The 53857-nt window shown below is 48.6% G+C and carries 75 protein-coding genes, 1 tRNA gene and 6 pseudogenes (2 of these 82 running past the window's edge); 58 read left to right on the top strand and 24 right to left on the bottom strand.

The window, feature by feature from the left end; translation table 11 throughout:
• On the top strand, positions 1–317 hold the final stretch of the coding sequence (frsA, locus tag QEN31_RS18230; protein WP_000189588.1) for an esterase FrsA. It extends 928 nt beyond the left edge of the window; the window shows 317 of its 1245 coding nt (coding positions 929–1245); the start codon falls outside the window, past its left edge; its stop codon occupies positions 315–317.
• A 57-nt stretch (positions 318–374) separates the two neighbouring features.
• On the top strand, positions 375–776 hold the full coding sequence (crl, locus tag QEN31_RS18225; protein WP_000174696.1) for a sigma factor-binding protein Crl: 402 nt from the start codon (positions 375–377) through the stop codon (positions 774–776).
• Positions 777–826: 50 nt separating this feature from the next.
• Here the strand turns inward: crl and phoE are convergent, their stop codons facing one another.
• Positions 827–1879, bottom strand: coding sequence for a phosphoporin PhoE (gene phoE, locus QEN31_RS18220; protein WP_001043667.1), 1053 nt, complete (start codon positions 1877–1879; stop codon positions 827–829).
• A gap of 282 nt (positions 1880–2161) precedes the next feature.
• Here phoE and proB point away from each other — a divergent pair, with 282 nt between their 5' ends.
• From proB to QEN31_RS18205, 3 genes are all read left to right on the top strand, one after another.
• Positions 2162–3265, top strand: a complete 1104-nt coding sequence (proB, locus tag QEN31_RS18215) for a glutamate 5-kinase (protein WP_001285273.1) — start codon at positions 2162–2164, stop codon at positions 3263–3265.
• Positions 3266–3276: 11 nt separating this feature from the next.
• Positions 3277–4524, top strand: a complete 1248-nt coding sequence (gene proA / locus QEN31_RS18210) for a glutamate-5-semialdehyde dehydrogenase (RefSeq protein ID WP_000893223.1) — start codon at positions 3277–3279, stop codon at positions 4522–4524.
• A 115-nt stretch (positions 4525–4639) separates the two neighbouring features.
• Positions 4640–4715: transfer RNA gene (locus tag QEN31_RS18205), tRNA-Thr, on the top strand.
• Positions 4716–4729: 14 nt separating this feature from the next.
• Here the strand turns inward: QEN31_RS18205 and QEN31_RS18200 are convergent.
• The 17 genes and pseudogenes from QEN31_RS18200 to QEN31_RS18120 form a co-directional block, all read right to left on the bottom strand.
• Positions 4730–5848: a tyrosine-type recombinase/integrase gene (locus tag QEN31_RS18200; RefSeq protein ID WP_327258397.1), complete on the bottom strand. Its 1119-nt coding sequence runs from the start codon at positions 5846–5848 to the stop codon at positions 4730–4732.
• Entirely contained in the window at positions 5770–6120 is a 351-nt protein-coding gene (locus tag QEN31_RS18195; protein ID WP_000443634.1) for a helix-turn-helix domain-containing protein, read from the bottom strand. The genes QEN31_RS18200 and QEN31_RS18195 overlap by 79 nt, the downstream gene beginning before the upstream one ends.
• A 2-nt stretch (positions 6121–6122) precedes the next feature.
• Positions 6123–6263 carry a hypothetical protein gene (locus tag QEN31_RS18190; RefSeq protein ID WP_153266261.1) on the bottom strand — a complete coding sequence of 47 codons (141 nt, stop codon included), beginning with the start codon at positions 6261–6263 and terminating at the stop codon, positions 6123–6125.
• Positions 6264–6599: 336 nt separating this feature from the next.
• Positions 6600–6726 (bottom strand): annotated as a pseudogene (locus QEN31_RS18185) (DUF551 domain-containing protein); the annotation flags it as partial.
• Positions 6727–6729: 3 nt separating this feature from the next.
• Complete coding sequence (locus tag QEN31_RS18180) at positions 6730–7203, bottom strand: class I SAM-dependent methyltransferase (RefSeq protein ID WP_022630917.1); 474 nt, start codon at positions 7201–7203, stop codon at positions 6730–6732.
• Complete coding sequence (locus QEN31_RS18175; protein WP_022630918.1) at positions 7203–7652, bottom strand: ead/Ea22-like family protein; 450 nt, start codon at positions 7650–7652, stop codon at positions 7203–7205. The genes QEN31_RS18180 and QEN31_RS18175 overlap by 1 nt, the downstream gene beginning before the upstream one ends.
• A gap of 1 nt (position 7653) precedes the next feature.
• Positions 7654–7953 (bottom strand): DUF7739 domain-containing protein, encoded by a 300-nt coding sequence (locus QEN31_RS18170; RefSeq protein WP_022630919.1) that lies wholly within the window; start codon positions 7951–7953, stop codon positions 7654–7656.
• Positions 7950–8348, bottom strand: coding sequence for a hypothetical protein (locus tag QEN31_RS18165; protein WP_022630920.1), 399 nt, complete (start codon positions 8346–8348; stop codon positions 7950–7952). The genes QEN31_RS18170 and QEN31_RS18165 overlap by 4 nt, the downstream gene beginning before the upstream one ends.
• Positions 8345–8509 carry a DUF2737 family protein gene (locus QEN31_RS18160; RefSeq protein WP_023167639.1) on the bottom strand — a complete coding sequence of 55 codons (165 nt, stop codon included), beginning with the start codon at positions 8507–8509 and terminating at the stop codon, positions 8345–8347. The genes QEN31_RS18165 and QEN31_RS18160 overlap by 4 nt, the downstream gene beginning before the upstream one ends.
• Positions 8510–8519: 10 nt before the next feature.
• Entirely contained in the window at positions 8520–8813 is a 294-nt protein-coding gene (locus QEN31_RS18155) for a phage anti-RecBCD protein (RefSeq protein ID WP_022630922.1), read from the bottom strand.
• A 46-nt stretch (positions 8814–8859) separates the two neighbouring features.
• Positions 8860–9144: a sigma factor-like helix-turn-helix DNA-binding protein gene (locus QEN31_RS18150; RefSeq protein ID WP_001253478.1), complete on the bottom strand. Its 285-nt coding sequence runs from the start codon at positions 9142–9144 to the stop codon at positions 8860–8862.
• Positions 9144–9851 (bottom strand): Rad52/Rad22 family DNA repair protein, encoded by a 708-nt coding sequence (locus tag QEN31_RS18145; RefSeq protein WP_023167638.1) that lies wholly within the window; start codon positions 9849–9851, stop codon positions 9144–9146. Before QEN31_RS18145 ends, QEN31_RS18150 begins: the two co-directional genes overlap by 1 nt.
• Positions 9848–9991 carry a hypothetical protein gene (locus QEN31_RS18140; RefSeq protein WP_058685122.1) on the bottom strand — a complete coding sequence of 48 codons (144 nt, stop codon included), beginning with the start codon at positions 9989–9991 and terminating at the stop codon, positions 9848–9850. The genes QEN31_RS18145 and QEN31_RS18140 overlap by 4 nt, the downstream gene beginning before the upstream one ends.
• Positions 9981–10169, bottom strand: coding sequence for a DUF5444 family protein (locus QEN31_RS18135; RefSeq protein ID WP_000156731.1), 189 nt, complete (start codon positions 10167–10169; stop codon positions 9981–9983). Before QEN31_RS18135 ends, QEN31_RS18140 begins: the two co-directional genes overlap by 11 nt.
• Positions 10150–10308 (bottom strand): protease FtsH-inhibitory lysogeny factor CIII, encoded by a 159-nt coding sequence (locus tag QEN31_RS18130; protein ID WP_024144985.1) that lies wholly within the window; start codon positions 10306–10308, stop codon positions 10150–10152. Before QEN31_RS18130 ends, QEN31_RS18135 begins: the two co-directional genes overlap by 20 nt.
• A 206-nt stretch (positions 10309–10514) precedes the next feature.
• Positions 10515–10640, bottom strand: a complete 126-nt coding sequence (locus QEN31_RS18125; protein WP_000405108.1) for a hypothetical protein — start codon at positions 10638–10640, stop codon at positions 10515–10517.
• On the bottom strand, positions 10640–11269 hold the full coding sequence (locus QEN31_RS18120; RefSeq protein WP_327258360.1) for a pentapeptide repeat-containing protein: 630 nt from the start codon (positions 11267–11269) through the stop codon (positions 10640–10642). The genes QEN31_RS18125 and QEN31_RS18120 overlap by 1 nt, the downstream gene beginning before the upstream one ends.
• A 192-nt stretch (positions 11270–11461) precedes the next feature.
• Between QEN31_RS18120 and QEN31_RS18115 the strand changes: the two genes are divergently transcribed.
• A complete protein-coding gene (locus QEN31_RS18115) occupies positions 11462–12040 on the top strand; it encodes a superinfection exclusion B family protein (protein WP_001682202.1) in 579 nt (192 codons plus the stop codon).
• 20 nt (positions 12041–12060) lie between these two features.
• Here QEN31_RS18115 and QEN31_RS18110 read toward each other — a convergent pair whose 3' ends face one another.
• Both QEN31_RS18110 and QEN31_RS18105 read right to left on the bottom strand, forming a co-directional pair.
• Positions 12061–12363: a transcriptional antitermination N peptide gene (locus tag QEN31_RS18110; protein WP_327258358.1), complete on the bottom strand. Its 303-nt coding sequence runs from the start codon at positions 12361–12363 to the stop codon at positions 12061–12063.
• Positions 12364–12738: 375 nt separating this feature from the next.
• Positions 12739–13434 carry a LexA family protein gene (locus tag QEN31_RS18105; protein ID WP_014532159.1) on the bottom strand — a complete coding sequence of 232 codons (696 nt, stop codon included), beginning with the start codon at positions 13432–13434 and terminating at the stop codon, positions 12739–12741.
• 75 nt (positions 13435–13509) lie between these two features.
• On the opposite strand from QEN31_RS18105, the gene QEN31_RS18100 reads away from it, so the two are divergent.
• From QEN31_RS18100 to QEN31_RS17895, 42 genes and pseudogenes are all read left to right on the top strand, one after another.
• Positions 13510–13725, top strand: coding sequence for a helix-turn-helix transcriptional regulator (locus tag QEN31_RS18100; protein ID WP_000067727.1), 216 nt, complete (start codon positions 13510–13512; stop codon positions 13723–13725).
• Between the two features lie 109 nt (positions 13726–13834).
• On the top strand, positions 13835–14131 hold the full coding sequence (locus QEN31_RS18095; RefSeq protein WP_308415943.1) for a CII family transcriptional regulator: 297 nt from the start codon (positions 13835–13837) through the stop codon (positions 14129–14131).
• Positions 14132–14163: 32 nt separating this feature from the next.
• Complete coding sequence (locus tag QEN31_RS18090) at positions 14164–14310, top strand: DUF2740 family protein (protein ID WP_001125982.1); 147 nt, start codon at positions 14164–14166, stop codon at positions 14308–14310.
• On the top strand, positions 14303–15163 hold the full coding sequence (locus QEN31_RS18085; RefSeq protein ID WP_000067066.1) for a replication protein: 861 nt from the start codon (positions 14303–14305) through the stop codon (positions 15161–15163). The genes QEN31_RS18090 and QEN31_RS18085 overlap by 8 nt, the downstream gene beginning before the upstream one ends.
• Before the next feature lie 107 nt (positions 15164–15270).
• Positions 15271–17151, top strand: a complete 1881-nt coding sequence (locus QEN31_RS18080; RefSeq protein WP_024132273.1) for a toprim domain-containing protein — start codon at positions 15271–15273, stop codon at positions 17149–17151.
• Positions 17152–17430, top strand: coding sequence for a hypothetical protein (locus QEN31_RS18075; protein WP_001064628.1), 279 nt, complete (start codon positions 17152–17154; stop codon positions 17428–17430).
• A 72-nt stretch (positions 17431–17502) separates the two neighbouring features.
• Positions 17503–17709 carry a hypothetical protein gene (locus QEN31_RS18070; RefSeq protein WP_023170974.1) on the top strand — a complete coding sequence of 69 codons (207 nt, stop codon included), beginning with the start codon at positions 17503–17505 and terminating at the stop codon, positions 17707–17709.
• Positions 17710–17720: 11 nt separating this feature from the next.
• Complete coding sequence (locus QEN31_RS18065) at positions 17721–17918, top strand: hypothetical protein (RefSeq protein ID WP_023170973.1); 198 nt, start codon at positions 17721–17723, stop codon at positions 17916–17918.
• Positions 17919–17929: 11 nt separating this feature from the next.
• The gene (locus QEN31_RS18060; RefSeq protein WP_024159706.1) at positions 17930–18193 is read left to right on the top strand and encodes a hypothetical protein; all 264 of its coding nucleotides are present in this window, start codon (positions 17930–17932) and stop codon (positions 18191–18193) included.
• Entirely contained in the window at positions 18148–18414 is a 267-nt protein-coding gene (locus QEN31_RS18055; RefSeq protein WP_071788188.1) for a Lar family restriction alleviation protein, read from the top strand. Before QEN31_RS18060 ends, QEN31_RS18055 begins: the two co-directional genes overlap by 46 nt.
• A complete protein-coding gene (locus tag QEN31_RS18050) occupies positions 18371–18817 on the top strand; it encodes a recombination protein NinB (protein WP_001748047.1) in 447 nt (148 codons plus the stop codon). Before QEN31_RS18055 ends, QEN31_RS18050 begins: the two co-directional genes overlap by 44 nt.
• Positions 18787–18987 (top strand): protein NinD, encoded by a 201-nt coding sequence (ninD, locus tag QEN31_RS18045; RefSeq protein WP_308738160.1) that lies wholly within the window; start codon positions 18787–18789, stop codon positions 18985–18987. Before QEN31_RS18050 ends, ninD begins: the two co-directional genes overlap by 31 nt.
• On the top strand, positions 18954–19130 hold the full coding sequence (locus QEN31_RS18040; protein WP_000113770.1) for a NinE family protein: 177 nt from the start codon (positions 18954–18956) through the stop codon (positions 19128–19130). Before ninD ends, QEN31_RS18040 begins: the two co-directional genes overlap by 34 nt.
• A gap of 1 nt (position 19131) precedes the next feature.
• Positions 19132–19308, top strand: a complete 177-nt coding sequence (locus QEN31_RS18035) for a protein NinF (RefSeq protein WP_072103172.1) — start codon at positions 19132–19134, stop codon at positions 19306–19308.
• A complete protein-coding gene (locus tag QEN31_RS18030; protein ID WP_001218098.1) occupies positions 19286–19567 on the top strand; it encodes a hypothetical protein in 282 nt (93 codons plus the stop codon). The genes QEN31_RS18035 and QEN31_RS18030 overlap by 23 nt, the downstream gene beginning before the upstream one ends.
• Positions 19564–19959 carry a crossover junction endodeoxyribonuclease RusA gene (gene rusA / locus QEN31_RS18025; RefSeq protein ID WP_023206523.1) on the top strand — a complete coding sequence of 132 codons (396 nt, stop codon included), beginning with the start codon at positions 19564–19566 and terminating at the stop codon, positions 19957–19959. Before QEN31_RS18030 ends, rusA begins: the two co-directional genes overlap by 4 nt.
• Positions 19956–20612: an HNH endonuclease signature motif containing protein gene (locus QEN31_RS18020; protein WP_286102133.1), complete on the top strand. Its 657-nt coding sequence runs from the start codon at positions 19956–19958 to the stop codon at positions 20610–20612. Before rusA ends, QEN31_RS18020 begins: the two co-directional genes overlap by 4 nt.
• Positions 20609–20812 carry a phage NinH family protein gene (locus QEN31_RS18015; protein ID WP_000188966.1) on the top strand — a complete coding sequence of 68 codons (204 nt, stop codon included), beginning with the start codon at positions 20609–20611 and terminating at the stop codon, positions 20810–20812. Before QEN31_RS18020 ends, QEN31_RS18015 begins: the two co-directional genes overlap by 4 nt.
• Positions 20793–20972 carry a hypothetical protein gene (locus QEN31_RS18010; RefSeq protein ID WP_023170970.1) on the top strand — a complete coding sequence of 60 codons (180 nt, stop codon included), beginning with the start codon at positions 20793–20795 and terminating at the stop codon, positions 20970–20972. The genes QEN31_RS18015 and QEN31_RS18010 overlap by 20 nt, the downstream gene beginning before the upstream one ends.
• Positions 20969–21592 (top strand): antitermination protein, encoded by a 624-nt coding sequence (locus QEN31_RS18005; RefSeq protein WP_001235452.1) that lies wholly within the window; start codon positions 20969–20971, stop codon positions 21590–21592. Before QEN31_RS18010 ends, QEN31_RS18005 begins: the two co-directional genes overlap by 4 nt.
• Before the next feature lie 434 nt (positions 21593–22026).
• Positions 22027–22353 (top strand): phage holin, lambda family, encoded by a 327-nt coding sequence (locus QEN31_RS18000; RefSeq protein ID WP_000738703.1) that lies wholly within the window; start codon positions 22027–22029, stop codon positions 22351–22353.
• Positions 22337–22774, top strand: coding sequence for a lysozyme (locus QEN31_RS17995; protein ID WP_001167374.1), 438 nt, complete (start codon positions 22337–22339; stop codon positions 22772–22774). Before QEN31_RS18000 ends, QEN31_RS17995 begins: the two co-directional genes overlap by 17 nt.
• Before the next feature lie 17 nt (positions 22775–22791).
• Complete coding sequence (locus QEN31_RS17990) at positions 22792–23241, top strand: lysis protein (RefSeq protein WP_011233123.1); 450 nt, start codon at positions 22792–22794, stop codon at positions 23239–23241.
• A 212-nt stretch (positions 23242–23453) separates the two neighbouring features.
• A complete protein-coding gene (locus QEN31_RS17985; RefSeq protein ID WP_001028469.1) occupies positions 23454–23975 on the top strand; it encodes a KilA-N domain-containing protein in 522 nt (173 codons plus the stop codon).
• Positions 23976–24298: 323 nt separating this feature from the next.
• Entirely contained in the window at positions 24299–24541 is a 243-nt protein-coding gene (locus QEN31_RS17980; RefSeq protein ID WP_000808100.1) for a DUF2560 family protein, read from the top strand.
• Between the two features lie 2 nt (positions 24542–24543).
• Positions 24544–24948 (top strand): hypothetical protein, encoded by a 405-nt coding sequence (locus tag QEN31_RS17975; protein WP_016048833.1) that lies wholly within the window; start codon positions 24544–24546, stop codon positions 24946–24948.
• Between the two features lie 134 nt (positions 24949–25082).
• Complete coding sequence (gene istA, locus QEN31_RS17970) at positions 25083–26105, top strand: IS21-like element ISSen3 family transposase (RefSeq protein ID WP_000627495.1); 1023 nt, start codon at positions 25083–25085, stop codon at positions 26103–26105.
• Positions 26102–26884: an IS21-like element ISSen3 family helper ATPase IstB gene (istB, locus tag QEN31_RS17965; RefSeq protein ID WP_001531258.1), complete on the top strand. Its 783-nt coding sequence runs from the start codon at positions 26102–26104 to the stop codon at positions 26882–26884. Before istA ends, istB begins: the two co-directional genes overlap by 4 nt.
• A 40-nt stretch (positions 26885–26924) precedes the next feature.
• Positions 26925–27401: a DNA-packaging protein gene (locus QEN31_RS17960; RefSeq protein WP_327258353.1), complete on the top strand. Its 477-nt coding sequence runs from the start codon at positions 26925–26927 to the stop codon at positions 27399–27401.
• A complete protein-coding gene (locus QEN31_RS17955) occupies positions 27379–28878 on the top strand; it encodes a terminase large subunit (RefSeq protein WP_023893007.1) in 1500 nt (499 codons plus the stop codon). The genes QEN31_RS17960 and QEN31_RS17955 overlap by 23 nt, the downstream gene beginning before the upstream one ends.
• On the top strand, positions 28878–31055 hold the full coding sequence (locus QEN31_RS17950) for a portal protein (protein WP_023170969.1): 2178 nt from the start codon (positions 28878–28880) through the stop codon (positions 31053–31055). Before QEN31_RS17955 ends, QEN31_RS17950 begins: the two co-directional genes overlap by 1 nt.
• Before the next feature lie 13 nt (positions 31056–31068).
• On the top strand, positions 31069–31980 hold the full coding sequence (locus QEN31_RS17945) for a scaffolding protein (RefSeq protein ID WP_023167453.1): 912 nt from the start codon (positions 31069–31071) through the stop codon (positions 31978–31980).
• Positions 31980–33272: a P22 phage major capsid protein family protein gene (locus QEN31_RS17940; protein WP_023893008.1), complete on the top strand. Its 1293-nt coding sequence runs from the start codon at positions 31980–31982 to the stop codon at positions 33270–33272. The genes QEN31_RS17945 and QEN31_RS17940 overlap by 1 nt, the downstream gene beginning before the upstream one ends.
• 40 nt (positions 33273–33312) lie before the next feature.
• A complete protein-coding gene (locus QEN31_RS17935) occupies positions 33313–33873 on the top strand; it encodes a WDGH domain-containing protein (RefSeq protein ID WP_023167451.1) in 561 nt (186 codons plus the stop codon).
• Positions 33857–34357: a packaged DNA stabilization gp4 family protein gene (locus QEN31_RS17930; RefSeq protein WP_001166098.1), complete on the top strand. Its 501-nt coding sequence runs from the start codon at positions 33857–33859 to the stop codon at positions 34355–34357. The genes QEN31_RS17935 and QEN31_RS17930 overlap by 17 nt, the downstream gene beginning before the upstream one ends.
• Entirely contained in the window at positions 34317–35735 is a 1419-nt protein-coding gene (locus tag QEN31_RS17925; RefSeq protein ID WP_001122424.1) for a packaged DNA stabilization protein gp10, read from the top strand. Before QEN31_RS17930 ends, QEN31_RS17925 begins: the two co-directional genes overlap by 41 nt.
• Positions 35736–35738: 3 nt before the next feature.
• Positions 35739–36440: a hypothetical protein gene (locus QEN31_RS17920; protein ID WP_023167450.1), complete on the top strand. Its 702-nt coding sequence runs from the start codon at positions 35739–35741 to the stop codon at positions 36438–36440.
• A complete protein-coding gene (locus QEN31_RS17915) occupies positions 36440–36895 on the top strand; it encodes a DUF2824 family protein (RefSeq protein ID WP_000627703.1) in 456 nt (151 codons plus the stop codon). Before QEN31_RS17920 ends, QEN31_RS17915 begins: the two co-directional genes overlap by 1 nt.
• 2 nt (positions 36896–36897) lie before the next feature.
• Positions 36898–37587: a DNA transfer protein gene (locus QEN31_RS17910; protein ID WP_327258347.1), complete on the top strand. Its 690-nt coding sequence runs from the start codon at positions 36898–36900 to the stop codon at positions 37585–37587.
• Between the two features lie 9 nt (positions 37588–37596).
• On the top strand, positions 37597–38952 hold the full coding sequence (locus tag QEN31_RS17905; RefSeq protein ID WP_327258345.1) for a phage DNA ejection protein: 1356 nt from the start codon (positions 37597–37599) through the stop codon (positions 38950–38952).
• Entirely contained in the window at positions 38952–40928 is a 1977-nt protein-coding gene (locus QEN31_RS17900; protein WP_327258343.1) for a lytic transglycosylase domain-containing protein, read from the top strand. The genes QEN31_RS17905 and QEN31_RS17900 overlap by 1 nt, the downstream gene beginning before the upstream one ends.
• 155 nt (positions 40929–41083) lie before the next feature.
• A pseudogene (locus QEN31_RS17895) lies at positions 41084–41368 on the top strand (phage tailspike protein); the annotation flags it as partial.
• A 41-nt stretch (positions 41369–41409) separates the two neighbouring features.
• Here QEN31_RS17895 and QEN31_RS17890 read toward each other — a convergent pair.
• A protein-coding gene (locus QEN31_RS17890; protein ID WP_087776199.1) for an IS3 family transposase occupies positions 41410–42617 on the bottom strand; the annotation gives its coding sequence in 2 pieces (ribosomal slippage) (positions 41410–42296 and positions 42296–42617; 1209 coding nt in all).
• 125 nt (positions 42618–42742) lie between these two features.
• Here QEN31_RS17890 and QEN31_RS17885 point away from each other — a divergent pair.
• Positions 42743–44410, top strand: coding sequence for a tail spike protein (locus tag QEN31_RS17885; RefSeq protein ID WP_327258342.1), 1668 nt, complete (start codon positions 42743–42745; stop codon positions 44408–44410).
• Positions 44411–44449: 39 nt separating this feature from the next.
• Here QEN31_RS17885 and QEN31_RS17880 read toward each other — a convergent pair whose 3' ends face one another.
• Positions 44450–46372 (bottom strand): acyltransferase family protein, encoded by a 1923-nt coding sequence (locus tag QEN31_RS17880; protein WP_327258341.1) that lies wholly within the window; start codon positions 46370–46372, stop codon positions 44450–44452.
• Positions 46373–46443: 71 nt separating this feature from the next.
• The gene (locus tag QEN31_RS17875; RefSeq protein WP_179126962.1) at positions 46444–46719 is read right to left on the bottom strand and encodes a hypothetical protein; all 276 of its coding nucleotides are present in this window, start codon (positions 46717–46719) and stop codon (positions 46444–46446) included.
• A gap of 113 nt (positions 46720–46832) precedes the next feature.
• Between QEN31_RS17875 and QEN31_RS17870 the strand changes: the two are divergent.
• Positions 46833–47208: pseudogene (locus QEN31_RS17870) on the top strand (HumD family translesion DNA polymerase).
• Positions 47209–47539: 331 nt separating this feature from the next.
• A pseudogene (locus QEN31_RS17865) lies at positions 47540–47779 on the top strand (Arm DNA-binding domain-containing protein); the annotation flags it as partial.
• Positions 47780–47811: 32 nt separating this feature from the next.
• On the opposite strand, the pseudogene QEN31_RS17860 reads toward QEN31_RS17865, so the two are convergent.
• Positions 47812–48480: pseudogene (locus QEN31_RS17860) on the bottom strand (IS3 family transposase); the annotation flags it as partial.
• A 109-nt stretch (positions 48481–48589) separates the two neighbouring features.
• Between QEN31_RS17860 and QEN31_RS17855 the strand changes: the two are divergent.
• The 7 genes and pseudogenes from QEN31_RS17855 to QEN31_RS17825 all read left to right on the top strand — a co-directional run.
• Positions 48590–48955: pseudogene (locus QEN31_RS17855) on the top strand (diol dehydratase reactivase ATPase-like domain-containing protein); the annotation flags it as partial.
• Positions 48903–49031, top strand: coding sequence for a diol dehydratase reactivase ATPase-like domain-containing protein (locus QEN31_RS17850; RefSeq protein ID WP_077221214.1), 129 nt, complete (start codon positions 48903–48905; stop codon positions 49029–49031). The pseudogene QEN31_RS17855 and the gene QEN31_RS17850, both read left to right, overlap by 53 nt.
• A gap of 109 nt (positions 49032–49140) precedes the next feature.
• Positions 49141–49464 (top strand): DUF1889 family protein, encoded by a 324-nt coding sequence (locus tag QEN31_RS17845; RefSeq protein ID WP_001573898.1) that lies wholly within the window; start codon positions 49141–49143, stop codon positions 49462–49464.
• A 345-nt stretch (positions 49465–49809) separates the two neighbouring features.
• Positions 49810–51048, top strand: coding sequence for an MFS transporter (locus QEN31_RS17840; RefSeq protein ID WP_077905585.1), 1239 nt, complete (start codon positions 49810–49812; stop codon positions 51046–51048).
• Positions 51049–51179: 131 nt separating this feature from the next.
• Positions 51180–52601, top strand: coding sequence for a 3-isopropylmalate dehydratase large subunit (leuC, locus tag QEN31_RS17835; protein ID WP_001274848.1), 1422 nt, complete (start codon positions 51180–51182; stop codon positions 52599–52601).
• 1 nt (position 52602) lies between these two features.
• Complete coding sequence (leuD, locus tag QEN31_RS17830) at positions 52603–53229, top strand: 3-isopropylmalate dehydratase small subunit (RefSeq protein ID WP_000379343.1); 627 nt, start codon at positions 52603–52605, stop codon at positions 53227–53229.
• A 14-nt stretch (positions 53230–53243) separates the two neighbouring features.
• Positions 53244–53857: the 5' portion of a fumarylacetoacetate hydrolase family protein gene (locus tag QEN31_RS17825; protein WP_000780208.1), read on the top strand. 265 nt of this gene lie beyond the right edge of the window; only the first 614 of its 879 coding nucleotides appear in the window; it begins with the start codon at positions 53244–53246; its stop codon lies off the right edge, out of view.

The following is a 53857-nucleotide window of genomic DNA, read 5'->3' as shown; positions in this document are numbered from 1 at the left end:
AGAGCACGGTGCCGGAGATGTATCTGGATGTGCTGGCCAGCCGTCTGGGTATGCATGATGCTTCGGATGAGGCGCTGCGTGTGGAGCTCAATCGCTATTCGTTGAAAGTACAGGGGCTACTGGGCAGACGTTGTCCTACGCCAATGCTTTCCGGCTTCTGGAAAAACGATCCCTTCAGCCCGGAAGAAGAGTCTCGCTTAATTACAACATCATCTTCAGACGGTAAGCTGATAGAGATCCCTTTTAACCCGGTGTACCGCAATTTTGACCGCGCGCTGCAAGAAATTACCGACTGGATTAATCATAGATTGTGTTAATAGATTGATAAATTCTATTGATTTGGTAAAACAGTTGCTTCATTAAAGGAGATCGCAATGACGTTACCGAGTGGACACCCGAAAAGTAGATTGATCAAGAAATTTACCGCGCTTGGCCCCTATATCCGGGAAGGGCAGTGCGAAGACAATCGTTTTTTTTTCGATTGCCTGGCAGTTTGCGTCAACGTGAAGCCCGCGCCAGAGAAGCGTGAATTTTGGGGCTGGTGGATGGAGCTGGAAGCACAAGAGAAACGCTTCACTTATCGTTATCAGTTTGGTTTGTTTGATAAAGAGGGCAACTGGACCGTAGTGCCGATTAACGAAACCGAAGTGGTGGAGCGACTGGAATACACGCTACGCGAGTTTCATGAAAAACTACGCGACCTGCTGATTTCTATGGAGCTGGCGCTGGAGCCGTCTGACGATTTCAACGACGAGCCGGTAAAACTGTCGGCATAACCCTGCTGCCATGCCTGATGGCGCAGCGCCATCAGGCACAATGCGACTTATCAGAACTGGTAGGTCAACCCTATTGCCACAATATCATCGTCATTAATGCCTAACGTGTTATCGCTATCAAGCTGATTGATTTTGTAATCTACAAACGCGGACATATTTTTGTTGAAGTAATAGGTTGCGCCAACGTCAATGTAATTCACCAAATCCTCACTGCCGACGCCCTCAATATCTTTGCCTTTTGACAGCACATAGCCTAATGACGGACGCAGACCAAAATCAAACTGATACTGGATAACCGCTTCGAAGTTTTGGGTTTTATTGGCAAATCCGCCGGAAACTGGCGTCATGTTGCGGGTTTCTGAATAGAAGGTCGCAATATAAATATCATTAGCGTCATACTTAACACCCGTAGCCCAGGCTTCGGCTTTATCGCCCGTACCGCGGCGCTGCAGATTTTGCTCCCTGGTGCGATCGGAGAGAGTATAAGCGCCGCTGACGGCAAAATCGCTGCCGCCGAAATCATAGCTCACGGATGTGCCGAAGCCGTCGCCGTTTTGCTTTTTCACATCGCGATCTTCGTTTTTCCCCTGATACTGTAAGGTAAGATCCAGTCCATCAACGATGCCGAAGAAATCGGTATTGCGGTAAGTCGCCAGCCCGCTGGCGCGTTTAGTCATAAAATTATCGGTCTGGGCGGAAGAGTCGCCGCCGAATTCGGGAAACATATCCGTCCAGGCCTCAACATCGTACAGCGCGCCCAGGTTACGTCCATAGTCAAAAGAACCGATATCTTTTAATTTCAGGCCAGCAAAGGCCAGGCGGGTTTTTTGCTGGGACGAATCACTTTCGGCTTTATTACCGGCAAACTCAGCTTCCCAGCGCCCGTAGCCGGTCAATTGATCGTTAATTTGCGTTTCGCCTTTAAAACCAAAACGAACGTAGCTTTGATCGCCATCTTTGCTGTCATAATCGCTCATATAGTGCATGGCTTTAACTTTTCCATACACATCAAGCTTATTACCGTTTTTATTGTAAACCTCGGCGGCGTGAACAGATGCTGATGCGATGATACTCACCACTATTGCCAGAGTGCTCTTATTCATTTCCATTCCTGTTTTAATTACGCGCTATGATTTGTCGGGAGACCCGGTAAAAAACAGGAAGGTTTTTAACGTTCGGTAATGAAAGATTTATGACAAAGTGAGAATTTTTTTAAAAAAATATGTTTAATTGTTGCGGTAATAAAATGGTCAAATTCCGCCGCTACGCTTGCTGATCCTGCGCAACAAAATTTCACGCTACGCGTACAGGTTGTTGGCAACCGGAGCCAGTCCTGCTAAAACGTTCATTTGGTCTTTATTTCTTATTTTGAACGGCAGAGAATCATGAGTGACAGCCAGACGCTGGTCGTAAAACTCGGCACCAGCGTGCTAACAGGCGGATCGCGCCGCCTGAACCGTGCCCATATCGTAGAACTTGTCCGCCAGTGCGCGCAGCTACACGCCGCGGGACATCGTATTGTTATTGTTACCTCTGGCGCGATTGCCGCCGGACGTGAACATCTCGGCTACCCGGAACTGCCGGCAACGATCGCCTCTAAACAGCTTCTGGCGGCGGTAGGGCAAAGCCGCCTGATTCAACTGTGGGAGCAGTTGTTTTCAATTTACGGTATCCATATCGGGCAGATGCTGTTGACGCGTGCGGATATGGAAGACAGAGAGCGCTTTCTGAACGCCCGCGATACGCTACGTGCATTACTGGATAACCATATTGTGCCGGTTATCAATGAAAATGATGCCGTTGCGACAGCGGAAATTAAAGTGGGCGATAACGATAACCTCTCCGCGCTGGCGGCTATCCTGGCAGGCGCGGATAAACTGCTGCTGCTGACCGATCAGCAAGGATTATTTACCGCCGATCCGCGTAGCAATCCGCAGGCGGAGCTTATCAAAGATGTGTATGGCGTTGACGATGCGCTGCGCTCTATCGCGGGAGACAGCGTTTCCGGGCTGGGAATCGGTGGTATGAGCACTAAGCTTCAGGCGGCAGACGTGGCCTGTCGCGCGGGTATTGATACGATTATTGCCTCAGGCAGTAAACCGGGCGTTATCGGCGATGTGATGGAGGGGATTTCCGTCGGCACCCGTTTTCATGCGCAAGCCTCGCCGCTGGAGAACCGAAAACGTTGGATCTTCGGCGCGCCGCCGGCAGGCGAAATTACGGTTGATGAAGGCGCGACCGCGGCAATGCTGGAACGTGGCAGTTCACTTCTGCCAAAAGGCATCAAAAGCGTGACGGGCAATTTCTCGCGGGGGGAGGTCATCAGAATTTGTAACCTGCAAGGGCGTGATATCGCTCATGGCGTCAGCCGTTATAACAGTGATGCTCTGCGGCGGATAGCCGGTCACCACTCTCAACAAATCGATGCGATTCTGGGCTATGAATATGGCCCGGTCGCTGTTCATCGTGATGACATGATTACTCGATAAGGAACAGGCATATGCTGGAACAAATGGGCATTGCTGCTAAAGCGGCGTCGTATAAGCTGGCGCTGCTCTCCAGCGGCGAAAAAAATCGCGTGCTGGAAAAAATAGCCGATGAACTGGAAGCGCAAATGGAAAGTATCCTCAGCGCGAACGTACAAGATGTTGAGCAGGCGCGGGCCAACGGCCTGAGCGAAGCGATGCTGGACCGCCTGGCGCTGACCCCTGCGCGTCTGAAAGCGATTGCTGACGATGTGCGCCAGGTCTGTAATCTTGCCGACCCGGTCGGGCAGGTGATCGACGGCGGTCTGCTGGACAGCGGGCTACGTCTGGAGCGCCGCCGCGTGCCGTTGGGCGTGGTTGGCGTTATCTATGAGGCGCGTCCGAATGTTACCGTTGATGTGGCTTCTTTGTGTCTGAAAACCGGTAATGCGGTGATTCTACGCGGTGGGAAAGAGACGCATCGCACGAATGCCGCAACCGTTCGTGTCATTCAGAAGGCGCTGAAAGCTTGCGGTTTACCGGAGGCGGCGGTTCAGGCGATTGATAATCCGGATCGTTCGCTGGTCAATGAAATGCTGCGTATGGATAAGTACATCGATATGCTGATCCCGCGCGGCGGCGCAGGCTTGCATAAACTGTGCCGCGAGCAATCCACCATTCCGGTGATTACCGGCGGGATTGGCGTGTGCCATATTTTTGTCGATAGCAGCGCAGACATCGCCCCGGCGCTGAAGATTATTGTCAACGCCAAAACCCAGCGCCCGAGCACCTGTAACACGGTGGAAACCTTGCTGGTGCATCAGGACATCGCAGAACGCTTTTTGCCTGCGCTGAGCAAGCAGATGGCGGAGAGCGGCGTAACGTTGCATGGGGATGAAACCGTCATGCAACTGCATGGCCCTGCCAAACTGGTGCCGCTGAAACCGGAAGAGCTGGATAACGAGTTTCTGTCTCTGGATCTGAACGTTGTGGTGGTCGAAAATATGGATGGCGCTATCGCTCACATTCGCGAACATGGTACTCAGCACTCCGATGCGATTTTGACGTGTGATATGCATAATGCTGCGCGTTTTGTGAACGAAGTGGATTCCGCTGCGGTTTATGTCAACGCCTCTACCCGTTTTACCGACGGCGGGCAGTTTGGGCTTGGCGCAGAAGTGGCGGTCAGCACGCAGAAATTACATGCCCGCGGTCCGATGGGGCTTGAAGCGCTTACCACCTATAAGTGGATCGGCTTTGGCGATGGTACGATTCGTGCGTAATTAATGACGAGCGGTGCAAAAATAGCCGGTTGAGTAGCAAGGCTATTGACGCACCGCCCGGTTAGTTTTAACCTTCTACCCCGTGATTCACCCGCGTGAACACACCCTTCTCAGGGCCGATATAGCTCAGTTGGTAGAGCAGCGCATTCGTAATGCGAAGGTCGTAGGTTCGACTCCTATTATCGGCACCAGTTAAATCAAATACTTACGTGTTATTCGTGCCTTCCTTATTTTTACTGTGGGACATATTTGGGACAGAAGTACCAAAAATCGAGTCAATTTGTCGAGCATGTTCAGTCAGGTGATTTGGTGCCAGATGAGCATATCGGCGAACCATTTCGATAGACTCCCAGCCACCCATTTCCTGCAATACCGAAATCGGAACGCCAGCCTGAACTAACCAACTTGCCCACGTGTGCCTCAGGTCATGAAAACGGAAGTCTTCAATGCCCGCTCGTTTTAATGCTGCCCTCCATGCAGTATTAGCGTCATAGCGCATCTTCCTCACTACAGGTGATTTAGTTCCGTCTGGTTTGGTGCTGCTTTCCTTGTAGACGAACACCCATTTGTGATGATTGCCGATTTGCTTTTTCAGCACCCGGCAAGCGGTATCATTCAGCGCCACTCCAATGGCATGATTAGACTTGCTTTGTTCCGGGTGTATCCATGCCACCTTTCGTTGCATGTCTATCTGCTGCCACTCCAGATTGATAATGTTAGACCGCCTTAAGCCAGTAGAAAGCGCAAACTCTACGACTGACTTTAGCGGTTCCTGGCATTCATCAATCAACCTTTTTGCCTCGTGAGGCTCAAGCCAGCGGATACGCTTATTTTTCGGCTGAGGAACTTTGATGATCGGAGCCTTATCCAGCATCTTCCATTCGCGTTCAGCAGCCCGGAGGAGTGCCTTAATGAATGAAAGGTGAGTTGCTTTTGTGGCTACTGCTGCCGGCTTAGGCTTGAATACCGGAGGTTGCTTCCCATTCTTCCTGCAAGCTTCATCCATTAACTTCCAGTTTTCCTCATGCCGCCGATTAGTCATCTTCTGGATGGCGGAGTAAATCTTCGTCTCGGTAATATCCTTCAACTGCATCCCTGCAAAATGCTGGAGCCAGAATCCTATCCGACTCTTGTCATCATCCAGCGACTTCTTATGCGCCTTCTCCTCTAACCACCTGACACAGGCCTCCTCAAAAGTCATGTCAGGCGTCTCTCCTAATTTACTTACCCTCCATGCTTCTGCCTTCAGCTTGTCATGAAGCTCTGTGGCCTGCCTTTTGTCCTTTGTCCCAAGAGACTGCTTAAATCTTTTGCCGTTCGGCAATGTGAAACTGGCGTACCAGGTTTCACCTCTGCGGAATAGTGACATTTCAGTTCCTCTGTTATGTCATCACCCGCGCTCACCTGGACAGTATGCAGCGGAGATTGAAGTGCCGCAATGCAGGCTTGTCGTGTGGTGAGGTAAGGGGATTTCGGTTTGGTGGGGTCTTTACGTGTTGCCTGTAGTCGGCCTGTGCGAATCCAGTTGGTGGCGGTAGGTCTGGATATCTTGAGAAATGCACAGGCCTCATCGAGTGTGAGGCTGTGTGATTCCATGGTTACTTTCCTAATACTGAAGCGAGAAGAGCAATCTCTACAAGAAGCTCAATAAATCCGAAAATTGCTATACCTGCGTAAACCGCGCCATCAATATCCCCGCGGCGACAAAGATAGGTGGCACTGATAACAAGAACCATCATTCGCTCCATAAAACAAAACCCGCCGTAGCGAGTTAAGATAAAAAAATCCCCGCGAGTGCGAGGATTGTTATTTTTGCGGTGCTGCTGCGAGCATGGCCTCGTAGATATTACCGAACTGTACGCAGAATGACTCATCGCTATTGAACATCACATCTTCGCAGTTCATCGCCGCAGCTATCATTTCGTCCGTAGGTTCGACGGGTACAAGTGCGTAACCATCCGGTACTACCGGCGCGGGCGGAGCGGCATATACTGGCTCATAAACATCTGTGTCAGTGTCAGCGCCTGGTTGTTCGTCAAGACTGAACACGCGCCCTGTAAAGCGATTCATATAGCCAATTGGCTCAGCTTCCAGCGATGCCAGCGCGATACGCGCCAGATCCATTTGTTCACCACGGGTAAGCCCGTTTTCAAGCGGCGATTTAACGAACAATTCAATACGTTCTTTGGTAATAGTAGTCATGGGTTAGTCCTTCACAAAAATAATCCAGTGGGTTTTATCGTTCTTCCCGGTTCGCTGGCCAATAATTGGTTTTACGTCCGTCAGCGCCAAAATCTGGCTTACCGGAATCTGCGTTTCGTTCCATTTAAAAATGAGTACACCGTGTGGCCGCAATACGCGGAATGCCTCTTTAAACCCGGCGCGAATATCCGCGCGCCATGTTTTTTTATTCAGGTGCCCGTATTTTTTACCCATCCAGGCCGTTTGACCGACACGTTCCAGATGAGGCGGATCAAACACCACAACCGGAAACGACGAATCAGCAAACGGTAGCGCGCGAAAATCAGCAATCAAATCAGGACTGATAACCAGACGGCGACCGTCGCACAATGTGTGTTCTTCGGCACGGATATCGGCGAACACGGTGCGGGAATCCTGTTTGTTGAACCAGAACATGCGAGAGCCGCAGCACATGTCCAAAATTGTTTGCTGTGACATCACGACTCCTTAACCTTGATCCCAGCGGCGCGTATTTCGTGCATCGCATTGTCATTACCTGCACACCAACCCTCGGCGTAATCCCGGCTGAATCCGCTCAGGTGCATGACCTCACCAACGCTGCGTTTTGGTAAGTTGACCGTCCGTGCTTCCAGTTCTGCAATGCGCTTTTTGGCTGCTTCCCGTTCATCCAGTAGTGCCAGCACGGCAGCTGGACTGGCTGCGGCGATGAATTCAGCATTGGCCTGCTGTTCCATTTGGAAATCTTCATCGAAACCGCTTTCAGGATGCGCTCCTTCAATTCTGCAAATGGGAATATATCCAGCAGCCTCGCGATGAATTAGTGCATCATCACCATCAAATCGGCCCTCTCCATATTCGAGCGACCACACACCACACGTTGCTTTCTCTGCCTTTTCACGCAGGGCCTGATAGTTAATCTCGCTCATGTCACATCACCATGAATCCGTTGCATTTACGTAAAAAATCGCAGATATAGCCCTTCATTTTTTCGTGCCAATCTCGATCATTCCCATTGCACCAACCATCAGGTGGAGTCCAGTTTTCTATCAGAGCAGCCATTTTCTTTGCTTTTGCAGGAGTAGCTGTTGCGGTATCGCAGTAATGACGAGTGTCGATCAACGTATCCATACCATCGATATCAAGTACGCAAAACCATGTGTGATTCGGCATTTCAACAGATGGTATTTGTTGCCCACGTCGACGTTTATCAATAAGACATACACTCACTGGTTGCCTCCTTTGCGAAGCTGGGCAGCAAAGTCACGGATAGTGTCATCAAGGTCTGGACACAACAGATTGTCAGCAAACATCTCTACCCCCTGCGCCCACACTTCAGCCAGGAATGCATCGGTAGCTGGAGTTTCGCTGTGGTGTAGGGCATCGTTGATAATCATTGCAGCAACTCCGGCCTGCCCTGCATCCGTGACCGACACATGCTCAAGAGTTACGGCCATTGCGTGTTTCATCCCCGCATTCTCCGCTGCCAGCGCCGCGCACTTGGCCTCCGCTTCAGCAAATTTACGCACCAGATATTCAGCGTTTGTTTCGTTAACCTTTAAATCTCGTGGGATGCATTTACCTTTCAGAAATCCATCCATCTCAATTAGTGTCATTTGTTTCATTTCTTCCCACTCCGCCACATCTCATTCAGATATTTGTTTTGATTTACTGACGGAAAAGAATTTCTCTTAAGCAATTCCTCTCTCGATGGCATTGGCTTTACGCGTTGGCGAATAATCATTTCTGCCGGAAGAATGCCGGGATTGTATGCAAGTCCTCTCATGGTAAATTCCTCAGTCATTACTGATAGCGCCATAACGTGAGCGGTAATTTTTAAGGCGCGGGTCGATTTCAATGAATTTTGTATATATTGCTTTGCGGAATGGTCGTATTGATGTCTGCCTGATGAGTTCTTTTTCGTTACGCTCAGCTAGCCAGATTGAATTTCGAAAATCTCTTTCTGCTTTCGTTTCCTGCGGCATTGACATTATCAGGTCGTAGTTCTTTCTGAATTTATCCAGCACATCCGAGACGGAATTGCCGGAACATCGGCGCGGGTCGTCCGCCCCATATAGAGGTGCAGGCATAATTTACTCCGGGGTAGGTTATCCGAATAATGTGGTAGGGATAGGGCTATTTCTTTCGTAAACGTGATAGCCTGCTTTTTACCGACTCTTCACTTCGCCCGAGAATTTTTGCTACATTTCTTTGTGTATAGCCTGATGAGATAAGCGCCTGCATTCTTTTGTCTTCGTCTTCGCTCCATCTTGGCTTAACGAATGCCGTTTTTAATGACAGTTTTTTTGCTATGTAATAAAACTGATTTATGTTTAGGCCCAGATGTTCTGCTGCACGGCAAGCTACCATGCGACCGCAAACTGACTCCATCTCCGCTGGAGTTATGTTTAATCTTCTCATTAAGCCACCTGTTTAAGCTCATTTATTCTGATATTCATTACCTGAACGCATTTTGTCTGCGCATCATCGTGACCAGCCAATAATTGCCAGTCATGCTGATATCTCTCAATTAGCTTTTTCTTGTCAGTTTCTGTTGCTGCATAATCGCTGAAGTCTTTCAGGATTTGTTCGCAGTCAACCGATGGAGATTTCTGGTTGGTATTTTCTGGTGATGGTTGATTGCATGAGGCTGGCATGGCCCAGTCCGGCAGCGATGGAGGGAGCCAGTAAAATCCTGTTCCATCCTTCAGTTTGGCCCTGTGCCATCCTTGTTTCTTATCACTGGATATCTGCGCAAAACCTTCCTCAAGGTTATACAGATACCGACCAATTCCCCACTGAACGGCAGCACGCTTCATTGCGCCGGAGCGACCACCTTTGACGGCTTCTACCTGTGTGTTTTCAGCAGCATCCCATTTGGTTACCCATTCAGAACCAATCTTGATTGATATGCCGCATTCAACGCCACCGTTGTTGGGAATATCGCGATATTCATTGCGCCATCCTGCTTTGCCGCAAACATCGTCCAGGCGTTTCATGATTGCCCTGTTCGTGACATAAGCCAGCACCATAGCCCACACTTTGCCATCGCGTGTTTTACCGCTTTGCTGTATTCGCCATTCGATATCTTCAGCTGCGAACGGTTCATCTAACTGATCCAGATTCATGAGTAATACCCCGCAAATTCATCCCAGCTAATAACCGGATTCTGCCGTTCTGCGGCTAAGTTAATTTGCTGCTCCGCTTCCTCCTCAATTTTAGGAGAAATGAGAGCAATAAATTCTTCATCATCAAAATCATGCAACATGACGCGCCTCCCATTCTTCGTCCTGCCACTTATCCCAACCAAGAGCTATTCCGGCAGCCCATGTATAAGCATCAGACATTCCCTGTTTTGTATCCGGAAATACTTTCTCATATAGCTTGTTGAACTCCCTGTTTCCTTGCTGAACAAGAATTGTTCCATTAACAGGCGTAATGGTCATGGCGTGGCACTCCTGGCTGATTAAGAATTTCACCGAGACGTTTCAATCCGGCCCGTAATTTTCTGGTGATACGCTCTAAAAGTGATTCATTAAGGTGTGCGATACCCATGACGGCACCGCCCGCGATAGTAAATGTCATCGTGGGATTCTCCATTTTCATTTATTGGCATAGCTAAAACGCCTCGATATGAAGCGCTGTGGATATGCGATAAAAAAGCCGCCCTGACTGCGAGCGGCAAATAATATCAAGGGATGATTTTTCGATTAACCAGAACGAGTCGTCGTCCTCGTTTGGTTACGAGCGAAATTGCTCACATAGCAGACTCGTAAATCTGCTATCGGTGCTTATTCGCTGACAAATTTGGTAAGACTTTCGTGTAGCGAAACCAAAATTTCATCATCAAACCCATCAAGTAATGCTTGTTCGATAAGTTTGATAATTTCTGATGCCTGCTCTTTATTTATTTCCATCACTCCTCCCCATCGCTTTTAACCCAATCAGGCCATTCTCCGGCCCCGAGGTAAAAGTCAATTATCGAAAGCAATCGTGGATAAAATTTTAGAGCTTTACGACCATCCATCTCAGTAATTTCCTGCTTACTATATTTTCTCCATTCCTCAACTGTGTGGTTCTGGCACCCTGCTCGTACATATTCACCGTTCGTTATACTTATGAAGTATTTCTCACCCAGGATTACGAAAGTGAGATCAGGCAGGTCGGCACCGCACAGGTTGGCATCGCGCAGGTCGGCACCGTACAGGTCGGCACCGCGCAGGTTGGTATCGCACAGGTTGGCATCGCACAGGTTGGTATCGCACAGGTTGGCACCGCACAGGTTGGCATCGCACAGGTTGGCACCGCACAGGTTGGCACCGCACAGGTTGGCACCGCACAGGTTGGCACCGCACAGGTTGGCATCGCACAGGTTGGCACCGCACAGGTTGGCATCGCACAGGTTGGCATCGCGCAGGTCGGCACCGCGCAGGTTGGCATCGCACAGGTTGGCATCGCACAGGTTGGCTCTCGATCCGCTCTCACGCATTGAGGTAATCCACACTTTGTGTTCTTCAAGAATCTTCGATAAATCTGCTGAATTCATGTTGTTATTCCTTAAATTTTGGCAATAAAAAAGGCCGCATTGCGACCTGATTAGATGAGAGGCTTGCTGTAAAAAATTCTGGATTGTGCCTGTCTTTTAACCACATCAGGCTCGGTGGTTCTCGTGTACCCCTACAGCGAGAAATCGGATAAACTCTATTCACCCCTACAGAGAGCAAAAAGAGAATCGCCGATGAACAACTCATGGTGGCAGGAGCTAATGCGTTTTTTCCTGCAAGGAATGACACTTAAACAGTTGATTCATATGCTAATCATCCTGATCGTATTGATTATTGTTATGCCGGTAAGCGTAAAAGAATGGATAAACCTGCATAATCCAGAAATACTTCCTCATTACTGGATGTATTACATCCTGTTGTTCTGCGTTAGCTATGTGCTTAACGGTGTTGTTAATTCCGTTTATCACGCTGTTACTGAAAGAATTGAGGCATCAACTGCTCAGCGGCGTAAGGACAGAGAAGAAAAAGTCGTTCGGGATTTGTTTGATTCGTTAACTCTTGGAGAAAGAGCGTATTTGGCATTCGCTGTAGCCGCTAATAACCAGCTAAAGACAGAAAAGGGAAGCCCTGAAGCAATTTCATTGCTCAAAAAAGGGATTATCACTCGATTGCCTTCTGCTATTGGATATCCTGATATTGACCGTTTTATTATCCCGGAAAAGTATTTTAATGAGTGCTACATGAGATTTGCCGGGAAGTCAGACATTCTTATGAATGAACTTATTGTACAGGACGAACAGCTCAAAAAATAACGACTTAACCGACGAATACCTTACCTCGCTGTTATTTGTTTGCTCTTACGATGACCAGCCGCGTAAAGTGCTACGTCTGGAAGAAGTACAGATCCTCCTTCAACTTCCTTCTGACGCGTTCCGGCAAGCGAAATGGCTTTGGTGACACGGTCAATTCTTTTGGCTTTAACTTCCTGAGAAGCATCAGGAGCATCGCAGCCAAAAATTGAATCGATGATATTGCAGATGGTGTCGCGCTCCATTGCTAGCTTTCTGCGCCGCTCATGACGGCGAGTTTTAGCATTGCCTGCAAACGTTGACTTCCCGTAGATAATAACCGTCATGATTTAATCCTCATGTGAAATAGCTTTGGTGTTGCAGATAGCCAGGCGACTAACCCTGACCGCGTACTCATTGCCGAGCGCCTCCGCCGAAGAGGTTGGCTTCTACCTGCAACCCAAACCCATCTCGTTTGGTATCTGTTTGCGCTTTGTCAGCGCCCCATCGAAGTTAAAGAGCCTGCCAATCTGTTCCGTTTGGCTTCCAGCTTCCTGCTGATGGCTAAATAGTACGATGTGTACTTTATTGAGTCAATACAAAATGTTCTAAATGTGGTTAGTTTTTTATAACACTTTGTATTTTATTGATTTATATTTTGGAAAAAGAAAACCCGACGCTAAGGTCGGGTTATTGTTGTGTGTTTTAGAGTGGTGAGGCTGTTAACTAAATGTCTCTTCAGGCCACTGGCTGGCGATAACTTTCCCTACTACGGAACAGCTATCATTGCATGGGATCATTGGATATTGCGGGTTTAGTGGTTGTAGGAACACCTGACCGCTATCCCTGATCAGTTTCTTGAAGGTAAACTCGTCACCACCAAGTCTGGCTATGCAGAAATCACCTGGCTCAACAGCCTGCTCAGGGTCAACGAGAATTAACATCCCGTCAGGAAAGCTTGGCTTGGAACCTGTTGGTGCGGTCATGGAATTACCTTCAACTTCAAGCCAAAACGCACAATCACTGGCTTTTTTGGTTGTGCTGACCCATCTCTCCGCATCACCTTTGGTAAAGGTTCTAAGCTCAGGCGAGAACATCCCGGCCTGAACATGAGAAAAAACAGGGTACTCATATTGTTTTTTAACGGGGGCAGATGAGTATTCGCCAACAGGTGAAAATGTACCGTCGTGGTTGAATGAGACGTTATCAATACCAAGGTATTTAAACACCACACCAATCTCGTCAAGAGATGGATGACGAGATCCGCGCAACCAGTGACCAATTCCACCCTGCGTCATACCAAGCTCTTCAGCTAACTTCTCTTGAGTTATGCCGAGTTCTTTCATTCTGGATCTAGCCAGTTCATACCATTTCATCTTCATATCCTTATTATTACGCTCTGTACTAAAACCATCCATGCACAAGATGTATTTTTTGTTTGCATTCCAAAAGTACATATCGTATTATTGTTTCATGGTTACTATGGAGGGCATATGAGCAACCTACGAAAATATCGAGAGTCACTGAATATCTCTCAAACAACACTTGCTAAGGCGGTTGGATGCACACAGGGAGCTATCGGACATTGGGAATCTGGTCGTCGCTTCCCAGACCTTAAAACATGCCGTGCTCTTGTTGCGTGCCTAAACAAGTTAGGCGCAAAAGTCAGTCTTGATGACGTGTTCCCGCCGGAACACAAAGCCGCTTAATAAGCGGATCAGCTCTTTATCAATCTGCACCGCCGACAACGCGGTAACTAATTAATCACTCATCGAAAGATGAGTATTAGTGATTATTTACCTATGGAAATAGTAAGAAATGGAACAAACAAGTTACAGCAAACTATCACAGCGCGACGTTGATCGCGCAGAAACAGATTTACTCATCAACCTGTCAACGCTTACCCAGCGCGGTCTGGCAAAGATGATTGGCTGTCATGAATCGAAGATAAGCAGAACGGACTGGAGATTTATTGCTTCGGTCTTGTGTGCTTTTGGAATGGCATCAGACATCAGTCCGATTAGTATGGCTTTTAAGTATGCGCTTGATGAAATCACAAAGAAAAAATCCCCGGCCGCCACCGAGGATTTTAAGCAAATTGATATGCAATTCTGAGGGAATTACTGGATCAATCCACAGGAGTAATTATGCCAAAACAACTCAGTCCTGACCAGGACAAATTACACAAAAACATACTACGTGATCGGTTCTTATCCAGCTTCAAACAGCCTGGTCGATTCCGGGCTGAGTTGGAAAAGGTGAAGCTGATGCAGAAGGAGAAAGGTCATGAGTAATCTTGCAACCGTAACACATTTAAGGCCTTCACAACGGCCTGTGGAGCGTCGTGTGGCAGAAGTTGAAGATGGTTATACCCGTCTTGCAAATGCCCTGTATGAAGAGCTTATCGGCGCAGATTTAACGAAAAATCAGAGCAAGGTTGCCCACGCCATATGCCGTAAAACATACGGCTACGGTAAAAAGATGGATCGCATCTCTGATAGTCAGTTAGCTCAAATTACCAGGCTGCCAAGACAGAAGGTAAACAAGGCCAAGAATGAGCTTATCGCGATGAAGGTTATCCTTCGCGAAGGCCAGCAAATCGGGCCAAACAAGAACATCGAGGAATGGCAAATCGAAGGCTGTCACTACTCTGGTGATAATGTCACTGCATTGGTGACAAAAAGTGTCACCAAAACGGTGACAGCGCTGTCACCAAAACAGGGACACACAAAAGAAACTATTACAAAAGAAAAAAGAAATAATAAAAACACTATGTCCGAAAGTGTTCGGACGGAGTGTGAAAAATCACCTGACCGTTACGAAGAAACCGACAAGGCATTCGAGGAAATATTCTGGTGTGCAGGCATGCGGAAAGCCGGGAAGAAAAACGCAGCTTCGGCATTCAGAACACAGTTCAGGGAGTGGCGTAAAACCACCAGGGGGACGGCAAGCGAGTTTGCCACAATGCTGGCAGAAGATATCGCGTGCAGGAACGGTAAGCAGTTCGGATTCGACAGGTTGTTACCATCGAGCTACCTGAACGGTCAACGCTGGAACGACGAGAAGCCAGAAACCATTCAACCACAATCCAAACCATCATCCGCAATCACCGTATCGAAAACTGGCTACGTGTTTTTCGACAGGTGAACCATGAAATCAAAAATCAAATCGCTACTGGTCGCTGGTTATAACCACGGCTGGTTAAGTATTTCGTTTGTCGATTTCTGGTTTAAAAATCTCAATCTGAGGGAATTATGACACCGAGTGAACTCAGCGACCTGCTTTGGGCGCAGGTTGACAGGGTGGCTCCTCACCTGTTGCCAAACGGCAAGAAAGACGGGCATGAATGGGTTGCTGGTAACGTCAACGGCGACAAGGGGAACAGTCTGAAGGTTAACCTTAGCGGAAAGAAAAAATGGGCTGATTTCGCTGAGGGAGACGGCGGTGACATGCTTGATTTGTGGATGGCGTGTCGTGGAATTAACCTGCATCAGGCCATGCAGGAAGCGAAGGCATTTCTCGGCATCAGGGAGGACGATCACCATTTCGACGCCAAACGTGAGAAGAGATTCTCCAGACCTGACCGCAAGAAAATAGCCCGCTACGTTACCAGAACAGAATCACATCTTGAGTACCTGCAATCGCGTGGCATATCGCCTGAAGTCGCGAAGCGATACGAGGTTGTCAGCGGAAAGGTCTGGAATGGCGAACGTGAACTGAGTGCCCTGGTGTTTCCGTACAAACGCGATGGCGAGCTGCTGCAGGTCAAGCGAATCAGTACTGAACGTCCGGACGGGAAGAAAGTCATCATGGCAGAAGGTGACTGTGAACCCTGTCTGTTCGGATGGCAGGCTCTCGATGCTGGCGTGAGGGCGGTTGTGCTTTGCGAAGGCGAAATTGATTGCATGAGCTATGCACAATACGGAATCCAGGCGCTATCTGTCCCGTTCGGTGGCGGGAAAGGCGCTAAACAACAGTGGATTGAGTTTGAATACCATAACCTAGACAGGTTTGAGGAAATATTCATTTCGATGGATGTTGATGATGTAGGTCGCGAAGCTGCAAGGGAAATCGCAAGCCGACTGGGTGAACATCGCTGTCGTCTGGTTACACTGCCACACAAAGATATCAACGAATGCCTGATGAACGGCGTCACCGAGGATGAAATCTGGCAGTACATCGGGACAGCGTCATATTTCGACCCCGAAGAGCTTTACAGCGCCCGTGAGTTTTATCATGACACCATCAATGCTTTCTACGGCAAGCAGCAGTATCTGTTTAACCCACCGTGGGAAACGCTGGCTTACAACTTCCAGTTCCGTGAAGCTGAGTTGACTCTCGTTAATGGCGTTAATGGTCACGGAAAAACAGAGGTTGTCGGGCATATGGCGCTGGAGGCCATGAGGCAGGGGGTAAAAACATGCGTCGCATCGCTTGAACTGAAGCCCGGGATTCTGCTCAAACGCCTGACCCGGCAGTCTACATGTTGCAAAATGCCGCCAGTTCTGGAAATCGAATCAGCATTTAAGTTTTACGATGACCGGCTATGGTTATTTGGCCTGACAGGTACAGCCAAGGCTGAACGCCTGATTGAAATTTTCACATACGCAAGACGGCGATACGGCATCCAGTTATTCATTATCGACAGCCTCATGAAATGCGGGATCGGTGATGACGACTACAACGGACAGAAAGCGTTTGTTGATGCGTTGTGCGATTTCAAAAACAAAACCAATTCCCACATCATTCTCGTTACTCACTCAAGGAAAGGAGACAGCGAGGAGAAACCCACCGGGAAAATGGACGTAAAAGGCTCAGGAGCGATTACAGACCTCACAGATAACCTGTTTATCATCTGGCGCAATAAAGCTCGCGAGAGAGCGTTACAGCGCGTTCAGGCTGGCGAGCAAATTAACGAGAAAGACCAGCAACTTCTTGCTGCGCCCGCATCTGTTTTAATGCTTGAGAAGCAGCGAAACGGGGAAGGGTGGGAAGGCGGTGTGCCGTTATTTCTTGACGAGCAGTCTCACCAGTTCCTGCAAATGGAAGGTGCGTCACCATACAACTACATAGCTAACATGCCGAAGTCGGAGTATGACGAAGTGTGGAGGCAGGAGAATGTTACGGAGTACTGAATGAACAACCAAATAATACCTGAAATGCTTTTGAATCCCCGCTTCATTGCTGTTTTGAACAGATGTATCGACGAAGAAGAGCTCATTATGCAATTTGAAAGGTTGTCAGGTGTCACTCGACCACCAAAGGGGCAACATCCAATAGAGCTGATGGTTGATAAAGCGACAGGATTTTCTGATGAGCAGTGGAAACGGTTTTTTGAGGCATTTATCCCGTTCGTCTATGAGTTTATATGGCTCACATGGAGAGACCGTGACAATGAGGAGTGCTGGCAATGACCATCTACATCACTGAGCTAATAACAGGCCTGCTGGTAATCGCAGGCCTTTTTATTTGGGGGAGAGGTAAGCATGGTTAATTGGATGCTCGCCGCCATCAAATGCATTGGCGTTGGATGGATTCTTCTGACGTTTTTTATTGTTCTGCGTAGCTACATTAGCCTTGTTAATGGCGGTAAAGACCCATTCTCTACGTTGTTTGGTGCTGCGTTTACCTGGGTACTTATCGGAATTGTACCTGTAGCGATAGCAAAAATGGCGTGGCGTTTTATCAACTAAAAGTGAGAGTAATGATGAGAAAGAAACAAGCAGAGAAATTATTTTGTGACGCCATGGATGCGTTGGCTAAGGTCGGAGAAAGCCCATTGAATTACTGTCTGTCTTATGCCCGTGGTTTTATGGCTGCCGAGAACAAGACGGAGTATCTGCACGAATGGGAAGACGGGACAATGCGTCTGAAAGTTAGCGATGGCGAGCAGGTTCATTGATGGAGAGGAATATGGACGAATCAAGAAAGCAGTTTTTGGAATGGTGGAGACACCCTGAGCAAGAAGAGCTTCGGAAAAGTTGCGCTGAGGGATGGGGAGAGAAAATATGGTCTGCTTCACGTTCTGCTATTTCGATTGAGTTGCCAGCAAAAAATGATATCTCCGGCGATGACTACCCCATTCCTGACCTGGTTGATTGGGATGATGGAAGAAACGCTGGAATTCAGGAATGCGCAGAAGCCATCCGCGCTGCTGGAATCAAAGTGAAGGGGTAAGTATGAGCGAGTTAAAAGCGTGCCCGTTTTGTGGAGGACATGCTGAAACATTCACAACTGACGGCACAGAAGTTGGTACCTATTGGTATTGGGCGGAGTGCTGGGTATGCGAAAGCAGGACAGGACTTTATGAGACAGAAGAGAAAACGGCAGAGGCATGGAACCAGAGGGTAAACCATGAAGCAAACCTATCTGCTTCGCAACGAAGCAATCAGAAATAACGCCATAGACGCCATTCTCTCACTACCCATCGACGACAAGTCACCCCACGAAGTCCACGTCAAAGAACCTAAGCGAACCAAAGCGCAGAACGACCGTATGTGGCCGATGCTTCAGGACGTCTCCCGTCAGGTGCTTTGGCATGGTCAACGACTGCCTCCAGAAGACTGGAAAGACATCTTCACCGCGCTGTGGCTCAAGACTAAAAAGCTGAAGCAAAGAAGCGTACCCGGTATTGACGGCGGTGTTGTTCTTCTTGGGGTACGTACCAGCAAAATGAGGAAGGCCAGCATGACAGAGCTTATCGAAATCATGTTCTGGTTCGGCTCAGAACGTAACGTGCGATGGAGTGATGATTCCCGGCGTGAGTATGAATGGTCACAACGAACGGGGAGGGCAGCATGAGACGATGTTATCGATGCGGAGAAAGCAAAGACGATTATCGATTCCGGCCAAATCAACCTTATTGGCACCAATGGTGTATCAGATGTGAGCGGTCGCCAGTAGGTAATTTCCCGCTGCCAGAGACGAAGGAGGACGTATGGCACGACAGCGACGAAGTATCACCGACATAATCTGCGAAAACTGCAAATACCTTCCAACGAAACGCTCCAGAAATAAACGCAAGCCAATCCCAAAAGAATCTGACGTAAAAACCTTCAATTACACGGCTCACCTGTGGGATATCCGGTGGCTTAGAGAACGTGCGAGGAAATAAGGTGATTGACCCCAATCGAAGTTACGAGCAGGAAAGTATAGCGAGAGCCTTATGCGCCGGATGTAACAAGCAGCTGGCACCTGATGAAATTTACGCCTGTGCAGAATGCATCAACGAATGGCTGGTATATCGAGATCCGAATGGAGATATGTCTAATGAGGATATTCAGGAGCAATAAATGGCTTCAGGCAGTAAGGGAGATAGATTGCTGCGTTCTGTGTGGTCGATATGGAGTTCAGGCTGCGCATCGCAACGAAGGAAAGGGAATAGGGCTAAAGGTTGACGACAGCCTAACGGCGGCGCTTTGCCCGTCATGCCATGAGCGAATCGACAACGGAAAAGATTTAAGCCGGGAAGAGCGACGCTCAGAAATGGACCGCGCCATTGTCTTAACGTTGCAAAAGTTAACACGCGAAGGGAGGGTAACAGTGCGATGAACGAATACCGTATAGCGTTGCCGTGGCCTCCATCCAATAACCGCTACTGGCGTCACTCACGAGGAATCCACTACATCAGCGATTGGGGAAAGCGATACCGGCGAGAAGTAATCGAAATAATTCAGCAACAACAGTTAGACATCAAAATAACACCACGCATCAGAATCACCATCCACGCAGCACCTCCCGATAACCGCAAACGCGACCTGGACAATTTGCCAAAGGCCGTTTTTGACGCACTCACCAGTGCGGGATTCTGGCTGGATGACGGTCAGATAGACGATATGCGTATCAAGCGCTGTCAGGCGATTAAAGGAGGGATGCTTGTGCTGGTAGTGACTGAGACGTGCGGAAATTTGCCAATGATTACGGAACTACTGGAGGCCGCATGAAATGCAAGATTGATGGTTGCGATCGCGAATGCAGGTACATGGAACAGCAGGTATGCCAAAAGCATTACTTCAGAATGATGCGATACGGAACATACGAACTGACTAAACATGGAAAAGGAAAAGGCATCTCGGCGAACGCCAATGGATACGTGATGATTAAAGAGCCATCTCATCCCCTGGCAATGAAGAATGGATTCGTGTACGAGCATAGGAAGGCTGTGTATGCAAAGTTCGGAGAGCATTTACCTCCATGCGAATTGTGCGGAAAATATGTTACTTGGGCGAATGCGCATATTGACCACAAGGATGACAGAGTCAATAACAACAACCCAGATAACCTTAGAGTTTTATGCAATGCCTGCAATGTAATGCGATCACGTATTCATATCCCCTCACATACCAGAAAAACCAGCCACGCCATCACCTTCAATGGGGAAACAAAAACCCCAGCGGAATGGTCGCGTGACCCAAGAGTAAGCATCGCCGGGAATACAATTCTGTTCAGGCTTAGGAAAGGAATGAGCGTAGAGCAGGCGCTATTCGGTCAAAAGCTCACACATCGAGGTAAGAAGGCAAATGGATACCAACCGAAATACGGTGAGTATCAGCAGAAACTTAAAGACCTGTGTGAAAGCAGAAGTGAGGCAGCATGACTCCATCTATCAAAACCATCCCAGAGTTACTCATTGAGACATACGGAAACCAGACAGAAGTCGCTCGGCGCTTATCGTGCCACCGCAACACAGTCAGGCGTTATCTGTACGACAAAGAAGCCAGGTATCACGCCATCGTTAACGGCGTTTTAATGATTCATCAGGGCGGGAGAGGTATTTATGACCGTAACCAGCATTAACCAGGCAAAACAGCAGCGTGAACGTGACGAGGCTGAATTACGCAGCGTCAGAGAGATGACGGAGCAACACCAGAAGGCGATGGATTATCTGAATGAGCGAGAGCGTGAACTGGTGAACCGGCTTGGATTGAACAAGCCAGCGGGAGGCGATGCTGCATGAGACTCGAAAGCGTAGCTAAATTTCATTCGCCAAAAAGCCCGATGATGAGTGACTCACCGCGGGCTACGGCTTCTGACTCTCTTTCCGGTACTGATGTGATGGCTGCTATGGGGATGGCGCAATCACAAGCCGGATTCGGTATGGCTGCATTCTGCGGCAAGCACGAACTCAGCCAGAATGACAAACAAAAGGCTATCAACTATCTGATGCAATTTGCACACAAGGTATCGGGGAAATATTGTGGTGTGGCAAAGCTCGAAGGAAATACTAAGGCAAAGGTACTGCAAGTGCTCGCAACATTCGCTTATGCGGATTATTGCCGTAGTGCCGCGACTCCGGGCGCAAGATGCAGAGATTGCCACGGTACAGGCCGTGCGGTTGATATAGCCAAAACAGAGCAGTGGGGGAGAGTTGTTGAGAAAGAGTGCGGAAGATGCAAAGGTGTCGGCTATTCAAGAATGCCAGCAAGCGCCGCATATCGCGCTGTAACGATGCTAATCCCAAACCTTACCCAACCCACCTGGTCACGCACTGTTAAGCCGCTGTATGACGCTTTGGTGGTGCAATGCCACAAGGAAGAGTCAATCGCAGACAATATTTTGAATGCGGTCACGCGTTAATAGCATGATTGCTACGGATGGCAACATATTAACAGCATGATATTGACTTTTTGAATAAAGTTGGGTAAATTTGACTCAACGATGGATAAATGCACTCGTTAAATAAAGCCCTGAGTTTAACCGCTCGGGGCATTTTGCGTTTTAAGCACGACATTTCTGAAAGCGCCCTATCACCAATCACCAGAACACATCCAGATACCCTTGCTCATTCGTGGCGACGGGGTAGGGCGTTTTACACAAAAGAAAACCCAGCGCTATGGCTGGGATTCGTGAAAATGGGCGGCAAGAGACTGCGCTAACAGCCTCCTGCCTGATTTGCTCATGCCTTTAGTCACGAACAAACCACGTTACTAATCACTGTATCCTGGATTTGTTCTTTCCAATATCAACCAATTCATAACATTGAACAAATCCTCACGGTCGTGAGGTAAGACATGAAAAAGATGCCAGAAAAACATGATCTGTTAACCGCCATGATGGCGGCAAAGGAACAGGGCATCGGGGCAATCCTTGCGTTTGCAATGGCGTACCTTCGCGGTCGGTATAATGGCGGTGCGTTTAAGAAAACACTAATAGACGCAACGATGTGCGCCATTATCGCCTGGTTCATTCGTGACCTTTTAGTCTTCGCCGGACTGAGTAGCAATCTTGCTTACATAGCGAGTGTATTTATCGGCTATATCGGCACAGACTCGATTGGTTCGCTAATCAAACGCTTCGCTGCTAAAAAAGCCGGAGTCGATGATGCAAATCAGCAGTAACGGAATCACCAGATTAAAACGTGAAGAGGGCGAGAGACTAAAAGCCTATCCAGATAGCAGGGGGATACCAACCATTGGGGTTGGACATACCGGAAAAGTGGATGGTAATCCTGTCGTATCAGGGATGACAATCACATCCGAAAAATCGTCTGAACTGCTTAAAGAAGATTTGCAGTGGGTTGAAGATGCGATAAGTAGTCTTGTTCGCGTTACGCTGAATCAGAACCAATATGATGCACTATGTAGCCTTATATTCAATATAGGTAAATCAGCATTTGCTGGATCTACCGTTCTGCGCCAGTTGAATTTAAAGAATTACCAGGCAGCAGCAGATGCTTTCCTGTTATGGAAAAAAGCTGGTAAGGACCCTGATATTCTCCTTCCTAGGAGGCGGCGAGAAAGAGCGCTGTTCCTGTCATGATGTTCAACTGGAAAACGATGTTTGTTGGCCTGTTGCTCGTCTCGCTAATTGTTTCCGGTCGGCTGGCAAATCATTACCGTGATAACGCCATCTCCTACAAAGAGCAGCGCGATAACAAGGCCAGTGAACTGGAGAAGGCGAACGCCACCATTACTGACATGCAGCAGCGCCAGCTTGATGCTGATGCACTCGATGCTAAATACACGAAGGAGTTAGCTGATGAGAAAGCTGAAAATGATGCTCTTCGGCGCAAGCTTGATAATGGTGGTCGGGTGCTCGTCAAAGGCAAATGTCCTGTGCCATCCTCAGCCGAAACCTCCAGCGCCTCCGGCATGGGCAATGATGCCACCGTCGAACTCTCTCCAGTTGCTGGACGAAACGTTCTCGGTATCCGGGATGGAATCATCAGCGACCAAACAGCACTGAGAACGCTTCAGGAGTACATCAGGACGCAATGCCTGAAGTAATTTCCATCACATAGAAATTTAACAAGTGACTTTCAGGAAAATGCCTCGCATTTGCGGGGCTTTTTTACATCTGCAGTAAACCGCGCATCGCAGCGCGTAACAATCCCGAGTCTTTCAGAAAGCTGAGCCTGAGAACTGCCGTATATGGTGGCGACCATCTCGGGGCGGCTTTTCTGTGCGAACAGGCTCATCTTTCTAAAAGGTAAGACGCTATGAATATCGTTCCACTAAATTACAAAGGCGAACCTATCCGCTTCAATACTGATGGCTGGATTAATGCCACTGATATTGCAAAACGTTTCGGGAAGCGTCTGGATCACTGGTTGTCCAACACTGAAACTCTCGAATACGTTAGAGCTCTGGATGAGGTTTATTCAGGTGAGCCATCGAAAATTCTACATACCCGTGATTCCGGGTATGTAAAAACAAGCAAGGCACGAAAGGACAGGGGCGGCGGAACATGGCTGCATCCAAAGTTATCAGTTGCCTTTGCAAGATGGTGCGATCCGAAATTCTCCGTATGGTGCGACCTGCACATTGATAGTCTGCTTCGCGGTGAACTGACTGAGCAGCAGAAATATGAGCAAGCATGTCGCATTCGCGATGACCGGAAATCAAAAGCCAGCAATGGGGCAAGAGAGATGGCTCGCTGGCGATGGGATAAGCCGGTTATTGAAGCAAATGTTGAGTACTGGCGCGAGCAACTGCAGTTGACTCTCGATATCGCGTGCTGATGGCAAACGCAAAACTGCGTTATCGGAAAAATCAAAGCATTACGAGAGCTGAGCAACAGCTATCCATTACAAAGCCCATCTACGGGTGGGCTTGATAATGAAACCGGAATTTATTCTGGGTAACCAGTTACGGCAGTACCACGAAACAACCCAAGCCAGTAAGTGGGGAAATAACACTGGCAGCCACTGAAAGATGAACCTCCTGCCTTATGGCAAAAAAGATTCTTTGCGGTGGCGGACTGATGGAAAGACATCGGTTATTGCAGAGACCATTCAGTGAGTGGCCTCGACAATGGCTTATCCCAACAACCGGAGCCAACACAATGGCAGAGATTACAGCATTGACAGAATTACAGCAGATGAACCTCGATATCCTCCGTTTAGTACAAAGCGATACCGCAGCAGCAGAGAAAGCGATCGCATTCGTTGCTGGAAGTAAGCTGAACTTCGAACTGTTCAAAGACCAACTGGTTTTGGCGCAGGGTGAAGGAACGGCATTAGCTCGCGCAGAAAAGGCTATTCGTGAGGCAAAAGAAGCGTTAGACCTGTTCACTGCCGGAGTATAATCATGGCAAATCCAAATTTCACGCCATCGTGGCCTCTCTACAAAGATGCTGACGGTGCATATGTGTCTGCTCTTCCGATTAAAGCTATCAAATACGCTAATGACGGAAGTGCAAGCGCAGAATTCGATGGTCCGTATGCTGACCAGTACATGTCAGCGCAAACAGTGGCCGTATTCAAGCCGGAGGTCGGTGGATATCTGTTACGAAGCCAGTACGGCGAGCTGCTCTATATGAGCAAGACAGCATTTGAAGCTAAGTACACTTCCGCAAGCGGTTCAGTAACGAATGCAGATACGGCGGATAAGTTGTCAACGGCCCGTACTATCACACTAACCGGCGCTGTCACAGGTTCAACGTCATTTGATGGTTCGGCTAACGTGACTATCGCAACTACCCAAGGAAGCTAACTTATGGCAGCACCAAAGGGCAACCGATTCTGGGAGGCCCGCAGTAGCTGTTACCAACGGTGCAAAACTGATCCACCCCAGCGGTTGAAAATTGATCCAGGGGTTAATCTGCTCCTCTGAATACAGGGGAGCTTATGATCACTTTTGAGATTCGTATGGAAATTAAAGTCCTGCACAAGCGGGGAATGAGTATCCGGGCCATTGCCAGGGAGCTGGGTATTTCGCGCAATACTGTCCGCAGCCACCTGAAAGCCAAATCTGAAAAGCCGCAGTATTCACCACGCCCGGCACCATCATCACTGCTCGATGAATACCGTGATTACATCTCTAAGCGGATCAGCGATGCGCATCCCTACAAAATCCCGGCGACCGTTATTGCCAGGGAAATCATGGAGCTGGGCTATCGTGGAGGGCTTACTATCCTGAGAGAGTTCATCCGTAAACAGACCCTGCCAGCACAGGCAGAACCGGTCGTTCGCTTCGAAACCGAGCCCGGACGGCAGATGCAGGTTGACTGGGGGACCATGCGAAACGGCAAGTCACCCCTGCATGTGTTCGTCGCTGTTCTGGGATACAGCAGAATGCTTTACATCGAGTTCACCGACAACATGCGCTACGACACGCTGGAAGCCTGTCACCGCAATGCGTTCAGCTTCTTCGGCGGTGTACCGCAGGAAGTCCTGTACGACAATATGAAAACGGTGGTGCTGCAGCGTGATGCTTACCAGACCGGGCAGCACCGGTTCCATCCTTCCCTGTGGCAGTTCGGCAAAGAGATGGGCTTCTCTCCCCGCCTGTGCCGTCCCTTCAGGGCGCAGACTAAAGGCAAGGTGGAGAGGATGGTGCAGTACGCCCGCAACAGCTTCTATATCCCGTTAATGACACGCCTGCGTCCGATGGGGATCACCGTCGATGTTGAAACCGCAAACCGTTACGGCCTGCGCTGGCTGTACGATGTGGCCAATCAACGTAAGCATGAAACTATCCAGACCCGCCCCTGCGATCGCTGGGTGGAGGAACAGCAATCCATGCTGGCACTGCCACCGGAGAAAAAACAGTATGACGTGCAGGTTGATGAAAGCCTGATGACCTTCGACAGGCAGCCGTTGCATCATCCGCTCTCCATCTATGACACGTTCTGCAGAGGAGCCGCATGATGGTCGAACTGCAACATCAACGGCTGATGGTGCTTGCCGAACAGCTCCAGCTGGACAGTCTTATCGGCGCAGCGCCGGCGCTGTCGCAACAGGCGGTGGATCAGGAATGGAGCTACATGGACTTCCTGGAGCACCTGTTACATGAGGAGAAACTGGCCCGGCATCAGCGTAAACAGGCGATGTACACGCGGATGGCAGCCTTCCCGGCGGTAAAGACGTTCGAGGAGTACGACTTCACCTTCGCCACCGGCGCTCCTCAGAAGCAAATCCAGTCGCTGCGATCCCTGAGCTTCATAGAGCGTAACGAAAACATCGTGTTGCTGGGGCCATCGGGCGTGGGAAAAACGCATCTGGCGATAGCCATGGGCTACGAAGCAGTACGGGCGGGCATCAAGGTTCGCTTCACAACAGCAGCGGACCTGCTGCTACAGCTGTCCACTTCACAGCGTCAGGGCCGTTACAAAACGACTCTCAATCGTGGTGTCATGGCCCCGAAGCTGCTTATCATCGATGAAATAGGTTATCTGCCGTTCAGTCAGGAGGAAGCCAAGCTGTTCTTCCAGGTCATCGCCAAACGTTACGAGAAGAGCGCGATGATCCTGACCTCCAACCTGCCGTTCGGGCAGTGGGATCAGACGTTCGCCGGTGATGCAGCGCTGACATCGGCGATGCTGGACCGGATCTTACATCACTCACACGTCGTGCAAATAAAAGGGGAAAGCTATCGACTGAAGCAGAAACGAAAGGCCGGGGTTATAGCTGAAGCTAATCCTGAGTAAACAAGGTGGATCAATATTAAACCGTTGGTGGTGGCGGTAAGTGGATCACTTTTTACCCGTTGTTGACACTAGCCATGGGCGTAACCCGAAATTCGAGTCGCCTGAGGCGCTGTGGGCTGCTTGTTGTGAATACTTCGAATGGGTGGAAGCTAACCCACTATGGGAGATGAAGGCGTTCTCATATCAGGGTGAGGTGACACAAGAGCCAATCGCCAAGATGCGAGCAATGACCATCACTGGCCTGACTCTATTCCTCGATGTGACGCTTGAAACATGGCGCACATATCGAATGCGAGAAGATTTATCTGAGGTCGTTACGCGAGCAGAGCAAATCATCTACGACCAAAAATTCTCCGGCGCAGCCGCTGACCTTCTCAACGCTAACATCATCGCCCGAGATTTGGGCCTCAAAGAGCAGTCGCAAGTTGAAGACGTGACACCTGATAAGGGAGATCGCGATAAGCGCCGCTCTCGTATCAAGGAGCTATTCAACCGTGGAACTGGACGCGATTCTTGATAGCCTGAGCGACGAAGAGCAAATCGAATTGCTCGAGCTACTCGAAGAAGAAGAGAACTACCGAAATACACACCTGCTATATGAATTTACGCCATACAGCAAACAGCGTGAGTTCATCGATGCCGGGCATGACTATCCAGAGCGATGTTTTATGGCTGGTAACCAGCTTGGTAAGTCATTTACTGGTGCTGCTGAAGTCGCGTTTCACCTTACCGGGCGTTATCCGGGAACAAAAGGCTATCCGGCTGATGGTAAATATGGCGGAGAGTGGAAAGGTAAGCGTTTCTATGAGCCAGTTGTCTTCTGGATTGGCGGTGAAACAAACGAGACTGTAACCAAAACGACTCAACGAATCCTGTGCGGGCGTATCGAAGAGAATGATGAACCCGGCTACGGATCAATCCCGAAAGAGGACATCATTAGTTGGAAGAAGTCACCATTCTTCCCTAATCTTGTTGATCACCTTCTTGTTAAGCACCACACGCCAGAAGGCGTCGAAGATGGCATCTCAATATGCTACTTCAAGCCTTACTCACAGGGCCGCGCCCGCTGGCAGGGCGACACAATTCACGGCGTCTGGTTTGACGAAGAGCCGCCATATAGCATCTATGGCGAAGGTCTTACCCGTACCAACAAATACGGGCAATTCTCTATTCTGACGTTTACCCCGCTGATGGGGATGTCTGACGTTGTCACCAAGTTCCTGAAGAATCCCAGCAAGTCTCAGAAAGTGGTCAACATGACCATCTATGATGCTGAGCACTACACCGACGAGCAGAAAGAGCAAATCATAGCATCCTATCCTGAGCATGAGAGAGAGGCACGTGCTCGTGGTATTCCTACGATGGGTAGCGGGCGAATCTTCCAGATACCAGAAGAGACGATTAAGTGCCAGCCGTTTGAGTGCCCCGATCACTTCTATGTTATCGACGCTCAGGACTTCGGATGGAACCACCCGCAAGCTCACATTCAGCTTTGGTGGGACAAAGACGCAGATGTTTTCTATCTGGCGCGTGTGTGGAAGAAATCAGAGAACACCGCAGTTCAGGCATGGGGTGCTGTTAAGTCGTGGGCTAACAAAATACCTGTCGCGTGGCCTCATGACGGTCACCAACACGAAAAGGGCGGTGGTGAGCAACTTAAAACCCAATATGCGGATGCCGGGTTCTCTATGCTTCCCGATCACGCAACGTTCCCGGATGGCGGTAACTCAGTAGAGTCAGGCATTAGTGAGCTTCGTGACCTGATGCTTGAAGGAAGATTCAAAGTATTCAACACATGCGAACCATTCTTTGAAGAGTTCCGTCTCTATCATCGCGACGAGAACGGCAAGATCGTCAAGACCAACGATGATGTGCTCGATGCTACTCGCTACGGCTACATGATGCGCCGCTTCGCCAGGATGATGCGCGATATCAGAAAGCCGAAAGAAAAGAAAATTCCCGCACCGATTAGACCAGTACGCAGAGGACGATAATGGCCGACAATGAAAACAGGCTGGAGAGTATCCTGTCGCGCTTTGATGCGGACTGGACAGCCAGCGATGAAGCCAGAAGGGAGGCCAAGAATGATCTCTTCTTCTCCCGCGTATCTCAGTGGGATGACTGGCTATCACAATACACAACCCTACAATATCGCGGGCAGTTCGATGTGGTACGTCCTGTGGTGCGCAAACTCGTTTCTGAGATGCGTCAGAACCCTGTTGATGTTCTGTATCGCCCAAAGGATGGAGCAAGTCCTGACGCTGCTGATGTGCTAATGGGCATGTATCGCACAGACATGCGACACAATACGGCAAAAATCGCGGTCAACGTCGCTGTTCGTGAGCAGATTGAAGCAGGTGTAGGTGCGTGGCGTCTGGTCACTGACTACGAAGACCAAAGTCCAACGAGCAACAATCAGGTTATCCGTCGAGAGCCTATCCATAGTGCCTGCTCCCATGTTATCTGGGACAGCAACAGCAAACTGATGGACAAGTCTGACGCCCGTCACTGCACAGTTATCCACTCAATGAGCCAGAATGGTTGGGAGGATTTCGCAGAAAAATACGACCTCGATGCGGATGATATTCCATCATTCCAGAACCCCAACGATTGGGTATTCCCATGGCTGACGCATGACACAATTCAGATCGCTGAGTTTTACGAAGTGGTCGAGAAGAAAGAGACGGCGTTTATCTACCAAGACCCGGTTACGGGTGAGCCGGTAAGCTACTTTAAGCGCGATATTAAAGACGTCATCGATGACCTGGCTGATAGTGGATTTATCAAAATTGCAGAGCGCCAGATTAAGCGTCGCCGGGTATACAAATCGATTATCACCTGCACTGCTGTACTCAAAGACAAGCAGCTCATTGCTGGCGAACATATCCCCATTGTTCCGGTATTCGGAGAGTGGGGCTTCGTTGAAGATAAAGAAGTGTATGAGGGTGTCGTCCGCCTGACAAAAGACGGTCAGCGTCTGCGCAACATGATTATGTCGTTCAACGCCGACATCGTGGCCCGCACTCCGAAGAAGAAGCCGTTCTTCTGGCCTGAGCAGATTGCAGGATTTGAGCATATGTACGACGGTAACGACGATTACCCATACTACCTGCTCAATCGCACTGACGAAAATAGTGGAGACCTTCCGACTCAGCCGCTGGCATATTATGAAAACCCGGAAGTGCCGCAAGCCAACGCCTATATGCTGGAAGCAGCAACCAGCGCAGTAAAAGAGGTTGCCACTCTCGGAGTTGATACAGAAGCGGTAAATGGCGGACAGGTTGCGTTTGATACCGTCAATCAACTGAATATGAGGGCTGACCTTGAGACATACGTGTTTCAGGATAATCTGGCTACCGCTATGCGCCGTGACGGAGAGATTTACCAGTCGATAGTTAATGACATCTACGATGTTCCTCGCAACGTTACGATTACCCTTGAGGATGGCAGCGAGAAAGATGTTCAGCTAATGGCTGAGGTTGTTGACCTTGCTACTGGTGAGCGGCAGGTACTAAACGATATCAGGGGGCGCTATGAGTGCTACACGGATGTTGGACCATCATTCCAGTCCATGAAGCAGCAAAACCGCGCAGAAATTCTTGAGTTGCTCGGCAAGACGCCACAGGGAACGCCAGAATATCAACTGCTGTTGCTTCAGTACTTCACCCTGCTTGATGGTAAAGGTGTTGAGATGATGCGTGACTATGCCAACAAGCAGCTTATTCAGATGGGCGTTAAGAAGCCAGAAACGCCCGAAGAACAGCAATGGTTAGTAGAGGCGCAACAAGCCAAACAAGGTCAACAAGACCCGGCAATGGTTCAGGCTCAGGGCGTACTCCTGCAGGGGCAGGCTGAACTGGCTAAAGCTCAGAACCAGACGCTGTCCCTGCAAATCGATGCAGCTAAAGTCGAAGCGCAGAACCAGCTTAACGCTGCCAGAATCGCAGAAATCTTCAACAACATGGACCTCAGTAAACAATCTGAGTTTAGAGAGTTCCTCAAAACCGTTGCTTCATTCCAGCAGGACCGCAGCGAAGACGCTCGCGCAAATGCTGAGTTACTCCTTAAAGGCGATGAACAGACGCACAAGCAGCGAATGGACATTGCCAACATCCTGCAATCGCAGAGACAAAATCAACCTTCCGGCAGTGTAGCCGAGACACCTCAATAAGAGAGAGTTAATCATGGAACCAACCACCGAAATTCAGGCAACTGAAGACTTAACCCTGTCCGGCGATCATGCAGCGGCATCTGCTGATGGCTTAGTTGTCGATAATGCCAACGACAATGCAGGTCAGGAAGAGGGCTTTGAGATTGTCCTGAAGGACGATGAGACAGCACCAAAACAAGACCCGGCAAAGAACGCAGAATTCGCCCGCCGCCGAATCGAGCGCAAACGACAGCGCGAGCTTGAGCAGCAGATGGAGGCGGTTAAGCGCGGAGAATTGCCGGAGAGTTTACGGGTAAACCCTGACCTTCCACCTCAGCCGGATATTAATGCCTATCTGTCAGAAGAAGGCCTGGCTAAATATGACTACGACAACAGCCGTGCGCTTGCCGCTTTCAATGCTGCCAATACCGAATGGCTAATGAAAGCGCAGGACGCCCGCAGCAATGCCGTAGCAGAACAGGGCCGCAAGACTCAGGAGTTTACCCAGCAATCAGCGCAATACGTCGAAGCTGCCCGCAAACACTATGACGCGGCAGAAAAGCTCAATATCCCTGACTATCAGGAGAAAGAAGACGCATTTATGCAACTGGTTCCGCCTGCGGTTGGGGCCGACATTATGCGCCTGTTCCCGGAGAAGTCCGCCGCGCTCATGTATCACCTGGGCGCAAACCCGGAGAAAGCCCGCCAGTTACTGGCGATGGATGGGCAGTCCGCGCTGATTGAACTAACTCGACTATCCGAACGCTTAACTCTCAAGCCTCGCGGTAAACAAATCTCTTCCGCTCCCCCTGCTGACCAGCCGATTACCGGTGATGTCAGCGCAGCAAATAAAGATGCCATTCGTAAACAGATGGATGCGGCTGCGAGCAAGGGAGATGTGGAAACATACCGCAAGCTAAAGGCAAAACTTAAAGGAATCCGATAATGGCTTTGAACGAAGGTCAAATTGTTACACTGGCGGTGGATGAGATTATTGACACCATCTCCGCAATTACTCCAATGGCGCAGAAAGCCAAGAAATATACCCCGCCTGCGGCTTCTATGCAGCGCTCCAGCAATACCATCTGGATGCCTGTAGAGCAGGAGTCTCCCACTCAGGAGGGCTGGGATTTAACTGATAAAGCGACAGGCTTGTTGGAACTCAACGTCGCGGTAAACATGGGAGAGCCGGATAACGACTTCTTCCAGTTACGCGCCGATGATTTGCGTGATGAGACAGCGTATCGTCACCGAATCCAGTCCGCAGCCCGCAAACTGGCTAACAACGTTGAGTTGAAAGTCGCAAACATGGCCGCCGAGATGGGGTCATTGGTTATCACTTCGCCGGACGCTATCGGCACGAACACCGCAGACGCATGGAACTTTGTTGCCGATGCAGAAGAAATCATGTTTTCCCGCGAGCTTAATCGCGATATGGGGACATCCTACTTCTTCAACCCACAGGACTACAAAAAAGCGGGTTACGACCTGACCAAGCGTGATATCTTCGGGCGCATCCCTGAAGAAGCATACCGCGATGGCACCATTCAGCGTCAGGTTGCTGGCTTCGATGATGTCCTGCGCTCTCCGAAACTTCCTGTGCTGACCAAATCCACCGCAACTGGCATCACTGTATCCGGTGCGCAGTCCTTCAAGCCTGTCGCATGGCAACTGGATAACGATGGCAACAAAGTTAACGTTGATAACCGTTTTGCTACCGTCACCCTGTCTGCAACTACCGGCCTGAAACGCGGCGACAAAATTTCGTTTGCTGGCGTTAAGTTCCTCGGTCAGATGGCTAAGAACGTGCTGGCGCAGGACGCGACTTTCTCCGTGGTCCGTGTTGTTGACGCTACTCACGTTGAAATTACGCCGAAGCCAGTTGCGCTGGATGATGTTTCCCTGTCTCCTGAGCAACGCGCCTACGCCAACGTTAATACCTCGCTGGCTGATGCAATGGCAGTGAACATTCTGAACGTTAAAGACGCTCGCACTAATGTGTTCTGGGCTGATGACGCCATCCGTATTGTGTCTCAGCCGATTCCGGCCAACCACGAACTGTTTGCAGGTATGAAAACTACCTCATTCAGCATCCCGGATGTTGGCCTTAACGGTATCTTCGCTACGCAGGGTGATATTTCCACCATGTCCGGCCTGTGCCGTATTGCGCTGTGGTACGGCGTAAACGCGACACGACCGGAAGCAATAGGTGTTGGTCTGCCTGGTCAGAAGGCGTAACTAACAGGGGCTTCGGCCCCTTTCTTATTTGAGGTGACATATGGGCGTAATGCTATATAAGCAGGGTCGTGGAACGAAGGTATGGGGCAAGGAAGTTCAGGCTAAAGTTGTCGACGACAGCGATGTAGAAGATCACCTTGCCGATGGTTGGGTTAAGCATCCAAATGAGGTGCCGGAGACTAATGACGAACCAATCGGCGAGTCATGCGTGGTCAAGAAAGACATGGGTGAAGTATCTGATGGATACCACACCTTTAACGAACTATATGCACATCGAGTGCGCCTGTTTTCAACACTAATGAATGCCTTCCGCGAAAGCGCATGGTGGAGCTTCCAGCATCATGACGGCGAGCAATGGGATGGATGGGTGTTAGCTGGCATCGACACCCCAGAAGGCGCGGTAACATACCACCTCCCAGAGAGTGAAATTGAACATCTGCCTAAAGGCACGGAAATTGAGTTTGGCAAGGAATGGGACGGCCACACGGCAGATGATGTGTTGAATCGTCTGCTAAGCCTGCGACCGAAAGAACCGGCAACCAAAGAACGCAAAAAGCCAGGACCAAAGCCTAAGGCGGAAAGCGATGCAGATAAAGACTAAAGGCGATCTGGTCAGGGCGGCGCTGCGTAAGCTTGGTGTAGCATCAGATGCAACTCTCACTGATGTCGAACCTCAGTCTATGCAGGATGCCGTTGATGATCTGGAAGCGATGATGGCGGAGTGGTATCAGGACGGGAAAGGCATCATTACCGGATATGTATTCTCAGATGATGACAATCCTCCTGCTGAAGGTGACGACCATGGCCTTCGCTCCAGTGCAGTCAGCGCCGTATTCCATAATCTGGCCTGCCGCATTGCTCCTGATTATGCGCTTGAGGCTACTGCCAAAATTATCGCCACTGCTAAATACGGAAAAGAGCTTCTCTATAAGCAAACCGCCATTTCCAGAGCCAAACGAGCGCCTTACCCGTCACGCATGCCGACAGGCAGTGGAAACAGTTTCGCCAATCTGAACGAATGGCATTATTTCCCCGGAGAACAGAATGCCGATTCAACAACTCCCCATGATGAAGGGAATGGGTAAAGACTTCAAGAACGCCGATTATATCGACTATCTGCCAGTGAATATGCTGGCAACACCCAAAGAAATCCTTAACAGCAGCGGCTATCTCCGCTCATTCCCTGGCATTACCAAACGTTATGATATGAACGGCGTATCGCGTGGAGTTGAGTACAACACCGCTCAGAATGCTGTTTATCGTGTTTGTGGTGGCAAGCTCTACAAAGGAGAAAGCGAAGTTGGTGATGTTGCCGGAAGTGGTCGCGTATCAATGGCACATGGTCGGACATCACAGGCGGTAGGCGTTAATGGCCAACTGGTCGAGTATCGCTATGATGGCACGGTTAAAACCGTCTCAAACTGGCCTGCAGACAGCGGATTCACGCAGTATGAATTAGGTTCAGTGCGTGACATTACGCGCTTACGTGGGCGTTATGCGTGGTCAAAAGACGGCACTGATTCATGGTTTATCACTGACCTCGAAGATGAATCGCATCCTGACCGCTACAGCGCACAATATCGCGCAGAGTCGCAGCCTGACGGCATCATCGGCATCGGAACATGGAGAGACTTCATCGTCTGCTTTGGTTCGTCAACGATAGAGTATTTCTCCCTGACAGGCGCAACCACCGCTGGCGCTGCGTTGTATGTCGCACAGCCATCGTTGATGGTACAGAAGGGCATTGCCGGAACATACTGTAAAACGCCGTTCGCTGATTCATACGCCTTTATCAGTCATCCGGCTACTGGCGCACCTTCCGTCTACATCATCGGTTCAGGGCAGGCATCGCCAATTGCGACCGCCAGTATTGAGAAAATTATCCGCTCATATACCGCTGAAGAAATGGCGACGGGTGTGATGGAGACTTTGCGCTTCGATTCTCATGAGCTTCTGATTATTCATCTCCCTCGCCATGTTCTGGTTTACGACGCATCGTCCAGCCAGAACGGACCTCAGTGGTGTGTGCTGAAAACCGGGCTTTACGATGATGTATATCGCGGCGTCGACTTCATGTACGAAGGAAACCAGATAACGTGCGGCGACAAATCAGAAGCGGTGGTCGGACAATTGCAATTCGACATCAGCAGCCAGTACGACAAACAACAAGAACACCTACTGTTTACGCCCCTTTTCAAAGCAGATAACGCCAGATGCTTCGACCTTGAGGTTGAATCATCCACTGGTGTTGCTCAATACGCTGACCGCCTGTTCCTGTCTGCAACAACTGACGGCATCAATTACGGTCGTGAACAGATGATTGAGCAGAACGAGCCGTTTGTGTACGACAAGCGCGTTTTATGGAAACGTGTTGGGCGCATTCGTCGATTAATCGGATTCAAACTGCGAGTAATCACCAAATCACCAGTAACACTATCCGGGTGTCAAATTCGTCTGGAGTAAAATATGGCAGACCCGTCACTTAATAATCCTGTCATTATTCAGGCTACTCGTCTGGATGCCTCAATCCTCCCACGCAACGTCTTCAGCCGGTCTTATCTGCTCTACGTAATCGCGCAGGGGGCTGACGTTGGCGCTATTGCGGGAAAGGCAAACGAAGCAGGGCAAGGTGCCTATGACGCGCAGGTAAAGAACGATGAGCAGGATGTTGAGCTTGCAGACCACGAAGCGAAAATTCAGCAGTTACGCATCGACGTAGACGACCATGAAATCCGTATTGCTGCAAATACCAATGCAATTGCGGCGCTGGATGTCAGACTAACCACGGCTGAAGGAGAAATAATCACCTTGCAGGCTGATGTCAGTGCTCTTGATGGTAGAGTGACGACGGCTGAAGGAAATATTTCTGCATTGCAGGTTGATTACGTATCGAAAACAGCCACCGCAACACAATCGCTGGCGTCACCTCTCAACGTGACAACGTCCTATTCAGTTGGCGGTACTAAAGTTATCGGTGCTCGACAGCTCGGATGGACAGCAGCAACAGGAGCTGCGCTTCTCGGTGCATTCAACGCTAACCAGGCATACACGGTCAGTGCCACATATACGCAGTCTGAGGTATCAGCTATGGCTACTGGATTGCAGCAGGCGCGGCAGCGTATCAAAGCTCTCGAAGATGCAATACGAACTCATGGATTGATCAACTGATGATTACATTCACTCCCACCCGAAACATCGACCTGATAGAAACGGTCGGCAACCATCCCGACATCATAGCCGGGAGCAACAACGGTGACGGATACGACTACAAGCCTGAGTGCCGCTATTTCGAAGTGAACGTACATGGTCAGTTCGGTGGCATCGTGTATTACAACGAGATTCAGCCGCTGACCTTTGACTGCCACGCCATGTATCTGCCTGAGATTAGAGGATTCAGTAAGGAAATCGGGCTGACGTTCTGGCGATACATTCTCGCCAACACCACCGTTCAGTGCGTTACATCATTTGCTGCACGCAAATTTCGCCACGGTCAGATGTACTGCGCAATGATTGGCCTTAAGCGTGTAGGAACCATCAAGAAATACTTCAAAGGCGTGGATGACGTGACGTTTTACAGCGCCACACGCGAAGAACTAATCGACTTCCTGAATCACGGGAGATAAACATGTTATATGCATTTACGCTGGGCAGAAAACTGCGCGGTGAGGAACCTTATTATCCTGAAAAAGGCGGAAAAGGTGGCGCAGATAAAAGCGCAAAGTATGCAGCAGAAGCTCAGAAGTATGCCGCAGACCTGCAAAATCAGCAGTGGCAGACGATCATGAAAAACCTTGCTCCGTTCACGCCGCTTGCGGAGCAGTATGTTAACCAGCTTCAGAATCTTTCCAGTTTAGAAGGTCAGGGGCAGGCACTTAATCAGTATTACAATTCTCAGCAGTATAAAGACCTTGCAGGTCAGGCTCGTTACCAGAGTCTTGCTGCTGCGGAGGCGACTGGCGGACTTGGTTCGACAGCTACAAGCAATCAACTGGCCACGATTGCCCCGACTCTCGGTCAGTCGTGGTTGTCGAACCAGATGAGCAACTACAACAATCTGGCAAACATTGGCCTTGGTGCGCTGCAAGGTCAGGCGAACGCCGGGCAGACATACGCCAACAACATGAGCAGCATTGCGCAGCAAAGCGCAGCACTTGCCGCTGCTAACGCCAATAAACCATCAGGCCTTCAGACAGCAATTAGTGGCGGAACGTCTGGTGCGATTGCCGGTGCAGGTCTTGCCAGCCTTTTGGGAACATCAACACCTTGGGGCGCTGGCATTGGTGCTGGTATCGGATTGCTTGGTTCGTTGTTTTAAGGGGTAATCATGGCTACTTGGCAAGGATCAAATGGCGGATTGTTGGCTGGTATCGGCGGCGTCAACTCAAACGCTCCGAGCGTAAATGACATCGGCAATACGCTTCAGCTTATCAGGCAGAACAATGATATTGAGCGTTCAGGCGCTAACAATGTTGGGCTGACTGCTTTGCAAGGCCTTTCAGGTATTGCGGGGGTGTTTCAGCAGGAAAAGCAGGCTCAGCGGCAGAAAGAATTTCAGCAGGCATACGCTAATGCTTATGCGTCTGGTGATCGCGGTGCTTTGCGTCAGTTGGCTACTCAATATCCAGACCAGATTGAATCCGTTCGTAAAGGCATGGGATTCATTGATGAAGAGCAGCGTAATTCTATCGGCACCTTAGCAGCTGGCGCACGCCTTGCGGCCTCGTCTCCAGAAGCAATGCAATCATGGCTGCAAAACAACGCCAAGGAACTGGCGCGCGTCGGCGTTGACCCTAACAACGTTGCTCAGATGTATCAGCAGAATCCTTCAGGATTTGGTGAGTTTGTTGATCACCTTGGGATGGCTGCTCTCGGTCCGATTGATTACTTCAATGTTCAGGACAAGATAGCTGGTCGTGAGATTGACCGAGGCAGACTGGCAGAGACAATCCGCAGCAATCAGGCTGGCGAGGCGCTAACAGCGCGTGGTCAGAATATCACGATGCGCGGTCAGGATTTATCGATGCAGAGAGCATCAATGAAAGGGGCGGTTGGGAATAATGAGCGTACAGTTCAGTTAGCAGATGGCAGAACTGTAACGGTAGGCGGGAAGCTTCACGGCGCTGGGGCTAATGCGTTCTACGAAGGTATCGACAACGAGGGGAATATGGTTCGCGTTCCTGCTGGCTCTATTGCCGCTCCGGCTACATCGGCAGCAAGCGCGCAGAATTACGCAATGAAGAAAGATCTTGATGCAATCGCAAATGCAGATGCTTCTGCTCTCGATTTCATGACTGGAATGACTGGCGGAGCAGGAAATCCGGCAATTGGTGCAGATGTTCGCAGCCGACTCACAGGCAAAGAGCAACGCCAGTTATATAACTCCGCACAACGTATTCAGGGAAGAATGCAGAATCAGGGCGTGGCAGCAGCAAGAGATATGGGTGCCAGTGGTATTAACACCGTTGCAGAAGCGAAGATGTATTTTCAGGGGATGCCGCAGGTTGACTATTCAAGCCCGGAGGCTATGCAGCAGTCGATTCGTGAAATTCAGGAATACACCAACAATTACAACCAACAATATAACGTTAATGTTGGTAAATCTCAGCGGCAGCAATCTCAACCTACACAGGTATCACAGCCTGCATCCAACAGCAACTTTTCTTCACTATGGGGTGATTAATGGCTAAGGCATGGAAAGACGTTATTGCCTCTCAAAAGTACCAGGCATTAGCACCAGAGCAGAAAGCACAGGCGCAGGAGCAATACTTCAAAGAAGTAGTAGCACCGCAAGCCGGAAACGATGCCGAACAGGCTAAACAGGCTTTCTATGCTGCTTATCCACCTCCAACGGCTCAACAACCAGCAAAACAACCACATGGACCGGCGCAGCCACAGCAACAAGGTGGCTTCATGTCTGACCTTAGCAATGCTGCTGCGGAGACGGGGCGTGGATTGCTTCAGGCTGGCGTTAATCTGGCAAATATCCCGGCATCAATGGCTGATGCAGTCGCCAGCGCCGGGGCATGGGCTGGTCAGAAGCTTGGCATTGGTGACGGAACTTATCAGCCATCGCCTCGCGTCACGACACAAGGACTTGAGCAGGACTTTGGCTTGCAACAAGGTGCGCTTACTCCACAGACGACAGAAGGCAAAATCTTCTCTGAAGCACTGCCATATTTGACTCCTGTTGGGGCCGAGAGAATTGCAGCGCAGGCACCATCTATTGCCGGTCGAGTTGCTCAGGGTGCATCACGCTTGTTGGCGGAGAACGCTGTTGGTTCATTGGCTGCAAACAGTGAGCGTGATAATCCAGGAGCACTGGCAACAGACTTAGGAACTGGTGTTGCATTAGGCGGGGCAATAAATCAGTTAGGCCGTGCCGCTGGCGCTGCTTATCGTGGGATTCGCGGGACGATCGCACCAGAAGCGCAGCAGGCTATTCAGTTCGCTAATGCTGCTGATGTTCCTTTGCATACAACTGACGTTTTGCAGCCAAATTCCCGCGTCGGGCGCATGGCACAGACCACCGCTGAAAACATCCCATTTGCTGGAACAAGCACTATGCGAGCTAATCAGCAAGAAGCGCGCAGCAAGTTGGTAGATGAATTTGCATCACGGTTTGGTGAGTATGATCCGTCAATTGTTATTGGCAGCCTGAAGGCAAAAACATCAGGAATTCGGAAAGCAGCAGGGAACCGTCTTGAGCAAGTTCAGAGCGCAATGACAGGAGTCAACATTCAGCCAACGCGAGCAATTCAGCAGATAGATGATGAGATTGGAAAACTGCAAAAATTAGGACAAGTTGCCGACACGGATACAATTAGCAAACTTCAGGCATACAGGAATGAATTGGCTAAAGGTGATGTTAACCTGGAACAGTTAAGCAGACTGAGAACGCAGTTTAGGATGGATGTCAGAGGAGAAAGGACACAAATGCCACCGCCAGCTGAGGCGGCAGTGCAGCGTGTATACAGGGCAATGACAGGAGACATTGATAACTCCATTGGCCAGAACCTTGGAAACGACACTCTGCGCAGATACAAGCAGGCCAATGCGGTATACGCAGATGAGGCTAGTAAGCTCCAGAATACCCGCTTGAAGAACGTTCTGATGAAAGGGGATCTAACTCCTGAAGTTGTAAACAACATGTTGTTCAGCAAGAATAAATCAGAAGTTCAGAATCTGTACCGGTCAGTCGGTCAGGTGGGACGCGCTCAGATGCGTAACGGCATCATCGGAAAGGCTATGGAGAAATCAGGCGGTTCTCCGGATCAGTTCCTGCGCCAGGTTAATTTAATGTCTACCCAGACGGGAATCGCTTTTAAAGGACGAGATGCTGCGTATCTGAAAGGACTGAAGAACTATCTTGAGTCAACCAAGCGTGCTGGTCAGGCAGGAGTAACAACGCCTACAGGTCAGCAAACTATACCGTTCATCCTAGGTATTGGAACGGTAACTAACCCTGCGCTGGTAGGTGTTGGTGGCGGGTATGGTTTGCTGGCAAGAATGTATGAGAGTGAACCAGCACGTAATGCAATGCTTCGCCTGGCTAATACTCCACGTGGTTCTACCGCATTCGAGAAAGCGTTATCTGATGTTGAGAGTATTGTTAACTCATTCGCTCAGGGAGCGAAAACTCAATCCTTAAGCGAATAAAAGTTTGCCCACCACAAGGCCGAAGATTAAGAAAACAAAGTTCAATAAGTCACGTTCCATAAACCCTCCACTCTTTTAAGCAATTATAACCGACCTTAATGCAATGCTGCGCAAGTTTTGTATTGTGCGGCCTTGCTGTACCAGGAGCACAGTAAATGTCAGATATCACTGCCAACGTAGTTGTTTCTAACCCTCGTCCAATCTTTACTGAATCCCGTTCGTTTAAAGCTGTTGCTAATGGGAAAATTTACATTGGTCAGATTGATACCGATCCGGTTAATCCTGCCAATCAGATACCCGTATACATTGAAAATGAGGATGGCTCTCACGTCAAGATTGCTCAGCCGCTAATTATCAACGCAGCCGGTAAAATCGTATACAACGGCCAACTGGTGAAAATTGTCACCGCTCAGGGTCATAGCATGGCTATCTATGATTCCAATGTGATCTTGACCCGCCATTTCCGGACAGCTTTTGTATCTTAAGTTAACGATGCCCGCTGCCGCCGGTATTCTCTCGGAGAGTGATATCCCAGCGCACTATGCGGGTGATTTTCATTGTAATGCGTGAACGCCGCTGCAAGGTTTCGCAGGGCTGTTCTCACATCCGGTTTCGGCATGAACGCGATATAGTCTTCCTTCATCGTCTTCACGAACCGTTCGGCCATGCCATTGCTCTGCGGGCTGCTCACCGCTGTTGTACATGGCTCCAGATTCAGCTCTTTGGCGAACCTCCGCGTTTCATGCGCGGTATATGCTGAACCGTTGTCCGTCAGCCACTGCACCGCTGTGTCGGGCAGCCTGTCGCCGAAGCGCTTTTCCACCGACCTCAGCATCACATCCTGCACGGTCGAACTGTCATAGCCTCCCGTGCTTGCTGCCCAGTCTATGGCCTCACGGTCGCAGCAGTCCAGCGCGAACGTTACCCGCAGTTTTTCGCCGTTGTCGCAGCCGAACTCGAAGCCATCTGAACACCAGCGCATATCGCTTTCTGCCACCGCTATCTTGCCCTTATGTTCACGCTTCGGTCGCTCTGGTTTGTGATGCAACAACAACAGGTTATGCTCGCTCATTATCCTGTAAAGCCGTTTGGCATTCACAGGTGGCTGTCCCTCTGTGCGACGTTGCTTGCGCAGGATGCCCCACACGCGTCGATAACCATAACTCGGCATATCGCTGATAATGTTGAGGATAGCCGACAGTATTTCTGCGTCTGCTTCTTCATTACGCCGGTTACAGCGCCTGTCCTGCCAGTCGGCAGAACGGTTAATCCGCAGTGACAGTTGCGCACGCGACACGCCCATGGTCCGGCTGACCATGGCTATTCCCCGTCCTTTGGCAACAAGGGCGCGTGCGCTATCCATTTTCGCGACTGACCGTACTCCACGGCTTCTTTCAGGATCTCAACTTCCATCGTCTTCTTGCCCAGAAGGCGCTGAAGCTCCCGGACCTGCTTCAGAGCAGCAGTAAGCTCAGAAGCAGGAACGACTTCCTCTCCAGCCGCAACGGCGGTGAGGCTGCCTTCCTGATATTGCTTCTTCCACTTAAACAGCAGGCTGGGCTGGATACCATGCAGGCGGGCGACATGGGAGACATTCATACCCGGCTCCATCGTCTGCTGGATAATGGCGATCTTCTCCTGAGGAGTTTTACGTTTACGGACTTCTTGCCCTAACAGGATCCCGGTCATCTCAAAATTGGTGTTAGTGTTAGACATATATTCAAGCCTATCTCTTATCTGGAGATACAGCTACTGTCTGGTGTTTCAGGGGGCTACATCACAATGGTTCTCAGGTTGACTATATTGCTAACGTATTGAAGTACGATCCAGATCAATATTCAATAGAAGCTGATAAAAAATTTAAGTATTCAGTAAAATTATCAGATTATCCAACATTGCAGGATGCAGCATCTGCTGCGGTTGATGGCCTTCTTATCGATGTTGATTATCATTTTTATAATGGAGAGAAAGTTGATTTTGGTGGTAAGGCATTAACCATCGACTGTAAAGCAAAATTTATTGGTGATGGTAATATTACATTTACTAATCTTGGTACTGGTTCTTTAGTAAAGTCCCCATATATGGAAAGTGCTACAACACCATGGATGATTTTTCCATGGGATGAGGATGGCAACTGGATTACTGATGCCGAATCAGTTGTTTCAACGTTGGCACAAACCAGGGATAAGGGGTATCAACCAACCGTAAACGACTACGTCAAATTTCCTGGAATTGAATCACTTCTTCCTGACTATGCAAAGAATCAAGGGATAAATTCAACATTACGGATTTTTGAATGTACAGGAGTTAACGTAGAAAATGCGTCGGGGTCTGTAGCATGCTACCTTTTTGTTGGATGTAGTTATTGTAAAATGATTGAGCCAGATTCTATCTTTGGTGGTTATTATGGCGTAATAACTTTTGAGAATCTGTCAGGAAACAAAGGGATTGGAAACTATTGTATTGGTGGCAGGACAAATTATGGATCAGTAAGCTCCGTACAATTTCTTAGGCAAGATGGTGGAAATGGGCACGATGGTGGGGTTATAGGCTTTACTTCTTATCGACCTGGTGAGTCAGGTGTAAAAACGTGGCAAGGAACCGTGGGCGGGACTTCATCCAGATGCTATAATCTTCAGTTCCGTAAATCATTATCCATGTATACTGTATGGGATGGTTTTGACCTTGGCGCAGACATCGGCAATGAAACTGACAGACCTGGTGACTTCCCTTTAGCTGAGTACCCAGTTCATCAATTACCAACCAATCATTTAATTGATGACCTTGTATCTATTGGTTCGCTAGGTGTTGGTGTAGGAATGGATGGTAAAGGTGGCTATGCATCAAACATATTGATGCAGGATTGTGCAGGATCTGGTGGTCTGTGGTATACATATGGTAAAACATTCACCAATGTCTCTGTCATTGACACAAATACTCTTAACTTTAATGCCAATCAGTTATATATACAAGGTGATTGTATTGTTAATGGATTGCGTTTAGTTGGCATAAAACCAACGCCATCGAACGGATTGATAGTAGACGCACCCAACACCACCATATCTGGAATTACCGGAAACGTTGATAGCAGTAGAGTTAATGCCGCCAATATCATTGACCCAATGCTTGGAAACGCAATAATTAATAGCTATCAAGATACAGGATCTCTATATATAAGACTGCACAAATTAAGCCCATCTTTGGACGCATTAAGTATTAAGGCGCATTCAAATGGTTCTGGTAGTGGGTCAGCATGGTGTTCTTTAGGTGCTGCGTCTGGAAGTGTTAGTGATGTCGTATCTATAAAAGTTAACTACACCGACAACAGGGCAGCAGAAATACCGTTCAGCCCAATCGTCGTTAGCGATGGTGCAGTAAAAGATAACTCTTGCTTCGTCCCATACTGGGAAGAAAACTCACTAAAAGCCCTTGTCAAGAAAGCTGATGGATCTTTAGTGAGGATTACAATAGCAACAGTTTGATGATATTGTAAAACATGGGTGACAAGCACCCATGTAAATTTATCTTATTATCAAATGCCCTATCTTCTTCATTAAGAAATCAGAACCAGGCTTTGTCAAATGGCCCCAATCTACCGCTGTAACAAAATCTGGGCCATCACCTACCCTTGTTAAGCAACCACTTTCATTACATAGAGCGCTGTATGCTGAGATGTATTCAGCACCTAACTTAGGCACGTTTTCTTCAAAAAACTTATCCCATCCTTTAATTTCATCGTTTAATCCATATGACATGTATATAGGTGGTGTTTTTTTGAATTCACTTGTGTAATTTGATATCACCTTAACTAAATTAGCATTCCATTCAGGAACAGGGCCAACAACTATCAACCTTGATTGCGGTGATACTTTTTTTATTTCTTTTATTGTTAAAGAGAGAGCTTTAATTGCTAACTTTTTATCATGAACTCCATTTGAACCACGAACTGACCACGTTAGTAATACTATCTCAGGTTTGACTATACCAATCTCTTTAATCCTGTCTGCGTTAATTGAGCCAACGTCTCTTTGGAGGTCGTCCTTACCACTAACAAACAATGGAGGGGCGTTTCCGTCTGTCATTTGACTTATCACATACTTTTCATTGTTGTTTTTTATGTAACTCGACAATCCATTATAGAGTGCTGCTGCATATGAATCACCGATTATAAAAATATTATTGCTGCTATTTTTAATGCAACCATTAGATATGGCATCTTTTAACAGCACAGAGTGACATATGCCACCGCGCAATAGCTCACCATATTTATAGTAATCGTACACATTTGTGACAGAAGCATACTCACCTGCTGATTTGTTTACGCTTCTTTCTTTAATTCCATTCATGTAGTACGTGACAATACCAAATATGCCAGAGCCAAATACTACGACAGCTAGAATAATAGTAGTAATTGACTTTTTACGAGAATGGCGTAGAGGTTTTTCTAAAAGAAAATAAGTTAAAATCGCCAATACTAATGCCAGCGCCATTAGAATCAATAACTCATTGGTACTCGGTGATCCAGAAAATATAGAACGATAGAATGAATAAACTGGCCAGTGCCATAGATATAGCGGGTAGCTTATAAGCCCAATAAAAACAATAGGTTTAAAGCTGAGTATTTTTGATGCAATCCAATCATTTCCATTTGATGCTATTATAAGAGATGCGCCAATTACTGGAATTATCGCGATGTAACCAGGGAAAGCCATCTTTTCATTAATTAATGCTATTGACAGAGTTATTATTATAACGCCTATCAATGACATAGATTTAGATACTGATGTTTTTATACCCATGAAACGTAATGTTGCTATTATGGCACCAGCCATTAACTCCCAGAATCTTGAGGCTGGGGAGTAGTAGTTAGCACCACCTTCGTATGCCATGGTAAAAACACTAATTGTATAGCTAACTATAAATATTGCTGCGCATGATAGAAGTATATTACGTTTAGAGTATTTGCTTTTGAAGCATAACAAGATTACTATAGGCCACAATATATAGAACTGCTCTTCAATACCTAAAGACCAAAGGTGCAACAATGGTTTAAGATAGGATTGAGAATCAAAATAACCTGATTCACTCCATAGTGTTAAGTTTGATATGAAGAAAGCGCCTGAAAAAACGTGCTTCCCAAGTGATTTGTAATCATCTTGGAAAAAATAAACCCATCCGATTATAATACATGATATAAGAACTATCGAAAGAGCTGGGAATATTCTTAGTATTCTTCTCTTGTAAAATTCCACATAAGAGAATGAATTACTTGATGCCGATTTTAATATAATAGATGTGATAAGGTATCCAGATATCACAAAAAATATATCAACCCCAACAAAACCACCAGGAAGAATAGAAGGGAAGTAGTGGAAAATGACCACTGACAACACTGCTACTGCTCTCAATCCATCTATATCAGGTCTGTATTTTAAGTGTTCCAACTTAAACTACCTCTAGTTAACTAAGAAAATACGTAAATTAAACATCTTATTAGTATGCCATATGTTATGGATCAGTAGCCATGATTTGTATTGGTCTTGATAACAAACTGACAATGAGTTTTGTTGTTCTTTAACGAAAAATGCCAGATACCCACCTGACGTTGTTTTCCACTTAAATGTAAAATTGGTGTTGATGAAAATCTGAACGTGGATGCAACGCAGGGCGATAAAACGTTCGGTATAGCACGCTTCAAACCAATTAAGCTGAACATTGCGCCAAATGTCATGAAGTCGAGGGTGGTGCTCAGCACGCCAACGGAAACATAATCAACAAATAACTTTAACATGATAAAAGTCAGTGAATTCGAAAAGGCCTAAAGTGTAGCACCACAAATGCTATTGATCGACACCGCCGATCGTAAGTACTGTATTAATATACAGTAACTATCGGATGTGCATCATGGAATTCCCATCGCCAGCAGCAGATTACGTTGAGCAACGCTTATCATTAGACCAGTGCATCATCACCAGGCCAGCGGCTACGTAATTCATGCGGTCTGGTGCGACACACTATCTGGAAGGCATCATGAATGGTACTTTTCTTATTGTCGACGCTTCGCTTAGTCCGCGTGATGGGTCTTTGCTAGTTTGCAGAATGGACGGTGAGTTGAGGATAAAGCGATACAGAAATCATCCAAAGCCTCACTTAGAAGATTTGCAGACAGGAAGCCGCGAAGAGATGCCGGCGCACGATCACGGATGCGATATTTGGTGTGATCACCTACATCATCAACGATGCACGCTCTTGTGAGTTTAATGATAGCCAGGTGATGTGAGACAGAACTGAGACACATAAAGCTTTGCATCGGTTTGCAAGGCTTTGCATGTTTTTCGAAGATGGGAAGTGTGAGCGCAGGTATGACGCGGTATGTTGTTGACTTAAAAGGTAGTTCTTATAATTCGTAATGCGAAGGTCGTAGGTTCGACTCCTATTATCGGCACCATCTCAAGTTCCTCAAACGTCCGTATTCATCCATAAATACACTGATTTATAACGACTTTATTGCTTTTTTGTCCATCACCGTCCGTAACCATCCAGTAGAATCCGACACTGAATGTGTATAGGATTGTGTATATGTTCCTGTTCGGTCTTGGATTCCTATCCACATGCCTTTAAACGATATGCAGATTCGCCGCGCTAAGCCTGAAACTAAAGCCTATACACTCGGAGATGGGCAAGGGTTGTCATTGCTAATTGAACCTAATGGAAGCAAGAGCTGGCGGTTCCGTTATCGTTTTGCCGGTAAGCCAAAAATGATCTCGCTGGGTGTGTATCCGACGATCACACTTGCAGATGCCAGTTCTCGTCGTGATGATGCCCGAAAACTTGTGGCAGAAGGAAAGAGCTGTGATCCTACCTGCGTAATATGGGCACAACCCTAAGCGAGGCTCTGGTTTTCAAATTGTTCCGGACTGAGACCGCCACAGGCACTGTGACGACGCCACCGATTGTAATCACACTCAATATAATTAAACACTGCTGTCCGCATTATTTCCCGGCTGACAAAGTCCTCTCCGTGGATACATTCCACCTTCAGCGTATGGAAGAAGCTTTCCGCACAGGCATTGTCGTAACAACAACCTCTGGCGCTCATACTTCCCCGCAGATTATGGCGTTTCAGTAAGCTCTGATAATCCGTTGAACAGTACTGACCGCCTCTGTCTGTATGCACGATGACATTTTCCGGACATTTACGCCGCCACAGCGCCATCTGTAACGCATCGCAGGCAAGCTGTGCTGTCATCCGCGAAGACATCGACCAGCCAATGACTGACCGCGACCACAGATCGATAACCACGGCCAGATAAAGCCAGCCTTCACCAGTGCGAAGATACGTGATGTCACCCACCCACTTCTGATTCGGGCCGCTGGCGTAAAAGTCCTGCTTCAGCAGATTCTCTGAGACTGGCAGACCATGTTTGCGGTAACTGACCGGACGGAACCGGCGCGAGGCTTTCGCCCGCAGCCCCTGCCGACGCAGGCTGGCCGCCACGGTTTTCACGTTGAACTGGTAACCCTGAGCACGAAGCTCATCCGTCAGGCGTGTGCTGCTTGCGTGGCTTTTTGGTGGTTGATGCTGGTTTTGTCATGTGAGTCACCTCTTACTTGTGAGTTTACTCACTTAGTCGCGTGTCCACTATTGCTGGGTAAGATCAATGGCCTCGCTGACCAGTCATGACATGAACGCCGTGCATATCCAGGATCTTCTTGCGGTGGATACGTTTATTCCCCGCGCGGTACAGGGTGGCATTGCCGGGGAATGTTCAATGGAAAACGCCGTTGGCATTGCGGCGATGGTGAAATCCGATCGCTTACAGATGCAGGCTATCGCCAGCGAGCTAAGCGCCCGGTTAAATACCCCAGTTGAAGTCGGTGGTGTGGAAGCCAACATGGCTGTGGCTGGCGCGTTAACGACGCATGGATGCGCCGTGCCGCTGGCGATCCTCGATTTAGGCGCAGGATCCACCGATGCCGCCATTATCAATAACGATGGCGCAGTACGGCGTTGTCGCCGGGCAGGGTAATATCCGTGGTACTGAAGGCCCGCGCAATGCGGTAGCGACCGGGCTGGTTTTAGCCGGAGAAGCCAAAAAATAGTGCAGAAAACAGCCGCGCAAGCGTTTAGCTGCGGGGTAAGTCAAAGAAAGGCGATGTTCTCTTTGATATCCCGGCGGAGTTGGGTACATAGTATCAAGGTGTCTCTCACGTGGTTAATTTTAAGGATAAGAGCATGCCAACAGCAATTGAAAAAGCCTTGGATTTTATTGGTGGTATGAACACTTCGGCGTCAGTGCCCCATTCAATGGATGAAAGCACCGCTAAGGGAATTCTAAAGTATTTGCATGACTTAGGTGTGCCAGCGAGTCCGGAAGTTGTGATGGCACGGGGTGAGCAGGAGGGATGGAATCCTGAGTTCACGAAAAAAGTGGCCGGATGGGCAGAAAAAGTCGCCTCCGGTAACCGCATCCTTATCAAAAACCCAGAGTATTTTTCGACCTATATGCAGGAGCAGCTCAAAGAACTCGTGTGAGCTGACTATCGAATAAAACGCTAACGGACGTTTCCATCTAAGGATGGCGGCGTCCAGAAGGGGTTGCCAGTGACAATTTTGGACTGCCGATTCATTTCTTTTCGTCAAATTAATGTCTATATATTTATTGAATAAATATATATATAGTTCATAACTTACTACGTTGCCATTACCGCGTCATTCTTAGATGATCTACATTTCATAAAACACTTGATTCCATTTTGTCTCTATTAAGAAAAATAAAATGTGAACGCTGTCAATTCTGCAAACGTAAAAGATAAATATTGTATACACGGATGTTTGTTGGCAAACAGGCAGATGGCAATCAGGATCTTTTACGGAACATTGTGTATGAAAAATAATATTGAAGAGACAATAGGTAAGTACTTGCCTATTTTAATGATATTACCTCTGGCGGGTTTGGCAGAGTTAGCTTCTTTATATTCAATCCAGGCTTTATTACCAAAGTTAAGTGAGGTTTATAATATCCCATTGAATCAGGTAGGGATGATTTTGTCTGCTGAGGTGGGGTTTCTGGCATTAGCCATGTTATTTAGCGGCACGTTATCTGACCGTTTTGGGCGAAAGCCAATCATTTTTTATTCGTTGCTGGCAGGAGGTATTTTAACTCTATTGTGCGCAACTGCATCATCATGGCCGATGCTGGTGGTATACCGCGCTTTGCTCGGCATTGCAGTAAGTGGTATTACGGCGGCCGTTACAGTCTATATCAGTGAAGAAGTCTCTCCTGCTTTGGCAGGGATTGTTACTGGATATTTTATTTTTGGCAATTCGCTAGGGAGTATGTCTGGTCGTGTGTTTGCAACTTTGATGATGGAGCATGTATCTATAGATACGATTTTCTTTATCTTCGGTGGTGTTCTGATTGCTATGGCACTCGCGGTGAAGTTGTTTCTCCCGACATCCCGACAGTTTGTTCCTACACCTTCACTACAGCTTGGTGCAGTGTTGAAAGGCGGGTTGGAACATTTTAAGAATATCCGCGTATCATTATGTTTTGTCATTGGATTTATTCTTTTCGGCTCTTTTACGTCCATCTTTAATTTTCTGGCGTTTTACCTGCATCGACCGCCTTATGAGCTGAGCTACACCTGGATAGGTTTGATTCCAGTTAGCTTCTCATTAACTTTTTTTCTTGCGCCATATGCTGCCCGTGTCGCGTTGAATATTGGGTCGATGAATGCGCTCAGTATGCTGATCATCTGTATGATGGTCGGTGCATTTCTCACGCTAATCGCCCCTTCTCTGTGGGTTTTCATTTCAGGTATCGTTTTACTGTCAGTCGCATTTTTCTCTGCTCATTCCACCGTATTAGCCTGGGTCAGTTCACGGAGTCCAAACGCAAAAGGACAGGCGACATCGTTTTATCTGCTTTGCTACTACTCTGGCGGTGCAGTAATGGGGTATTTAAACGGGTATCTTTTCTCCTGGCAGGGATGGAATGCTATTGCGGCATCATGTCTGATGATGCTGGGGATAGGATTATTTATCTGCCGGTTTATTTTCGCAAAATATGAGAAACAACCGCAAATCAAAACACAGTCAGTTCAGGAGAGTTTCTGATTATAGACACGAAGTGTGTTTTTATACTTTCCATAATGGAATCATCATTTTTTCATTAATGTGTCACTATAGCTAAAAGCTTAAATTGTGAATATTTGGCTACCCGGATATTCGTTGCTCCAGGAATATATATGTCTGCTAAAACGCTGTATGAAAAATTAGTTGAGTCACATACCATTCGTGAACTTGATAACGATGGACATGTTTTACTTTATATTGATCGTTCAATACTGAATGAATATACCAGCCCGCAGGCATTTAGCGGGTTAAGAGAACGCGGCCGCACCGTTCGGCACCCCGACACGTTTTTATTGAATATTGACCATGTTAATCCCACGCGGTCGCAACGGGATGACTTAATGACCGATCCGGGAGGACAGCTACAGGTTGATTACTTTCGGGAAAATGCCGCTGACTTTGGCATCACATTATTTGATGTGCTGGATCCGCGTCAGGGGATTGAACACGTGGTTGCTCATGAACAAGGGCTAGTGATGCCTGGCATGGTGATCGCCGCCGGGGATAGTCACACGACAACCTACGGTGCATTTGGCGCGCTGGGCTTTGGTATCGGGACGTCGGAAATTGAACATCTGCTGGCCACGCAGACGCTGGTTTACCGCAAGCTCAAAACCATGCGCGTATGTGTTCAGGGAGAGCTACCTTTCGCCTGTTCCGCAAAAGATATTGTTCTTGAATTGCTTGAACGTATTGGCGCTGATGGCGCGACGGGATATGCCATTGAATTTGTGGGTGAGGCCATCAGCGCGTTGAGCGTTGAAGGACGAATGACGCTCTGCAACATGGCGGTAGAAGCGGGGGCGCGTGGTGCCATTATTGCGCCGGATAAAAAGGTTTTTGACTATATCTACGGTAAACCGCAAATGCCTGTAGGTGAACTCTGGCAGCAGGCATTGCTGGAATGGTCACAGTTGAGCAGCGATGCTGATGCGGTATTTGATAAGACGGTGGCGATCAACTGCCATGATCTTGAGCCTAAAGTCACTTGGGGAATCAGTCCGGATCAAACAGGTTCCATCACCGGACGTGTTCCTTTCCCGGAACAGGAAACCAATCCGCTTAAGCGCCTGGCGCTTGAGAAGGCCCTTCATTACATGGGATTAACGGCTGGCATGTTGCTGAAAGATATTCGTATCTCTCACGCTTTTATTGGTTCATGCACAAATGGTCGCATTGAGGATTTGCGTGCCGTTGCGAAGGTGCTTGAAGGGCGCAAAATCGCCAGCCATGTTCGCGGGATCATTGTGCCTGGTTCAACAATGGTAAGACGCCAGGCGGAAGAAGAAGGACTGGCGAAAATCTTTATTGCTGCCGGTTTTGAATGGCGGCAGTCGGGTTGCTCAATGTGCCTTGCGATGAATGAAGATGTGTTGTCGCCCGGCGATCGCTGTGCATCAGGTACGAACCGTAATTTCCCTGGACGACAGGGCGCTGGAGCAAGAACGCATTTGATGAGCCCGGCGATGGTTGCGGCGGCGGCGGTAGCGGGGCATCTGGTCGATGTTCGGTCATTACTTCAGGCAGGGGAATAAGATGGATACGTTTAAGCAAATCAGCGGGCGAATTGCGCCGATGCTGGAACCGAATATCGACACTGATGTGATTATGCCAAAACAGTTCCTGAAAGGGATCGATCGCCAGGGGCTGGATAAAGGGGTGTTTTTCGATCGTCGCTTTATGGCTGGCGGCCAACCAAATCCTGATTTTATTCTGAACATGCCGGGCTGGCAGAGCGCGACATTCCTGCTGGTTGGCCCCAATTTTGGCTGTGGATCGAGTCGTGAACACGCCGTATGGGGATTAAAACAACTGGGAGTACGGGGGCTGATAGGTAGCACATTTGCAGGCATTTTCGATGATAACTGCCAACGCAACGGGATCCTCACGGTCTCATTAGATGAACCTGCTTTGGCGCGCCTGGCGCAGCTTGCCGCGAGTGCTGATACCAATTCTATCACTGTTTCACTCGATCGCTGCGAAATTACGACGGCAGAGGAAACGATCTCCTTTGTGATCAGTGAACTCAAACGGGCGATGCTGGCCGCAGGCGAAGATGCGATAGCCTGGACATTGCAATACTTGCCGGAGATTGAAAATTTTGAGGTTGCGCATTATTCACGGCGGCCGTGGTTAAAACGGCCTGCATCCCCGCGCGGTTAAGGAAGAAGACTGCAATGAAACTGGTTCAATATCTTGTGAACGGTGGCAAACGCTACGGCATTATGCAGGAAACCGGAATAATTGATCTCTCGCAGCGGCTTGGCGACAAATATCCCACTTTGAAATCTCTCCTGTGCGCTAATGCGCTGACGGATGCGGCGTTATGGTGTGATGAGCCGGCGGATTATTACTACCAGGAAGTCACTTTTCTGCCGGTGATTGACGATCCGCAGAAGATCATCTGTGTCGGAATGAATTACGCCGATAAGCGTATTGAGTTTAATGAAACCAACCCGGCCCCAACCCTTTTTGTCCGCTTTGCGGATTCTCAGACCGGGCATAATGGCCTGCTGCTGAAGCCTGAAAATACCAATGAGTTCGACTACGAAGGTGAATTAGCCGTAGTGATTGGGCGGCCATGCTCCCGGGTCAGCGCTGAGGATGCTTTAGATTATGTCGCCGGATACAGCTGCTATATGGATGGTTCAGTGAGGGACTGGCAGCATAGCTGGTTTACGGCTGGAAAAAACTGGCCTTCGACAGGATCATTCGGTCCGTGTCTGGTGACCACAGACGACATTCCCGATCCCCAGATGCTACGTTTACTGACACGACTAAACGGGCGGGA

This window comes from Salmonella sp. SA15303 (assembly GCF_029962125.1).
Lineage (GTDB): Bacteria > Pseudomonadota > Gammaproteobacteria > Enterobacterales > Enterobacteriaceae > Salmonella > Salmonella enterica.
The sequence above is the reverse complement of the archived record's forward strand: the minus strand, read 5'-3'. Positions and strand labels throughout refer to the sequence as shown.

Coding starts and splice junctions, on each gene's coding strand:
- crl (WP_000174696.1), top strand. CDS start 375: ATGACGTTACCGAGTGGACACCCGAAAAGTAGATTGATCAAGAAATTT.
- phoE (WP_001043667.1), bottom strand. CDS start 1,879: ATGAATAAGAGCACTCTGGCAATAGTGGTGAGTATCATCGCATCAGCA.
- proB (WP_001285273.1), top strand. CDS start 2,162: ATGAGTGACAGCCAGACGCTGGTCGTAAAACTCGGCACCAGCGTGCTA.
- proA (WP_000893223.1), top strand. CDS start 3,277: ATGCTGGAACAAATGGGCATTGCTGCTAAAGCGGCGTCGTATAAGCTG.
- QEN31_RS18195 (WP_000443634.1), bottom strand. CDS start 6,120: ATGGAATCACACAGCCTCACACTCGATGAGGCCTGTGCATTTCTCAAG.
- QEN31_RS18190 (WP_153266261.1), bottom strand. CDS start 6,263: ATGATGGTTCTTGTTATCAGTGCCACCTATCTTTGTCGCCGCGGGGAT.
- QEN31_RS18180 (WP_022630917.1), bottom strand. CDS start 7,203: ATGTCACAGCAAACAATTTTGGACATGTGCTGCGGCTCTCGCATGTTC.
- QEN31_RS18175 (WP_022630918.1), bottom strand. CDS start 7,652: ATGAGCGAGATTAACTATCAGGCCCTGCGTGAAAAGGCAGAGAAAGCA.
- QEN31_RS18165 (WP_022630920.1), bottom strand. CDS start 8,348: ATGAAACAAATGACACTAATTGAGATGGATGGATTTCTGAAAGGTAAA.
- QEN31_RS18160 (WP_023167639.1), bottom strand. CDS start 8,509: ATGAGAGGACTTGCATACAATCCCGGCATTCTTCCGGCAGAAATGATT.
- QEN31_RS18155 (WP_022630922.1), bottom strand. CDS start 8,813: ATGCCTGCACCTCTATATGGGGCGGACGACCCGCGCCGATGTTCCGGC.
- QEN31_RS18150 (WP_001253478.1), bottom strand. CDS start 9,144: ATGAGAAGATTAAACATAACTCCAGCGGAGATGGAGTCAGTTTGCGGT.
- QEN31_RS18145 (WP_023167638.1), bottom strand. CDS start 9,851: ATGAATCTGGATCAGTTAGATGAACCGTTCGCAGCTGAAGATATCGAA.
- QEN31_RS18140 (WP_058685122.1), bottom strand. CDS start 9,991: ATGTTGCATGATTTTGATGATGAAGAATTTATTGCTCTCATTTCTCCT.
- QEN31_RS18135 (WP_000156731.1), bottom strand. CDS start 10,169: ATGACCATTACGCCTGTTAATGGAACAATTCTTGTTCAGCAAGGAAAC.
- QEN31_RS18130 (WP_024144985.1), bottom strand. CDS start 10,308: ATGACATTTACTATCGCGGGCGGTGCCGTCATGGGTATCGCACACCTT.
- QEN31_RS18125 (WP_000405108.1), bottom strand. CDS start 10,640: ATGGAAATAAATAAAGAGCAGGCATCAGAAATTATCAAACTTATCGAA.
- QEN31_RS18120 (WP_327258360.1), bottom strand. CDS start 11,269: ATGAATTCAGCAGATTTATCGAAGATTCTTGAAGAACACAAAGTGTGG.
- QEN31_RS18115 (WP_001682202.1), top strand. CDS start 11,462: ATGAACAACTCATGGTGGCAGGAGCTAATGCGTTTTTTCCTGCAAGGA.
- QEN31_RS18110 (WP_327258358.1), bottom strand. CDS start 12,363: ATGACGGTTATTATCTACGGGAAGTCAACGTTTGCAGGCAATGCTAAA.
- QEN31_RS18105 (WP_014532159.1), bottom strand. CDS start 13,434: ATGGATGGTTTTAGTACAGAGCGTAATAATAAGGATATGAAGATGAAA.
- QEN31_RS18100 (WP_000067727.1), top strand. CDS start 13,510: ATGAGCAACCTACGAAAATATCGAGAGTCACTGAATATCTCTCAAACA.
- QEN31_RS18095 (WP_308415943.1), top strand. CDS start 13,835: ATGGAACAAACAAGTTACAGCAAACTATCACAGCGCGACGTTGATCGC.
- QEN31_RS18090 (WP_001125982.1), top strand. CDS start 14,164: ATGCCAAAACAACTCAGTCCTGACCAGGACAAATTACACAAAAACATA.
- QEN31_RS18085 (WP_000067066.1), top strand. CDS start 14,303: ATGAGTAATCTTGCAACCGTAACACATTTAAGGCCTTCACAACGGCCT.
- QEN31_RS18080 (WP_024132273.1), top strand. CDS start 15,271: ATGACACCGAGTGAACTCAGCGACCTGCTTTGGGCGCAGGTTGACAGG.
- QEN31_RS18075 (WP_001064628.1), top strand. CDS start 17,152: ATGAACAACCAAATAATACCTGAAATGCTTTTGAATCCCCGCTTCATT.
- QEN31_RS18070 (WP_023170974.1), top strand. CDS start 17,503: ATGGTTAATTGGATGCTCGCCGCCATCAAATGCATTGGCGTTGGATGG.
- QEN31_RS18065 (WP_023170973.1), top strand. CDS start 17,721: ATGATGAGAAAGAAACAAGCAGAGAAATTATTTTGTGACGCCATGGAT.
- QEN31_RS18060 (WP_024159706.1), top strand. CDS start 17,930: ATGGACGAATCAAGAAAGCAGTTTTTGGAATGGTGGAGACACCCTGAG.
- QEN31_RS18055 (WP_071788188.1), top strand. CDS start 18,148: ATGCGCAGAAGCCATCCGCGCTGCTGGAATCAAAGTGAAGGGGTAAGT.
- QEN31_RS18050 (WP_001748047.1), top strand. CDS start 18,371: ATGAAGCAAACCTATCTGCTTCGCAACGAAGCAATCAGAAATAACGCC.
- ninD (WP_308738160.1), top strand. CDS start 18,787: ATGGTCACAACGAACGGGGAGGGCAGCATGAGACGATGTTATCGATGC.
- QEN31_RS18040 (WP_000113770.1), top strand. CDS start 18,954: ATGGCACGACAGCGACGAAGTATCACCGACATAATCTGCGAAAACTGC.
- QEN31_RS18030 (WP_001218098.1), top strand. CDS start 19,286: ATGAGGATATTCAGGAGCAATAAATGGCTTCAGGCAGTAAGGGAGATA.
- rusA (WP_023206523.1), top strand. CDS start 19,564: ATGAACGAATACCGTATAGCGTTGCCGTGGCCTCCATCCAATAACCGC.
- QEN31_RS18020 (WP_286102133.1), top strand. CDS start 19,956: ATGAAATGCAAGATTGATGGTTGCGATCGCGAATGCAGGTACATGGAA.
- QEN31_RS18015 (WP_000188966.1), top strand. CDS start 20,609: ATGACTCCATCTATCAAAACCATCCCAGAGTTACTCATTGAGACATAC.
- QEN31_RS18010 (WP_023170970.1), top strand. CDS start 20,793: ATGACCGTAACCAGCATTAACCAGGCAAAACAGCAGCGTGAACGTGAC.
- QEN31_RS18005 (WP_001235452.1), top strand. CDS start 20,969: ATGAGACTCGAAAGCGTAGCTAAATTTCATTCGCCAAAAAGCCCGATG.
- QEN31_RS18000 (WP_000738703.1), top strand. CDS start 22,027: ATGAAAAAGATGCCAGAAAAACATGATCTGTTAACCGCCATGATGGCG.
- QEN31_RS17995 (WP_001167374.1), top strand. CDS start 22,337: ATGCAAATCAGCAGTAACGGAATCACCAGATTAAAACGTGAAGAGGGC.
- QEN31_RS17990 (WP_011233123.1), top strand. CDS start 22,792: ATGTTTGTTGGCCTGTTGCTCGTCTCGCTAATTGTTTCCGGTCGGCTG.
- QEN31_RS17985 (WP_001028469.1), top strand. CDS start 23,454: ATGAATATCGTTCCACTAAATTACAAAGGCGAACCTATCCGCTTCAAT.
- QEN31_RS17980 (WP_000808100.1), top strand. CDS start 24,299: ATGGCAGAGATTACAGCATTGACAGAATTACAGCAGATGAACCTCGAT.
- QEN31_RS17975 (WP_016048833.1), top strand. CDS start 24,544: ATGGCAAATCCAAATTTCACGCCATCGTGGCCTCTCTACAAAGATGCT.
- istA (WP_000627495.1), top strand. CDS start 25,083: ATGATCACTTTTGAGATTCGTATGGAAATTAAAGTCCTGCACAAGCGG.
- istB (WP_001531258.1), top strand. CDS start 26,102: ATGATGGTCGAACTGCAACATCAACGGCTGATGGTGCTTGCCGAACAG.
- QEN31_RS17950 (WP_023170969.1), top strand. CDS start 28,878: ATGGCCGACAATGAAAACAGGCTGGAGAGTATCCTGTCGCGCTTTGAT.
- QEN31_RS17945 (WP_023167453.1), top strand. CDS start 31,069: ATGGAACCAACCACCGAAATTCAGGCAACTGAAGACTTAACCCTGTCC.
- QEN31_RS17940 (WP_023893008.1), top strand. CDS start 31,980: ATGGCTTTGAACGAAGGTCAAATTGTTACACTGGCGGTGGATGAGATT.
- QEN31_RS17935 (WP_023167451.1), top strand. CDS start 33,313: ATGGGCGTAATGCTATATAAGCAGGGTCGTGGAACGAAGGTATGGGGC.
- QEN31_RS17930 (WP_001166098.1), top strand. CDS start 33,857: ATGCAGATAAAGACTAAAGGCGATCTGGTCAGGGCGGCGCTGCGTAAG.
- QEN31_RS17925 (WP_001122424.1), top strand. CDS start 34,317: ATGCCGATTCAACAACTCCCCATGATGAAGGGAATGGGTAAAGACTTC.
- QEN31_RS17920 (WP_023167450.1), top strand. CDS start 35,739: ATGGCAGACCCGTCACTTAATAATCCTGTCATTATTCAGGCTACTCGT.
- QEN31_RS17915 (WP_000627703.1), top strand. CDS start 36,440: ATGATTACATTCACTCCCACCCGAAACATCGACCTGATAGAAACGGTC.
- QEN31_RS17910 (WP_327258347.1), top strand. CDS start 36,898: ATGTTATATGCATTTACGCTGGGCAGAAAACTGCGCGGTGAGGAACCT.
- QEN31_RS17905 (WP_327258345.1), top strand. CDS start 37,597: ATGGCTACTTGGCAAGGATCAAATGGCGGATTGTTGGCTGGTATCGGC.
- QEN31_RS17900 (WP_327258343.1), top strand. CDS start 38,952: ATGGCTAAGGCATGGAAAGACGTTATTGCCTCTCAAAAGTACCAGGCA.
- QEN31_RS17875 (WP_179126962.1), bottom strand. CDS start 46,719: ATGTTAAAGTTATTTGTTGATTATGTTTCCGTTGGCGTGCTGAGCACC.
- QEN31_RS17850 (WP_077221214.1), top strand. CDS start 48,903: ATGCCGCCATTATCAATAACGATGGCGCAGTACGGCGTTGTCGCCGGG.
- leuC (WP_001274848.1), top strand. CDS start 51,180: ATGTCTGCTAAAACGCTGTATGAAAAATTAGTTGAGTCACATACCATT.
- leuD (WP_000379343.1), top strand. CDS start 52,603: ATGGATACGTTTAAGCAAATCAGCGGGCGAATTGCGCCGATGCTGGAA.